At 48.0% G+C, this 57,671-nt stretch carries 47 protein-coding genes, 1 tRNA gene and 1 pseudogene (1 of these 49 running past the window's edge); 28 read left to right on the top strand and 21 right to left on the bottom strand.

The features are described 5' to 3' along the window. On the bottom strand, positions 1-225 hold the 5' portion of the coding sequence (tsaE, locus tag HUF13_RS06620; RefSeq protein ID WP_173474387.1) for a tRNA (adenosine(37)-N6)-threonylcarbamoyltransferase complex ATPase subunit type 1 TsaE. Its footprint begins 189 nt before the window's first position; the window shows 225 of its 414 coding nt (coding positions 1-225); its start codon is at positions 223-225; its stop codon lies off the left edge, out of view. Between the two features lie 216 nt (positions 226-441). Continuing rightward, on the bottom strand, positions 442-1,569 hold the full coding sequence (nspC, locus tag HUF13_RS06615; protein WP_173474386.1) for a carboxynorspermidine decarboxylase: 1,128 nt from the start codon (positions 1,567-1,569) through the stop codon (positions 442-444). Between the two features lie 287 nt (positions 1,570-1,856). Between nspC and HUF13_RS06610 the strand changes: the two genes are divergently transcribed. The 6 genes from HUF13_RS06610 to HUF13_RS06585 all read left to right on the top strand — a co-directional run bounded on the left by HUF13_RS06610 (position 1,857) and on the right by HUF13_RS06585 (position 7,869). Continuing rightward, complete coding sequence (locus HUF13_RS06610; protein WP_173474385.1) at positions 1,857-2,438, top strand: hypothetical protein; 582 nt, start codon at positions 1,857-1,859, stop codon at positions 2,436-2,438. Positions 2,439-2,740: 302 nt separating this feature from the next. Beyond that, positions 2,741-4,156, top strand: coding sequence for an ATP-binding protein (locus tag HUF13_RS06605; protein WP_173474384.1), 1,416 nt, complete (start codon positions 2,741-2,743; stop codon positions 4,154-4,156). 45 nt (positions 4,157-4,201) lie between these two features. Further along, positions 4,202-5,149, top strand: a complete 948-nt coding sequence (locus HUF13_RS06600) for an iron ABC transporter permease (protein WP_304038897.1) — start codon at positions 4,202-4,204, stop codon at positions 5,147-5,149. A gap of 9 nt (positions 5,150-5,158) precedes the next feature. Next, positions 5,159-5,902, top strand: a complete 744-nt coding sequence (locus tag HUF13_RS06595) for an ABC transporter ATP-binding protein (RefSeq protein ID WP_304038896.1) — start codon at positions 5,159-5,161, stop codon at positions 5,900-5,902. A 42-nt stretch (positions 5,903-5,944) separates the two neighbouring features. Continuing rightward, a complete protein-coding gene (locus HUF13_RS06590) occupies positions 5,945-6,892 on the top strand; it encodes a TraB/GumN family protein (protein ID WP_173474382.1) in 948 nt (315 codons plus the stop codon). 158 nt (positions 6,893-7,050) lie between these two features. Beyond that, positions 7,051-7,869 (top strand): TraB/GumN family protein, encoded by an 819-nt coding sequence (locus HUF13_RS06585; protein ID WP_173474381.1) that lies wholly within the window; start codon positions 7,051-7,053, stop codon positions 7,867-7,869. Here the strand turns inward: HUF13_RS06585 and HUF13_RS06580 are convergent. From HUF13_RS06580 to rho, 3 genes are all read right to left on the bottom strand, one after another. Continuing rightward, positions 7,850-9,214, bottom strand: coding sequence for a sigma-54-dependent Fis family transcriptional regulator (locus HUF13_RS06580; protein WP_173474380.1), 1,365 nt, complete (start codon positions 9,212-9,214; stop codon positions 7,850-7,852). The two genes, HUF13_RS06585 and HUF13_RS06580, sit on opposite strands and share 20 nt — an antisense overlap. A 98-nt stretch (positions 9,215-9,312) precedes the next feature. Beyond that, on the bottom strand, positions 9,313-10,119 hold the full coding sequence (gene proC, locus HUF13_RS06575) for a pyrroline-5-carboxylate reductase (RefSeq protein WP_173474379.1): 807 nt from the start codon (positions 10,117-10,119) through the stop codon (positions 9,313-9,315). A 269-nt stretch (positions 10,120-10,388) separates the two neighbouring features. Continuing rightward, on the bottom strand, positions 10,389-12,425 hold the full coding sequence (rho, locus tag HUF13_RS06570; protein ID WP_369697078.1) for a transcription termination factor Rho: 2,037 nt from the start codon (positions 12,423-12,425) through the stop codon (positions 10,389-10,391). 353 nt (positions 12,426-12,778) lie between these two features. Here rho and folK point away from each other — a divergent pair, with 353 nt between their 5' ends. The 3 genes from folK to panC are packed head-to-tail and all read left to right on the top strand — an operon-like array spanning position 12,779 to position 14,789. After that, a complete protein-coding gene (folK, locus tag HUF13_RS06565) occupies positions 12,779-13,288 on the top strand; it encodes a 2-amino-4-hydroxy-6-hydroxymethyldihydropteridine diphosphokinase (RefSeq protein WP_173474378.1) in 510 nt (169 codons plus the stop codon). Next, positions 13,288-13,938 carry a deoxynucleoside kinase gene (locus HUF13_RS06560; RefSeq protein WP_173474377.1) on the top strand — a complete coding sequence of 217 codons (651 nt, stop codon included), beginning with the start codon at positions 13,288-13,290 and terminating at the stop codon, positions 13,936-13,938. Before folK ends, HUF13_RS06560 begins: the two co-directional genes overlap by 1 nt. 2 nt (positions 13,939-13,940) lie before the next feature. Beyond that, positions 13,941-14,789 (top strand): pantoate--beta-alanine ligase, encoded by an 849-nt coding sequence (gene panC / locus HUF13_RS06555; RefSeq protein ID WP_173474376.1) that lies wholly within the window; start codon positions 13,941-13,943, stop codon positions 14,787-14,789. A 61-nt stretch (positions 14,790-14,850) separates the two neighbouring features. Here panC and HUF13_RS06550 read toward each other — a convergent pair whose 3' ends face one another. Next, a complete protein-coding gene (locus HUF13_RS06550; protein WP_173474375.1) occupies positions 14,851-17,964 on the bottom strand; it encodes a CHASE2 domain-containing protein in 3,114 nt (1,037 codons plus the stop codon). A gap of 101 nt (positions 17,965-18,065) precedes the next feature. On the opposite strand from HUF13_RS06550, the gene HUF13_RS06545 reads away from it, so the two are divergent. The 12 genes from HUF13_RS06545 to HUF13_RS06490 all read left to right on the top strand — a co-directional run bounded on the left by HUF13_RS06545 (position 18,066) and on the right by HUF13_RS06490 (position 30,429). Then, on the top strand, positions 18,066-21,290 hold the full coding sequence (locus HUF13_RS06545; protein WP_173474374.1) for a DNA translocase FtsK: 3,225 nt from the start codon (positions 18,066-18,068) through the stop codon (positions 21,288-21,290). Positions 21,291-21,463: 173 nt separating this feature from the next. Further along, complete coding sequence (gene ispE, locus HUF13_RS06540) at positions 21,464-22,375, top strand: 4-(cytidine 5'-diphospho)-2-C-methyl-D-erythritol kinase (protein ID WP_304038895.1); 912 nt, start codon at positions 21,464-21,466, stop codon at positions 22,373-22,375. A 340-nt stretch (positions 22,376-22,715) separates the two neighbouring features. Beyond that, a tRNA-Gln gene (locus HUF13_RS06535) sits at positions 22,716-22,787 on the top strand. Positions 22,788-22,818: 31 nt separating this feature from the next. Continuing rightward, positions 22,819-23,439 carry a 50S ribosomal protein L25 gene (locus HUF13_RS06530; RefSeq protein ID WP_173474373.1) on the top strand — a complete coding sequence of 207 codons (621 nt, stop codon included), beginning with the start codon at positions 22,819-22,821 and terminating at the stop codon, positions 23,437-23,439. A gap of 86 nt (positions 23,440-23,525) precedes the next feature. Then, positions 23,526-23,729 (top strand): hypothetical protein, encoded by a 204-nt coding sequence (locus tag HUF13_RS06525; RefSeq protein WP_173474372.1) that lies wholly within the window; start codon positions 23,526-23,528, stop codon positions 23,727-23,729. 67 nt (positions 23,730-23,796) lie between these two features. Next, positions 23,797-24,915: a hypothetical protein gene (locus tag HUF13_RS06520; RefSeq protein WP_173474371.1), complete on the top strand. Its 1,119-nt coding sequence runs from the start codon at positions 23,797-23,799 to the stop codon at positions 24,913-24,915. Further along, a complete protein-coding gene (locus tag HUF13_RS06515; protein ID WP_173474370.1) occupies positions 24,912-25,463 on the top strand; it encodes a TlpA disulfide reductase family protein in 552 nt (183 codons plus the stop codon). Before HUF13_RS06520 ends, HUF13_RS06515 begins: the two co-directional genes overlap by 4 nt. Before the next feature lie 30 nt (positions 25,464-25,493). Next, the gene (gene pth / locus HUF13_RS06510) at positions 25,494-26,048 is read left to right on the top strand and encodes an aminoacyl-tRNA hydrolase (RefSeq protein WP_173389121.1); all 555 of its coding nucleotides are present in this window, start codon (positions 25,494-25,496) and stop codon (positions 26,046-26,048) included. A gap of 189 nt (positions 26,049-26,237) precedes the next feature. Beyond that, the gene (guaB, locus tag HUF13_RS06505; protein WP_173389119.1) at positions 26,238-27,695 is read left to right on the top strand and encodes an IMP dehydrogenase; all 1,458 of its coding nucleotides are present in this window, start codon (positions 26,238-26,240) and stop codon (positions 27,693-27,695) included. 167 nt (positions 27,696-27,862) lie between these two features. Continuing rightward, positions 27,863-28,513: a hypothetical protein gene (locus HUF13_RS06500; RefSeq protein ID WP_173474369.1), complete on the top strand. Its 651-nt coding sequence runs from the start codon at positions 27,863-27,865 to the stop codon at positions 28,511-28,513. Between the two features lie 84 nt (positions 28,514-28,597). Beyond that, positions 28,598-29,611 carry a hypothetical protein gene (locus HUF13_RS06495; protein WP_173474368.1) on the top strand — a complete coding sequence of 338 codons (1,014 nt, stop codon included), beginning with the start codon at positions 28,598-28,600 and terminating at the stop codon, positions 29,609-29,611. Between the two features lie 65 nt (positions 29,612-29,676). Further along, positions 29,677-30,429, top strand: coding sequence for a hypothetical protein (locus HUF13_RS06490; protein ID WP_173474367.1), 753 nt, complete (start codon positions 29,677-29,679; stop codon positions 30,427-30,429). Between the two features lie 159 nt (positions 30,430-30,588). Here HUF13_RS06490 and gatA read toward each other — a convergent pair whose 3' ends face one another. The 5 genes from gatA to HUF13_RS06465 form a co-directional block, all read right to left on the bottom strand. Then, positions 30,589-32,007: an Asp-tRNA(Asn)/Glu-tRNA(Gln) amidotransferase subunit GatA gene (gatA, locus tag HUF13_RS06485; protein WP_173474366.1), complete on the bottom strand. Its 1,419-nt coding sequence runs from the start codon at positions 32,005-32,007 to the stop codon at positions 30,589-30,591. Continuing rightward, on the bottom strand, positions 32,007-32,333 hold the full coding sequence (locus HUF13_RS06480; RefSeq protein ID WP_173474365.1) for a DUF4321 domain-containing protein: 327 nt from the start codon (positions 32,331-32,333) through the stop codon (positions 32,007-32,009). The genes gatA and HUF13_RS06480 overlap by 1 nt, the downstream gene beginning before the upstream one ends. Positions 32,334-32,404: 71 nt before the next feature. Beyond that, the gene (locus tag HUF13_RS06475; protein ID WP_173474364.1) at positions 32,405-33,547 is read right to left on the bottom strand and encodes a cation diffusion facilitator family transporter; all 1,143 of its coding nucleotides are present in this window, start codon (positions 33,545-33,547) and stop codon (positions 32,405-32,407) included. 172 nt (positions 33,548-33,719) lie between these two features. Next, on the bottom strand, positions 33,720-34,397 hold the full coding sequence (gene ung / locus HUF13_RS06470; protein ID WP_072826979.1) for a uracil-DNA glycosylase: 678 nt from the start codon (positions 34,395-34,397) through the stop codon (positions 33,720-33,722). A gap of 166 nt (positions 34,398-34,563) precedes the next feature. Beyond that, positions 34,564-35,949 carry a hypothetical protein gene (locus HUF13_RS06465; protein WP_173474363.1) on the bottom strand — a complete coding sequence of 462 codons (1,386 nt, stop codon included), beginning with the start codon at positions 35,947-35,949 and terminating at the stop codon, positions 34,564-34,566. Positions 35,950-36,139: 190 nt separating this feature from the next. Here HUF13_RS06465 and HUF13_RS06460 point away from each other — a divergent pair, with 190 nt between their 5' ends. Continuing rightward, the gene (locus tag HUF13_RS06460; protein WP_173474362.1) at positions 36,140-37,609 is read left to right on the top strand and encodes a glycosyl hydrolase 53 family protein; all 1,470 of its coding nucleotides are present in this window, start codon (positions 36,140-36,142) and stop codon (positions 37,607-37,609) included. Between the two features lie 16 nt (positions 37,610-37,625). On the opposite strand, the gene HUF13_RS06455 is transcribed toward HUF13_RS06460, so the two are convergent. From HUF13_RS06455 to HUF13_RS06415, 9 genes are all read right to left on the bottom strand, one after another. Beyond that, positions 37,626-38,783: a GTP-binding protein gene (locus tag HUF13_RS06455; RefSeq protein WP_173474361.1), complete on the bottom strand. Its 1,158-nt coding sequence runs from the start codon at positions 38,781-38,783 to the stop codon at positions 37,626-37,628. A gap of 94 nt (positions 38,784-38,877) precedes the next feature. Then, the gene (locus HUF13_RS06450) at positions 38,878-39,303 is read right to left on the bottom strand and encodes a Fur family transcriptional regulator (protein ID WP_173474360.1); all 426 of its coding nucleotides are present in this window, start codon (positions 39,301-39,303) and stop codon (positions 38,878-38,880) included. A 74-nt stretch (positions 39,304-39,377) separates the two neighbouring features. Then, entirely contained in the window at positions 39,378-40,607 is a 1,230-nt protein-coding gene (locus HUF13_RS06445; RefSeq protein ID WP_304038894.1) for a glycoside hydrolase family 18 protein, read from the bottom strand. A gap of 3 nt (positions 40,608-40,610) precedes the next feature. Then, positions 40,611-41,639 carry a hypothetical protein gene (locus tag HUF13_RS06440; RefSeq protein ID WP_173474359.1) on the bottom strand — a complete coding sequence of 343 codons (1,029 nt, stop codon included), beginning with the start codon at positions 41,637-41,639 and terminating at the stop codon, positions 40,611-40,613. Positions 41,640-41,706: 67 nt separating this feature from the next. After that, positions 41,707-44,199 carry an ABC transporter gene (locus HUF13_RS06435; RefSeq protein WP_173474358.1) on the bottom strand — a complete coding sequence of 831 codons (2,493 nt, stop codon included), beginning with the start codon at positions 44,197-44,199 and terminating at the stop codon, positions 41,707-41,709. 38 nt (positions 44,200-44,237) lie between these two features. Further along, entirely contained in the window at positions 44,238-44,648 is a 411-nt protein-coding gene (locus HUF13_RS06430; protein WP_173474357.1) for a hypothetical protein, read from the bottom strand. Between the two features lie 9 nt (positions 44,649-44,657). Next, positions 44,658-45,095 carry a Panacea domain-containing protein gene (locus tag HUF13_RS06425; protein ID WP_173474356.1) on the bottom strand — a complete coding sequence of 146 codons (438 nt, stop codon included), beginning with the start codon at positions 45,093-45,095 and terminating at the stop codon, positions 44,658-44,660. A 380-nt stretch (positions 45,096-45,475) separates the two neighbouring features. Then, a complete protein-coding gene (locus tag HUF13_RS06420) occupies positions 45,476-46,075 on the bottom strand; it encodes a hypothetical protein (protein ID WP_173474355.1) in 600 nt (199 codons plus the stop codon). Beyond that, the gene (locus HUF13_RS06415; protein WP_173474354.1) at positions 46,075-47,040 is read right to left on the bottom strand and encodes a YihY/virulence factor BrkB family protein; all 966 of its coding nucleotides are present in this window, start codon (positions 47,038-47,040) and stop codon (positions 46,075-46,077) included. Before HUF13_RS06415 ends, HUF13_RS06420 begins: the two co-directional genes overlap by 1 nt. 278 nt (positions 47,041-47,318) lie before the next feature. Between HUF13_RS06415 and HUF13_RS06410 the strand changes: the two genes are divergently transcribed. The 5 genes from HUF13_RS06410 (at position 47,319) to HUF13_RS06390 (ending at position 56,445) form a co-directional block, all read left to right on the top strand. After that, the gene (locus tag HUF13_RS06410; RefSeq protein ID WP_173474353.1) at positions 47,319-49,946 is read left to right on the top strand and encodes a carbohydrate-binding protein; all 2,628 of its coding nucleotides are present in this window, start codon (positions 47,319-47,321) and stop codon (positions 49,944-49,946) included. Between the two features lie 11 nt (positions 49,947-49,957). Next, entirely contained in the window at positions 49,958-51,799 is a 1,842-nt protein-coding gene (locus HUF13_RS06405; protein WP_173474352.1) for a GDSL-type esterase/lipase family protein, read from the top strand. Between the two features lie 130 nt (positions 51,800-51,929). Next, a complete protein-coding gene (locus HUF13_RS06400) occupies positions 51,930-53,660 on the top strand; it encodes a GDSL-type esterase/lipase family protein (protein WP_304038892.1) in 1,731 nt (576 codons plus the stop codon). A 165-nt stretch (positions 53,661-53,825) separates the two neighbouring features. Next, positions 53,826-54,791 carry a TIGR02147 family protein gene (locus HUF13_RS06395; RefSeq protein WP_304038890.1) on the top strand — a complete coding sequence of 322 codons (966 nt, stop codon included), beginning with the start codon at positions 53,826-53,828 and terminating at the stop codon, positions 54,789-54,791. Further along, positions 54,784-56,445, top strand: a complete 1,662-nt coding sequence (locus tag HUF13_RS06390) for a right-handed parallel beta-helix repeat-containing protein (protein WP_173474350.1) — start codon at positions 54,784-54,786, stop codon at positions 56,443-56,445. Before HUF13_RS06395 ends, HUF13_RS06390 begins: the two co-directional genes overlap by 8 nt. Positions 56,446-56,499: 54 nt before the next feature. Here the strand turns inward: HUF13_RS06390 and HUF13_RS06385 are convergent, their stop codons facing one another. Continuing rightward, positions 56,500-57,153 carry a bifunctional 2-polyprenyl-6-hydroxyphenol methylase/3-demethylubiquinol 3-O-methyltransferase UbiG gene (locus HUF13_RS06385; RefSeq protein WP_109572260.1) on the bottom strand — a complete coding sequence of 218 codons (654 nt, stop codon included), beginning with the start codon at positions 57,151-57,153 and terminating at the stop codon, positions 56,500-56,502. Positions 57,154-57,222: 69 nt separating this feature from the next. Between HUF13_RS06385 and HUF13_RS06380 the strand changes: the two are divergent. Then, positions 57,223-57,671, top strand: a pseudogene (locus HUF13_RS06380) (serine hydroxymethyltransferase); the annotation flags it as partial.

Here is a 57,671-nt window from a genome sequence, read left to right as displayed (position 1 = left end):
AAGGTCGAAGTGGAAAATGGGCGGGTTGTTCGGGTATTCGTGGAGGATGGTGTAGGTTGGTGAACAGACGGTGCCGTCGAAACCGAGCCCTTTGCAGATGCCGCGACTAATGACGGTTTTGCCAGCGCCGAGATTCCCGTACAAAGCAACCTTGTCGCCGACCTTGAGTTCTTTGGCGAATTGCAACGCCCAGTTGTATGTATCGTCTTCGCTTTTGAATTTCATTTTTCGCTCATAAAGTCTTTCTTTGTCATGCCCATCTTTGATATCCTTAACCACTCAAGGATATTCCCACCTAAAGGTGGCCATGCGCACTAAGGCAACAAGTTGCCAAGTGCTGTCCGCCCGGTCGGAGCCGGGAATGACAGTGAGAAAAACTGTTTTGACATTGCGTTTCCCTGTCTACTGCCTACTGTCTACTAATCACTGCGGCGAAGCCGCTTATAGCTTCTCCTTAAACTGTTCGTACGTGAATTTGTGCAGCAGGTGGAATTTGCCGCTTTCGTCAAACTTGCCGATGCTCGGGTGGCGCACTCCGTTGAAGAACGTGGTCTTGACCATCGTGTAATGGATCATGTCTTCGAAGATGATGCGGTCGCCAACTTTGAGCGGTTCGTCGAACGAATAGTCACCGAGCTGGTCGCCGGCGAGGCAAGAATTGCCTGTAAGTTTGTACGTATGAGTTTTTTCGCGCGGGAGTGCTGCACCGATGATATTCGGGCGGTACGGCATTTCAAGGCAGTCCGGCATGTGTGCACTGACGGAAACGTTCAAGATGGCGATGTCCATTTCGTTGTGGACGATATCGCCAACGCTGGCGACGAGTTCGCCTGTTTGCCAACCGATGGCTTCGCCCGGTTCCATGATGATTTGCAAGTGCGGGTAGCGTGCCGAAAATTCCTTGAGGATGCGGACTAAATCATCGCGATGGTAGTCTTTACGCGTGATGTGGTGACCGCCGCCGAAGTTCACCCACTTCATTTGCGGAAGGAACTTGCCGAAGTGTCTTTCGAATTCGGCAAGGACAATTTCGAGCGCGTCGGAATCTTGTTCGCAAAGCGCATGGAAGTGGAGCCCTTCGATACCGTCAAGGAGTTCTGGCTTGAATTCGATTTCGGTTACGCCGAGGCGGGAGTACTTGCCGCAGGGGTTGTAAATGTCGGTCTCGACTGAGGAGTATTCCGGGTTCACGCGGATGCCGGCACTCACGCCGTGGGCAAGCGTCTTGTCCTTGAAACGCTGCCATTGCGAAAAGCTGTTGAACGTGATGTGGTCGGCGGTATCAAGAATCGCGTCGATTTCGTCGTCTTCGTAAACCGGTGCGAAAACGTGAACTTCCTTGTTCATCTCTTCGCGCGCAAGGCGAGCTTCGTTAAGGCTAGAGGCGGTGGCGCCGGCGAGGTATTCGCCAATGAGCGGGAAAGAACGCCAGAAGCTGTAACCCTTGAGGGCGCAGATGATTTTGACGCCGGTCTTTTTCTGGATATCATCGAGGATTTCCATGTTGCGGCGGAGACGTGTTTCGTCAAGTACGAAACAAGGACTTGGAACTTGAGAATAGTCGAGCATGGTAAGAAAGATAGAAATTTCAAGATGCGGGTAGGGTTCTGCTTGGAGTTACGAAGGCTGCATGGGCCCCTCTTTGCGCCCACCCCATCCTTGCCTGTTGATTTTATTGCTGGCAACATGGGTTGAAAATTAGCTGTAGTGAAAAATTTAAATTTATTAGTGGAACAAATTATTTTGTATAATTTAATATAGATTTATAGGGGAAAACCTAAAGCTGCGAATTTATATGGTTACTTTAGAGTGAAAACTTAACATGGTGGAATTATTTCTTTTTGGAAGCGTATAAAATGAATAATAAGTTATTTTTCTTGATTCTCCTAGTTGCTGGTTTGTCGTTTGCTTTTGCGGATGATATGTCTGATTTTCGCGGGGTGCCCGAAACTGAAGCTTCGTCGGAAGTAGAAAATGTTTATTATCTAGTTGAGTTGGATAGTGTTGATATTTATAAAGAATTGATTGAGTTTGAAAATAAAGACGCTTCGTATGGAGCAAACATTGAGGGTATTGTATTTGGTGGTGGACTTGTTTGTGTAGGAACATTTTTTCTTGCTATTGGAATTTACGCGATAAATGAAACAAGTGATAGTGATGATGGGTGGGGTGAGGTTTTTGATAGGGTTGCTGGTGGAGTGTCAATAGGTGTCTCCATTCCATTTTACCTTTTGGGGATACCTGTTCTTGCTTATAACATTCATAAATACAATGTTCGCAAAGAACATGCAATCAAACGAGACCAATATCAAGAGGCTTTGGATCGTTATAAAGTAAGGATGCTGCAAGAAGGATGGCAGTCTGTTCAGTTAAGGGTTGTTCCTACACTGAATTTGGCTAATGCAAGCTTTGGTGCGAATGCGATATTGTCTTTTTAGTTTTTTTTGAAAATACCAGAAATTGGTAAATTAAAGTAAAGGCTAGACAGATTTCTGTTTAGCTATTTTTAAATTGAAAAAGTCTAATTGGAGGTGCTTTTTTGCGGCGGCTGTTGATTGGGTTTATTGCGTTTGAAAAATTAAAAGTGCTGAAATTATGAATTTTTATAGTCATTTCAGCAATATTTGTTTTGAAAAGTGCTGAAATGGTTTGTTTTAATATTGATTTCAGCAATTTTCGTGTTGAAAAGTGCTGAAATGGATTTTTTTTTATTATATTATTGAGGAAAGGAGGCCTCTCTATGCAGCCTGTTTTGGTTGGCCGTGAAAAAGAAACTCAATTGCTTCAAAAATACCTTGAATCCGATAAGTCGGAGTTTATTGCTGTTTATGGGCGGCGGCGTGTAGGCAAAACTTTTTTTATACGTCAAGTTGTTGGAAAAAATGCTGTTTTTTCTTTTTCTGGAATGGAAACTGCTTCTTTGGTGACACAGCTGGAAAATTTTCAACTTGCTTTGCAGAAAAAAATTGGAGAGTGTTCCAAACCGACAACATGGCTGTCGGCTTTTGACCAATTAGAACGGTATTTGGATAGCCTTGGTTCGAAAAAAAAAATTGTCTTTATTGATGAGTTGCCTTGGCTTGATACGGCAAGGTCTCTATTTGTGGGGGCTTTGGAACATTTTTGGAATAGCTTTGCTTCTGATCGGAATGATATCAAATTGATTGTATGCGGTTCTGCTACATCTTGGATGATTGACAAATTAATTTGCAATCGGGGTGGGCTTCACAACCGCGTTACTCATCAAATAGAGATAGCTCCGTTTACACTGAACGAGGCGGAACAATATTTTAAGATTTATGGCTTTGGCTATCGTCGAAAAGAAATTGCGGAATGTTATATGGCGTTTGGAGGGGTTCCTTATTATTATTCCCTGATGAATGTTGATGAAAGTGTTGCCCAAAATATTGACAGGCTTGTGTTTTCGAGAATTGGCGAGTTGCGACTTGAATTTCAGAATTTATACAGGTCTTTGTTTAAACAAAGTGCTGGGCATGAAGCTGTTATAGAAGCTCTTGCAACCAAGAAAATGGGAATGACAAGAAAGGAAATCTTGGATACGACTGGGCTTAATAACAATAAGGCTTTCTCGACTGTTTTGACGGAATTGGAACAGTGCGGTTTTACGCGAGAATACACTCCTATTGGAAATACCAAAAGGGATGTACTTATTCAACTTATTGATCCTTTTACGTTGTTTCATTTTTACTTTGAATCCGAAAATAAAAATCAGGATGACCATTTCTGGACAAATTCGCTTCGGTCGCCATTGTTCAAAACGTGGAGCGGGCTTGCGTTTGAAATGCTTTGCCTGAATCATGTCGCTCAAATGAAAAATGCGCTTGGAATATCAGGTGTTCAAAGCCGTGTTTGCAGTTGGCGTACGCATAAAAATAAAGTTAAAGGTGCTCAAATTGATTTGCTTATTGATAGGGCTGATCAGACGATAAATCTGTGTGAAATGAAATTTTCTAAGACGGAATACGAAATTACAAAGAGTGACTGCGAAAATTTTGAAAAAAAGATAGAGGCTTTTATTTCGGAGACGAATACGAAAAAATCTGTCATGTTCACGATGGTGACTTCGTTTGGTTTAAAGCATAATAAGTACAGTGGTTTTGTTCAGAAAGAACTTACGCTGGATGACTTGTTTTAAATTTTTTCGCGGAGGCTTATTTTGCGGCGGTTGTTGATTGGGTTTGTGACCCTGATTGTTTTGATTTTTTTGTTGTGTGTGGCGACGCTTTGCTTTGGCGCGGTGAACATCCCGTTTGCAGATGTGGTGCAGGCGCTGTTTAGCCCGGGTGCGGATGTTTCGTCGAATATCTTGTGGAACTTGAGAATCCCGAAGATGATTGCGGCGGTGCTTGCAGGCGCATCGCTTGCTGTGTCGGGCTTGTCGCTACAGACGGTGTTTCGGAATCCGCTTGCGGGGCCGTTTGTGCTTGGCATTAGCAGTGGCGCAAGTCTCGGTGTGGCGCTTGCGCTTTTGGCGGGTATTGGCTTTGGAAGTGTCGGCGTGCTGGGCTCGGCAGCGCTTGGGGCTTTGCTCGTGACGCTTGTCGTGATGTTTGCGGCGAGCCGTTTTGCACAGACGGGTGTGCTTTTGATTGTCGGGCTTTTGACGGGATACTTTATCGATTCGATTGTGAGCGTATTGATTGCTGGGAACTCTTCGGAATCGCTGCGTGTTTATGTGGCGTGGGGCATGGGTAGCTTTGGCCGTGTGACGCTTGGAGACGTTTGGATTTTTGTGTCTACTGTTATTGTGGGCATGGCGCTGATTGGTTTTTCGCTCCGTTATTTGAATGCTGCTTTGCTGGGAGACGATTTTGCGCATGGACTTGGGCTCAACGTGAAGCGTTCCAAAATTTGCGTGTTGCTTGGGGCAAGTCTTTTGGCGGGGGCAACGACGGCGTTTTGCGGGCCTGTTGCTTTTATTGGAATTGCGGTTCCGCATTTGGCGTATTTGCTTTTCAAGACGACGAATCATCGCGTGCTCTTGCCGGGGGCTGCGTTTTGCGGGATTGCGCTTGCGCTTTTGGGCGGGCTTTTCCCTGCTTCGGTGCCGCTGAATGCAGTGCTCTCGCTTGTGGGCGTTCCCGTGATTATGTGGGTGCTTGTGCGCGGTTCTGGTGCGCGGATGTAGGGGGCGTTGATGAGTGAATTGAAAAAATCTTCTGTTTTGTTGGAATGCAAAAATTTGCTTGTGGGTTATGGCAATGCGCTCTCGACAATGAATGAGCCGTTTGATTTTGCGCTTACGCCTGGAACGGTTGTGGCCTTGATGGGCGAGAACGGGTGCGGCAAAAGTTCGCTGTTGAAAACATTTGCGGGCTTGCTTTCGCCGGTTGCGGGCGAGGTTTCGCTTGAAGGGAAACCGCTTGTAAATTGGGCTCCGCGTGAACGTGCGCAGATTATTTCGCTGGTGCGCATGTCGAGTGCTGTACCGCCTCGCATGAGTGTGAGTGAATTTGTTCGTTTAGGCCGATCCCCCTATTCTGGAATTTTTGACAGTCGCACGGAAGAAGACAAACGCATTGTCGAGGAATCGATGGCGCTTTTGGATGTTGCGAATTTTGCGAATCGCCCGATTGCAGAACTGAGCGATGGCGAACGAAGCCGCGTGTTTTTAGCGGAGGCTGTGGCGCAACAGGTGAAGGTCTTGTTGCTCGATGAACCGAATGCGTTCTTGGACATTCCGCGTAGCCACGCGCTATTCCGGTTGCTTAAGAAAATCGTAACGGAACGAAATATGGGCATCATTGTTTCGACTCATTCTGTGGAATATGCGGAACGCTATTGCAATAGAATTATGGTGGTGAATGGTGGTGCTGTGCGTGTGGCGCCTGCGGACGAAGCTCGTAAAAATGGATTGCTTGATTGGACAGATCTTTTTTAGTTGTGTATATTTAAATTGATTTCTTTAGGGAGGATGAAAATAATGAAAAAAATTCGTGCTTTGCTGGGGACTTGCTTGACATGCTGCATGGCATGGTTGGTGGCGTGTTCTGAATCGTCAGTATTACCGGAACCGTCAGTGGATTGGGGGGACAAACACTTTTTGTGGAAAGTGTCGGATGAAAATTCTTCGGTATGGTTGCTGGGGAGTATCCATGTGGCTGATGCTTCGTTTTACCCACTTCCAACGGTGATTGATTCTGCTTTTAATGCGGCGAGTGAACTTGCTGTTGAAATAAATATGAGTGATGCTTATACATCAAGCGAAGTACAGTGGCTGATCAATCGGCGTGGAATGCTTCTTGAGGGAACTTTATGGGATTTATTGCCAACAACATTGTGGTATTCTTTAGATAGTCTTTGCTCTGCATGGAATTTGCCTGTGAGTACGTTTGAATCGATGCGACCTTGGTTGGTAGCTTCGAGTATTAGCACTTATGCGTATATGCAGGCTGGGTTGAAATCTGAATATGGGTTTGATAATGTGTTCATGCGGAAGGCCTCAGAGGGTGGTAAACCTATCATCAGCTTGGAAACTGCAGAAGAGCAAGTTGAGGCGTTAGCGGGTTCGTCGGAATCCGATTCGGCTGGCATTTGCTTGTTGAAGTCTGCTATACGCGAACTTCCTAAAGTTAAACCTTCGATAAGAGATTTGGTTAAAGCTTGGAAAACGGGCGATGATGAACTGTTGAATAGTATGTTGTCAGAAGAAAACACGCAAGATTACACACCGAGCGAAGTGCTGTATATGGAAGAGTTTAAACAACGTCTTTTGGTAAATCGCAATGCGAAAATGGCAGATTCTGTTGCCAGTTTTTTGCGTGACGATAGAAACGTTTTTGTCGTAGTGGGTGCTGCCCATTTGGCTTTTGAAGAACACAACGTGATTGAAAATCTCAGAAATCGGGGCTATGTAGTTGAACGCTATTAAAAGCTCTTTGCTGTAAAATTTTTAAGATTTATTTTATGAAAAAAATATATACTTTGTTTGCTTTATTTTATGTACTCTTGGCGGCTTGCTTGATTGCTTGTTCGGGGACTTCAAAAAAAAATGCGTCTCAGCCAGAAAGCAAACATTTCTTTTGGAAAGTGTCCGATGAAAATTCTTCGGTATGGGTGCTGGGGAGTATTCATTTGGCCGATTCGACTCTTTATCCGCTTGCACCTGTAATTGATTCTGCTTTTGCGCATGCGGATGAACTTGCTGTAGAACTCAACATGAACGATGAAGAAGTCGTGAAAGAAGTGGGGGAGCAATCGGCAGCGCAAGGAATGCTTGCTGAGGGAACGCTTCGCGATTTGTTGCCGCAGGACATGTGGAATACAGTAGATAGCCTTTGTACGGCTTGGGATGTTCCGATTGTAATGATTGAGAAAACTCGTCCGTGGCTTGCGGCAATGACGCTCAGTTCGTATGCGTTTATGCAGGCGGGTTTGAATCCAGAATATGGAATTGATTACGTGCTGCTAGATCGTGCGGCGATGGATGGCAAGGCGATTATCGGTTTGGAAACGGCTGAAGAACAAATTGGCGCTCTTGCGGATACAACGGAATCGGATTCGGCTGGAGTTTACTATTTAAAGACGACTTTGCATGAAATTGCAGAATTTGAATCTTTGGTTTCAAATCTGATGCAAGCTTGGAAAACGGGCGATGATGACATGTTGCGCCGCTTGCTGGATGATGGCGAAAATGATGAAATGCCTTTGCATGAAAGCAAATTTAAAGATGAGTTTGAACAACGTATTTACGTGAACCGCAACGCAAAAATGGCTGATTCAATAGCTACTTTTTTGCGTGAAGACAGGAAAGTTTTTGTTGTTGTGGGTGTAGCGCATTTGGCGCTTGAAAAAGACAATGTGATTGAAACGCTTCGCAAGCGCGGCTTTAAGATTGAACGTCTTTAACGCTTAAGCCAAGGCGGGCGAGGCGGTTGTATAGCGCGGTGCGGTTCATGTGAAGGCGTTCGGCGGCAAGGCTTACAGATCCATCGCAATTGCGGATGGTTGATTTTAAAAATTCGCGTTCTTCGTCGAGTTGCATATTGCGGAAGTCGTCATAGCTATTGGCGTTATAAGCTTTGATGGTGGCGCTATCGGCGCTTGAAAATCCTGAAATTTTGCGTGAATCTTCGTCGATTTGCAGGTCTTCGGGATTTAAAACTCCGGGGTCTGTAAAGCAAAGCGCGCGCTGGATGACGTTTTCGAGTTCGCGAATGTTTCCGGGCCAGTTATGCTCCTGGAGTTTTTTCAAAGCATCGGGCGAGAGTGTGTAAGGTTCGCCTGCTGGAGCATACTGACGGATAAAGTAATTTGCTAAATCCTCAATGTCTTCTTTGCGGTCGCGGAGCGGTGAAAGCTGCATTGGAATGACGTTTAGGCGGTAGTAAAGATCTTCGCGGAAACGCTTTTCGAAAATTTCTTCTTTGAGGTCACGGTTGGTGGCCGCGATGATGCGTACGTTGATGTGGCGTGTTTTGTTGGCGCCAATGGGGCGGATTTCGTGATTCTGGATGACTCGCAAAAGCTTGACTTGAGCGTGCAGAGGCATGTCGCCGATTTCATCGAGGAATATGGCTCCGCCGTTGGCATCTTCGAATAAGCCGATGCGCTCGTTTTGCGCTCCCGTAAAGGCTCCGCGTGTGTGCCCGAAAAGTTCGCTTTCGAAAAGTGCCTCGGGAATAGCGCTACAGTTGACGGTAACGAATTTGTCGTAAACGCAGGCAATAGCGCGTGCAATCAAGTCCTTGCCGACTCCTGATTCTCCTTGAATGAGCACTGGGCCTGTATGCAAAATGGCGCGTTCTACGTTCTTGCGCAAACGTTTTATGGCATCGCTTTTGCCGACGAGGTGCGACATTCTTTCGCGAAAAACTCGTTTGGCGTTGTAGATTTCCTTGAGACGTGAAATTTTGCTCATCAAGTGAAGGCGCAACGCTTCAGTTGAAAGGATCGCATCGTAAAGTTTGCTAGAAACAGTGGCGTGGCGCTCGGGGGCTTCGGCGTAGGCGAGAATCATGGAGTCTGGATTGTGCTCGCGGAGGCTTGAAAGCAATTCTACGTTTTTTGCGGTAAAAGAATCTAAATCCCAAATGACAATAGCCGCGAGCGGAGCTCGGAGCGCTTCTGCGATTTCAGGCGAATCGTCATTGGTTGGGGTATGAACATCGACCTTATTATCCACAGAAGAAAGAACGTCCAAGATGAACGAGGACGTTGCAGTCTCTTTTGTGAAAAAATCGATGGAAGGCATTTTAGTTGGAAGTAGGAAGTTGGAAGTCGGAAGTTTATAATCGCGGCTTTGCCGCCAAACTTAATACAGTCTACTTCCTACTGTCTACCGTCTACTGTTTACTTTCCCAGTTCCTTGCTGCGGTTCGTGCCGGCGACGACAGCCTTGATGAGCGTGCTGCGGAATGCGCCTTCTTCGAGGGCGTCGATACCTGCGATGGTCGTGCCTGCCGGAGAGCAAACCATGGCGCAGAGGTCGCTTGGGCTCTTGCCGGACTGTTTCACGAGTTCAACGCTGCCTTCGATGGTGCCGAGGGCGAGCTTGAGGGCGACATCGCGGGTGAGGCCTGCTTTAACGCCGCCGCGGGTAAGGCCTTCGATGAATTCAAAGACGTAAGCGGGGGCGCTGCCGGAAAGTCCGGTGACGGCGTCGATAAGAGATTCTGCAACGCGGCAGGTCACGCCGATGTTACCGAAAATTTCTTCTGCAATTTTGAGCGTTTCTTCGGAGACTCCGTCTGTAGCAAGGCCAACAGAGCCCTTGCCAACGGTAAGCGGCAAGTTCGGCATCACGCGGAGCACTTGGTTCTTTTCGCCGAGAACTTCGATGAGGTTCTTGCGGACAACGCCAGCCATGATGCTGATGAATGTCTTTTCGCTCTTGAGCGTTGCTGCTGCAGCCTTCCATTCGGCGGCGACGAGCTTGAAAATCTGCGGCTTTACGCAAAGAAATGTGACGTTAGCCTTTTCGATACCTTCGGCAAAGCTCTTGACGCGGACGCAACCGAGGGCGCTCACGGCTTCGGCAGCCTTGTCGCTTGGGTCAAAGAAGAAAATGTTTTTGGCGTCGGTGCCTGCGTTCAAAAGACCGCGGAGAATGGCCCCGCCCATGTTGCCAGTACCGGCAAAGAAAATCGTTGAGTTCATTTTAGTGTCCTTTTTAAGCTTTATGGATTGCTTCGGCCCCTTACAGGGGTCTCGCAATGACGTAAGTTGTGAGCGTTTTTCGCAATGAGGATAGTTGCGATTGCGCTATTATAAAATTTCAATAGTAAACGTAAAAATTTTTTGCTTGTAAAAAGGGAGATGCCCGCTCGGAGGCGGGCATGACAGGCTTAAAAAGAACAGCCCGTGCGGAGGCTGGGGAACATTGTAAAAAAAAGCGGAACGCCTTGTGAGCGTTCCGCCAAATTTCGTTAGACTTTCGGCTTGGACAGGACGGCGAGGAGTTCGGCATTCGTCTTGAGCTTGCTCATGAGCTTAAGCAGGTTCTCCATGATGCCCGTTTCCGTCTCGTTCTGACTACCGCGACGGAAGTTCCAGGCGGCATTCTGTTCGAGGAGCGTAAGCAAGCGTTCTTCTTTGCGGGTGCCGGACTTGAATACGTCAATGGCGGGCCAGATGCGCTTTTCTGCGATGCGGCGGTCAAGCACGAGTTCCATGTTACCGGTTCCCTTGAATTCTTCGAAAATCACTTCGTCCATGCGGCTACCGGTTTCAATCAAAGCGGTACCGATGATGGTGAGGGAGCCGTTCTTCTGGACTTCTTCGCTGATGGAACCGTCTTCGTTTTTGACGGTGCGAATCTTGTCCTGAATTTTACGGGCGGCACCGAAGAATTTTTTCGGGAACTGCATGGCGTTGGCATCCACACCACCGGAGAGAATCTTGCCGGAGTGCGGAATTACAACGTTGTTTGCACGAGCGAAACGCGTGATGGAGTCGAGCAAAATCACGACGTCTTTCTGGCTTTCCACAAGGCGCTTTGCCTTTTCCAAAACCATATTTGCCACGCGGGTATGGTGCTCAGGCGGTTCATCGAATGTGGAGGCAACGACTTCTGCTTTGATTTCGATTCCCTTGTCGGCTGCCTTTTCCTTGATTTCCGTGATGATGTCACGCATTTCGGTGACTTCTTCCGGGCGTTCGTCGATGAGGAGCGTGATGAGGATGATTTCAGGATGGTTCTTTGCGATGGCGCGGGTTACGTTCTGCAAGAGAACGGTCTTACCGGTACGCGGAGGTGCAAGAATGATACTACGCTGTCCCTTACCGATAGGCGAGAACAAGTCCATGATACGGGTGCTGTATTCCGTTTCGTTCCATTCGAGGTGGATCTTTTCTTCCGGGTGAATCGGCGTTAAATATTCGAATGCCACGCGACGGCGCATCTTGTCCGGTTCTTCAAAATTCACGCGGTCAATGCGGCGCATCGAGAAGTACTTATCTTGTTCGCGAGGCGTGCGCACAAGGCCTTCAATCGTATCGCCAATCTTGAGGTTGAATTTACGGATAAGGTTTTGGCTAACATACACATCGTCGGTGCTGGTCTGGTAGTTCTGATCCGGCATGCGGAGGAACCCGTGGCCTTGCGGAGTCACTTCGAGGACGCCTTCTGTATAAATGATGTTGCCTTCGTTTTCGAGACTCTGCAAAATGTAGTTGAGGGACTGCTTACGCATTCTGCGGAAGTCCACTTCCTTTTGCACGGCGAGTTCCTGCAATTCGCTCATGGAGAGCTTGCGGAATTTGAGCCAGTTTTCCTTTGCCTTTAAAATGGCTTCGGAACCCGGTGCCGGGAGCGTTGCAGAGTCATCGACAAATTCTTCTTGTTGGAAATTGCGGTTGTTGCGATTGTTCTTGTTGAACTTATTGTTCTTATTGAACTTGTTGAATTTGCCGTTCTGGTTGTTGAAACGGCGGTCGTCCTGACCTTCGCCGTTTTGAGCCTGAGCATCGCCTTGCTGAGGTGCGTTCGGGTCAGCTTGGCCTTCACCTTGCTGTGCAACTTCTGCGTTTTGCGGAGCGGCTTCGCCGGCGTTTTCGTTTGTGTAGATAGCTTGTTCGCCCGGTTGGTCGTTCGAAGTTTCGTAAGATGGAGCGCTAGCGAAAATCGGTTCAGAAATAGCGTCTATGTTTGAAACTCCGTACTGTTCGGCAAGGCGCTTTTCGGCGGCTGCAATGCCATCGACCGGTTCTTTCTTTTCTTGGAAATCCTGTTCTACATCGGCCTGGTAATTTGTTTCGACTTCCTTGTGGACTTTGGTCTTGGAGCCCGGCTTCCTGCCACGACGTTTCGGCTGAGGTGCCTCTTCTACATTCTCAGGAAGTTTGTCTGGAGTTCCCAAGTAGTCGGGTACGGGGATTCCCGTGCTTTCGGGATAAACGAGGTCCGTCAAAGATGATGATTGGGTGTTTTGTTCTAAATTTTGATTCTTAGGTGTTCTGGGCACGATTGCGTCCTATAATTAGATATTTCAAGAAAATGAAATAGACTTATATAGTGAATGGATAATAAGGGCTTTGTTGCCCCAAAAATTTTAATGATGATTAAATATTATGTTCCGAAATGGCGGAACGGGTTAAAAGATACATAATAATTTGTGAAATGTCATAAAAAAAATTTTTTTTATGAAAAATATTATGTGTTTTGATTTCTAAGTCCTAAGTTACAAGAAAATTTTATTTTTAGAAACACTAGTAACTAATAACTAGTAACTATTAACTAAGTACTTCTTATTGCCTGCCGTTTACTTCCTACTGTCTACTTCCTACATCCTACTCTAAAAATGACTATATTTGGGGCGTGGAATCTTTAAATAGAGTATATGTAGCACTCGGAAGCAATCTTCCAGACCGCTCGGCCCACTTGAAAGCCGGGAGGGACATGCTCCGCCGCGTGAGTGCGGGGGGATGGGTAGAAAGCCCGATTTACGAGACTCCACCTGTTGGACCGGCTGGCCAGGGACCTTATTTTAATCAGGTTGTGAGCTTTTGGTACGATGGTGACCCGACAAAATTGCTGTACTATTTAAAGGGATCCGAGCTTATTCTTGGACGCAAGGACCGCGGACATTGGAATTCTAGGGAAGTGGACCTGGATTTGTTGTTCTTTGGCTGTGAAATTTGCACTGGTCGCCCGACTATCCCGCATCCGCAGGTTTATAACCGCCAGTTTGTGCTTGTGCCGCTTAACGACATTGCTCCGGACTGGGTGGATCCAAAGACGAATAAGGCTGTAAAGGACTTGCTTTCGGAATTGCTTCAACGTGAAGACAAAATTCCGTTCCGCGTCATAGAAGGGGAGGAACCCTGATGCTTGCAGACAAAAATATTCATTTTATGGCTATTGAAGGCGTGATTGGCGTTGGAAAAACTTCACTTGCACGCACCATTTCTGAACGCTGGAACGCGATGTTTATCGAAGAGAATTTTGCGGATAATCCTTTCTTGCCCAAGTTCTACGAGAACCGCGCGGCATATGCCTTCCAGACACAGTTGTTCTTTTTGCTTGACCGTTTTAAACAGCTCCAGAATTCTGCATTGCAAAGCGACTTGTTCCACGATTTGCTCGTGAGCGATTACACGTTTGACAAGGACCGCATCTTTGCTTCGCAGAACCTCACCGAAAACGAACTTACAATGTATGACCAGGTGTCGAACGCCTTGAACCACGATATCCGCAAGCCGGATTACGTTGTTTATTTGCAAGCAAGCGTTCCGACGCTTTTAAAACGCATCAGGGGTCGTGGCCGCTCGATGGAAAAGACGATTGACGGTAACTACCTGAGCGATTTGCAGGACCGTTACGACCATCATTTTTGGCATTACACCGACGCTCCTGTATTGATTATCAATACTGATAACATTGATTTTGTCCATAACGAAAGCCATTTGCAAATGGTATTGAACGCAATTGCGTCCTGCCCAAGTCAAACGACTTATTTTGTTCCAGAAGGTAACTAATCATGCAGATAATTAAGTCTATCGATTCCCTACGTCAAGCGCTTGCTCCTCTCGCGAAAGAAGGGAAAAGAATCGGTCTCGTTCCAACGATGGGTGCACTCCATGAAGGTCATGGCGCTCTTATCAAGGCTTCCGTGAGCGAGTGCGATGTGACTGTTGTAAGTGTGTTTTTAAACCCTATCCAGTTCGGTAAGAACGAGGATTTGGACAAGTATCCGAAGCGCTTGGAAGCTGATGCTAAACTTGCGGAATCGATTGGCGCGGACTTCGTGTTTGCTCCGTCTGTTCAGGAAATGTATCCGGATGGCGACCCGATGACGCTTGTTCGCGATGAACAGCTCGAAAGCATGTATTGCGGCGCTTACCGCCCGGGACATTTCCGCGGTGTGTTGACGGTCGTTTCCAAGTTGTTCCTGATTTCGGGCGCAAACGATGCCTTCTTTGGCGAAAAGGATTACCAGCAGGTGTTCTTGATCGAAAAGATGGTGAAGGACTTGAACTTTAACATCAAGATTCATCGCGTGAAGATTGTTCGTGAAGAAAGTGGCCTTGCTCGCTCTAGCCGTAACGAATATTTGACGGAAGAAGAACGTGCTCAGGCACTTGGCATTTACAATGGCTTGAAGGCGGCTAAGGCTGCTTACGAAGCGGGCGAACGCAGTGTTTCGAAAATTCGCGATACCGTCGTGAAGTCGATTGTGGCTGCTCGTGGCGTTGTGCAGTATGTTGAAGTCGCAAGCCAAAAGACTTTGCAGAAGTGCAATGGCGCTTTGGGCGAAGAAAAGGCTGTTATCTTGGCCGCTGCTTTCTTCGGCAAGACGCGCCTCATTGACAACATGGAGCTTAATTAGAACTTTGGTTCGACAGGCTCACCAACCTTACAAGGTTCCTGAGCTTGCCGAAGGGCTCCAACTACTTCTCCGTAGCGGTAAAGATGCCATCCCACTTTTCGCCTGCTTTTGCGGGCGGATTTTCTTTATAGGCGATGCAGCGCTTGATGAAAACTTGACTCGGACATGTCTTACTTCCTGGATCGCGTTCGGGAAGATGCGGCTCAAAGTCTAGACATTGTGTAAAGAGTTCTATGGCTTTGTCCCATTCCATCGCGAGGTATGCTTCACGAGCCGGTTTCCAAATGGATACCAGCTTTTCCAAAACCATGGCGTTGTCATCGCTAGCGTATGCCAAAAGTTCAAATGTTTCAACAGGTTCATCTTTACCGACAACGCGGATAATGTCGAGGGAACGGAAAATGTACAGCCCGTCAATTTTTTGTTCTATCAGTTGATCGACTGTATTCTTGCACACGTGAATGTAGGCTCCGTATTGCTTGGCTATGCTTTCAAGACGTGCAGCGAGGTTCACTTCGTCGCCCATCATGGTATAGTCTTTTCGTGTGGTTGTGCCCATGAATCCAGTCACTATGTTACCTGTATTAATGCCGATTCGCATGTGCATTTCGTGCACCACTTTGGGCCATTTGTTGCCTTCGCTAATCCATTTTTTGCGGAGTTCCAAAAGGTTGCTTTGCATATCGAGGGCGGTATCGCAGGCACGTTTGGCGTGGTCTTCGTATGGTCTTGGCGCACCGAAAAATGCGATAATGGCATCGCCTTCGTATTTGTCTAGAGTTCCTTTGTTCTTAATCTTAAGAACATCGGTCATGACGGTCAAATATTCGTTTAGCAGTTTAACGAGCTGATCTGCGCTGCCAATTTGCTCAGAGAATGTTGAAAATCCCTGGATGTCCGTGAAATATGCCGTGATGACGGATTCCTGTCCACCGAGCTGTGGCATTTCACCACTTTGAATGATTTCTTCAATCACTTCTTCGGATAAGAATTGCTGGAATGTATTTCGGATAAATTGCTTTTCTTTGTTTTCGAAGACGGCCTGTACGACCATTGCAAACATGTTTGTGGTAATGATTGTTAATATTTGTTTTGATACGCCGATGTAGAGGTTGTACCTGAAACAAACGTAAGCGAACAGAATGTAAAAAATAGTGATGCTGATGGCGCTAATTAACGATACGAAACTTCTGCAGTAAAGCCCGATGAACGTGCAAAGAATGGCAAGCAAGATGACTATATAATTCTGGTATTGTTCTTTTAGAATGGTCATGTAGTCATCTTCGAGAATGTTTTTGATGATATTGGCATGGACGAGAATGGCCGGAAGATTTTCTTCGTGGGGCCCGTTCACAATATCGAGAAGTGCCGAAACAGAAGATCCGAGAATGAATATTTTACCGGCGTATTGATCAATGTTTGTAGAATCTTTGTAAATGTCGTAATAGGAAATATGCTTGAACGCTCTAGTTTCTGGCAGAACTCGGTTAAATCGACCTGTGAATTTGATGAGGTATTTGCCATGATTGTCAATAGGAATACGTTTGTAAGTGCCAAATCGAAGTTCTTCGCCCATCTTTAGATTGCTGATTTTTTCATCGTTGACTTTAGAAATTTCTTGAAGAATTTTGTTTGTGAAAAAGCTGATGGATGTAGACCATTCGTTCCTAGCTTTGTTGTAACTGATATTCATGTGGTGAGATAAATGCTTGTGCTCACCGATTTTGAGTTTGTGATAGCTAGACTCGTAAAAATGAATAGTCTTGACGACGTTGGGGGTAATGTAGGTTTCGTTTTCTGCTTTGTCTTTGATGATGTAAACGCCTTCTTCATCTTCGCTTTTTGCCATTGTGAATCCGTGACCGAGATCGATAGATTCACTTTCTTTCAATTTGTCAAAAATGCTGATAGGCATTCTTCGTAAAAGTCTTGACAGGGTGTCGTTTAAATTTTGGTCGTCTTCAACAAAAATATCGAAGACGATATTCCCTTCGTTGTTTCGTCTGGCTGTGATTTTTGAAGATGTTTCGATGAGGCTTGCTTTTTTTGCACCGCTAGCCATAATTTCTTTCATCTTGTCGCGCAAACCGATGAACATGGGGTACGTAAAGTTTGGATATGTCGTATGGTATTCGCCCACAGAGTCTCGATAAATTCCGAAAGGTTTGCCGATATCGATATATTGCCCCATTTTGATTTTGACGTCTTTCGGGGATTTGTGAAATAAATGCAATATGGTCATCAGCGAAAGCGTGGAATAAATTCGCTGGGGGGCAAGTTTGTCGTCTTGTACGAACGGGAATTTGTACAACATATTGACACGGCGAACGATGCCATCGTTGTCGGGGTAGGCGTTTACGGCTCCTAGTCTGACCCCAGCATTCGCTAGCTCTGGAAAAATATTATCGAGTAGCTGGCGTGATTCGATGTCTTGCGGTTTATCAGCTTGGTTTAATTGGAACGTTGAAGAGAATCCGATTTTTTTTGCTCGGTCCCATGTGCTTAGCGGGTACCAGTCGCTTTTGTACTTGTAGTACGAAGTGTTGGTCATTAAGTAACTGACAATACAAATGCCGGAATTGCGCGTGGCTTCGACGAGCATGGAGTCGAAATTGTAATAGGAATGGATTTGAGAAAAAAGGGCAAAATGACTTGTATCAGGATCTAGGGATGTGAGAATTTGGTTGCATTGATCTCCTCTTCTTTTTCCGAAGTCGGCATCTTTGAAGAGAATATCGAATGCGACAGCGGCGGCTCCACCTTCGCTTAAATTCTTGATGACTTGGGCATGAACGGACCTGTCCCAGGTGTAGTAGCTGCCAAGCTGCTGCAACGATTTTTCATCGATATCAACGACAATAATGTTTGAATCGTTGTTATCAATGTGTCCTTTTACCATGACGGTATCATTTTTTTGCTCTTGTTCTTTTCTGTAATTTTCAAGATCTTTTATTGCTAAGACTGTGTCGCCCTTGCTTTTTGTCGTTACAATGATGGAATCCTGAACTGCAGTTGTCCATTTAAAAAATTGGTCATAGAAAATATTTTCTGCTGATTCTGCGGTATAGTTGTTTTGTGGATTTCCGAAGACAAGAATGAGGATTACGGCGATTGCCGAAAGTGTTACCCCTGTAAACAGTTTTGTGATTATGTCTTTTGAATTTTTTTGTGCCATGGCCTAAAAAAAATAATAATTGAGTTAAGTGTGTCATTTTTTGCGCAAAAATTAAGGTCGATAATAGACTATATTTGGAAGGTAAATAGAGGAGCGTGTTTTTGGCTGTTCAAAAGAAAAAAACTGTTAAGAAAACAAAAAAGCCCAAGGTTGAACCGAAAAAGGAAATTCAGGAGCCGGATTCGTACTTTATTACGATGATGGTGGGCTATATGGTTTTGCTTGCGGGCGTAATCCTGTTGCTTGGATGCGTCACGATTTCGATTGTTGGCGAAACTGAAAACTGGCTAGGCCATTATTTTGGCGTTATATATCCAAGTTTTATGACGTTCCTGTTTGGACGTGTGGCGGTTGTCGTTTTTACGGCATCGCTAATCCTTTGGGGACTTTTCATTGCGGTTGCTTCGTTGCGACCGAAGTTGCTGCGCTTTGCGGTGGGCGTAAGTTTGCTTGTTGTGAATGTATCGTTTCTTATGTCGCTCAAGAATTTTGGCGTAAAGAATGTTTCGAACGATGCGCTTTCGATGAGCGGTGGCGTTTTGGGCGAGTTCTTTTTGCAGAATTTGGCGATTCCCGTGTTTGGGCGTGTTTCGTTTGTCGCTCCGCTAATCTTGCTTGTGGTGGCGTTTGCTTTGATTCTTGTGCTTTCGTTCGGTGTGCGTCCGAGGCATTTTAAGTTTGTGGCGCAGACGATGCGATATGTGAGTGGCGTTTTTGGACAGCGCCGCTCGATGGCGCCGATTGAGGTCGAAACAGTTGAAGTCCCAGCGGTGAAGAACGATAAGAAAGAGTCCGAGAAAAAGACGCTTCGCCGCGGTGTCGTGATGGAAGACGAGACGATGATTTTTGTTCCCGATTCCGTGAAAATGCGCAGGCGCGGGAAGGTCGAGCCGTTTAACGGCCGCCATAACTGGCTCACGGATGAATTGGATGTAAGCCGCTCGGATATGCAAACGCAAGTGGGGAACGATGCTTTTGGACTTAAGCAGTATGCCGGGAACGCTTTGCCGGGGAATGTTGCTGGGGCTGCCGCTATGGGCGGTAATGAAAATGCCGCTGCTGTTGCGAACGGAATGATGCCTGGAGATCCGCATAGTGCACAACCTGTTGCGGGTGAGGAGACTTTGGGCGATGGAGTTTACGAAGATCCTGAAATTCGCCGTTTGGAAGAAGAATTGCGCTTGAATGAACGCCACATGAATGCGCTCCAGATTTTGGAAATCAAGGAACGCATCAGTGCGCTTCGCCGTGCCCGCGACATGATTGATTGGGAAAAGGGGCATGGCGGACGGATGAAGGTGAAAGGTGACGTGCGCCGTAACGGCGATGCGGAAACTTTGGAGGCGGTGACAGCTGCAAATGCAGGTGCTCAGGCTGGGGGGGACGCCGCTGCGAAAGCAAAGATGGCTGCTGCGAACGAGGCTACTCGTCGCACGGCAGAACGGACTGTTGTTGGTCATGTTGATGTGCCGCCATCTGCGAAATCGCAAACGAGTGTGAATACGGTGGTGCGCGATGCGACGCTTTCGGATTCTGTTGAAACTCGTGCTGCAATCCATGCCGAAGACCTTTTGGGTGGCGATGGTGCCCGTATCGAAGATTTCCCGGGGAGCCCAGCTGTTGAAGATGATGAAACTTTTGCGCCTGTAGTTGTGACTGCGGATGAAGTGGGCGAGGAACCGGAATTCGAAGAACCGATTCCAAGTGCGCAGGGTGGACGAGGTGGCCGCGGAAGTGCTGGCGGGAATGTTGGTGGAAATGTTGGCGGAAATGCGCGCCCGGCAGCGAAGGCTGTTCAATCTGCTCAAATTCCTGCTGCTCCGGCGGCTTCTTATGACAAATATCAAGTTCCCGAAATTGCAAAGATTCTCGACACGCACGAAGTGCAGACGGCGGATTACACCGAAGAAGAGCTGAATGCCATCGGAAAGATGCTCGAAGAAAAGCTGGAAAACTTCAAGGTGAAAGGCCGCGTGATCGGTTGCGAAACGGGTCCGATGATTACTCGTTTTGAAGTAGAACCGGGTCCGGGCGTGAAGGTGAGCCGCTTCTCGGCGTTGCAAGAAGACTTGGCGCTCCCGCTCAAGGTTTCATCAATCCGCATTTTGGCGCCGATTCCTGGCAAGGCTGCGGTTGGCGTGGAAATCCCGAATCGCAAGTTCCAGACCGTGTTCTGCCGCGATGTGTTCCTGAGTGAAAAGTTCAAGCCCGCTCCGGACAAGATTCTCGTGGCGCTTGGCAAGGATATTACGGGCGAATCGTTCACGATGGATTTGGCAAAGGCTCCGCACTTGCTTATTGCTGGTCAGACGGGTTCTGGTAAGTCCGTTTGCATTAACGCCCTCATGGCATCCATGCTCTTCAGCAAGACTCCGGATGAACTCCGCATGATTCTTGTGGACCCGAAGGCCGTGGAACTCAAGATGTACGAAAACATCCCGCACCTCTTGGCGCCTGTCATTACAAAGCCTGAAATTGCAATCCAGGCGCTCCAGTGGCTTTGTTACGAGATGGACCGCCGTACCGAAGTTTTGGCATCAGCAAAGGTGCGTAATATCGGCGGCTTTAATGCAAAGTTCGAAGCGGGTGAATTGCCGGATGAAGTTCCTGAAGAAGATCGCGGCCATCGCATGGCGTTTATCGTCGTGATTATCGACGAAATGGCGGACCTTATGATGGTTGCTGGCAAGGAAATCGAAAAGTCTGTGGCCCGCTTGGCGGCTAAGGCTCGTGCCGTGGGTATTCACTTGGTGCTGGCGACACAGCGTCCGTCCGTGAAGGTCATTACGGGTATCATCAAGGCGAACTTGCCGACTCGAATCAGCTTCAAGGTGGCATCGCAGATTGACGCCCGCACTGTCATGGACCATGCCGGTGCAGAAAAACTTCTCGGGCGTGGCGATATGCTTTACAAGGCTGTGAACGACCCTGATCCGGTACGCGTGCATGGGGCGTTCTTGAGCGACGAAGAAGCCGAACGCTTGGCCGATGCCTGCTCCGACCAGAACGTGTTCTACCCGCAGGTGGAATCGTTCGATGTCTCGGGCGGCGAAGATGGCGACGACGAAGGCGGCGGTTCGCTGAAAAACGAAAAGTTGGACAAGCTTTTGTTCGAGGTCGCGCAGTGGGCGATTAGCGTGAACGGTCTATCGACTTCGGCGGTACAGCGCCACTTTAGTGTGGGCTACAGCCGAGCAGGGAAGATTGTGGACCAGCTTTATGGCCTTGGCGTGTGCGGCCCCAGCAAGGGCAATTCGAAACCGCGAGCCATGCTTATCGGAATGGACGAACTTATGCAACTCGAACGCTCCGGGAGATTTGGATAAAGAAGAACTTAGAGCTTAGAACTTAGAACTTAGAAAAACGTTATTGCGCAGAGCGCATGACTGGTTCGCCTCAACAATGAACAAGTAAACTTGTCGCTGTATTCGGCTCCCACGTCATTGCGAGCGAAGCGCGGCAATCTATCTAAGCTCTACCAACTATTGACTATTGACCAATGACTATGAAAGAATACGCTCCAGCAAAGATCAATTTATTTCTCGATGTCATCCGCAAACGTGAAGATGGTTACCACGATTTGGGGACTGTTTTCCAGACGGTTGATGCGGGTGATACTGTCGAAGCGACGCTTCGCGAAGATGGCGAAATACACCTGACCTATAACGAACCGCAGAACTATCCGTTAGAATCGGATCTCGTGTTCAAGGCGGCGAAAGCGCTCAAGGAGTATGCCAATTGCGCTCTTGGTGCCGACATCCACCTCACGAAGGTTATGCCGCTGGGGGCGGGCCTTGGTGGTGGCAGTGCAGATGCCGCGGCAACGCTTCGCTTGCTCAACAACTTGTGGAACTTGAACCTCCCGTTTGAAACTTTGGAATCCATCGGTGCCCGTCTTGGAGCCGATGTGCCGTTCCTCGTTCGCGGTGGTACTGCTTTTGCCGAAGGTATCGGTGAGCGCCTGACGTTTGTGGAACCGCTGGAATTGCCTGAAGGTGCCGCACTCCTGATTGCGACTCCGCTGGATTCCGTCCCGACGAAAGATGCCTATGCCGGAGTCCCGAAATCTGGCCCGGACCGCTGGGAACAGTACAAGACGGCATGGAACACTTCAAAAGCCGCGCAGTCTTCTGGTGCGTCGACTTCAGCTCCGTCCGAGTCCGCAGCACCGCTCTTCTTGCAATCGGATTCTTGTTTCAACGCTTTTGAAATTTCCGTTTTCCCGACGCACCCGCTTGTCGCCGAGATGAAGCAAAAGTTCATTGAACTTGGAGCCGATGTCGCCTTGATGTCCGGTTCGGGGGCGTCTGTTTTCGGAATTTTCAAGACCAAGGAACTTGCTGAAAAGGCAGACGCAGCACTAAAGCCGATTTCTCGCTACCAGACCGTGACGAAATTCTGGCACCGGTAGGCAACGGTGCCGCAGTTAAGAGTTGGCTCTAGTCATTCTCCGCTAGGAGAATCCATACATCCTGTAAGTGCAATTGGAATTGTATGGATCCTCGCTTCGCGAGGATGACCTTATGTAGGTGGCGGAGCCACAGTTAAAAAATCTAAGTTGCAAGTTACTAGAACTTTACAGCAAGATTCTTTCTAGTAACTATTAACTAGTATCTAGTAACTAAAGAGCCTCTAGTAACTACTAACTATTAGCTAGTAACTAAATTTCTGTAAAATGCTCTTTTTTTTTGAAAATTTTTAGGCATTTATCTTTGACAAAAGAGATTTTTTTACTATCTTTGTCGCACCATTGGGGTATCGTCAAGTGGTAAGACAACGGATTTTGATTCCGTTATTCGTTGGTTCGAGTCCAGCTACCCCAATGAATTTTTTTTATCTAATGGAGATAATACAATGGAACTCACAACGCTCAAGGCTACCTCGAGAGTGCTAGGTGCAAACCGCGAAAACGCTCGTTTGCGTAAGGCTGGTCAGATTCCGGCCGTCTATTATGGTAAGGGTATCGAAGCTAAGAACATTGCAGTAAGCGAAATCGACCTCCGCAAGGTTCTTGCTCCGGGCAAGCGTTACACGCTTCTTGACCTCGAAATCGACGGCAAGGCTGGCAATCCGGCTATCGTCTACAGTGTCCAGAAGGACGCTATCACCCAGAAGATCACTCACGTTGACTTCATCAAGATCGCTGATGACGAATTCGTGAAGGTTCGTATCCCGGTCAAGCTCTCCGGTCTCCCGGTTGGTGTTAAGACTCAGGGTGGTATCTTCTCTCAGGAAGCTCGTTACCTCATGCTCGCTGCTAAGCCGGCTTGCATCCCGTCTGTTCTCGAATTGGATATCTCCAACTTCGAAACGAACGTGACCTTCTACGCTAAGGACTTCAAGCTTCCGGAAGGCGTTCAGCTCGCTTCTGTTCCGCGTACCGTTATCTTCTCAATTTCTTCTAAGTCTAAGAAGAAGGACGCTGCTGCTGCTCCGGCTGCTGAAGCTGCCGCTGCTGCTCCGGCTGCCAACTAATTTTGGCACCAAGCTAAAAAGCGAATTTGAGGCCTGTCCTGATTGGGGCAGGTCTTTTTTATAAACGCGTGAACGTGAAGTAAAGAATGGGTGGTCTATTCGCCATCAAAAATGCTATATTCCTATACATGAAAACTTTGAAAATTCTTTTCTGTATAGGACTCCTTGCGTTTATCGGTTGTGCTAGTTCCGAACCGCCTGCTCAACAGCGTAGCGTAAACACGGATGAAATTCGTGCGAATGCTGCTAAGGCGTACAGTGAACTTGATACAGTACAGGTGAACCACTAAGCGTCTGTAAAAATTTATATTTATCGGCATGAAATCCTTAAAGTTACTGTTTTGTGGCAGTCTTGTTATGCTTTTGGGTTGTGCGGGGAGTGAATCTGCTGCCAAACGTAGCGTGAATGCCGATGATATTCGTGCGAGAGCATCGCATGCCTATGACGAGATGGAGCCGGCTCAGTCCACGGCTTCTTTGCAAAAAGGTGAAGCGCAGGAAAGCGCCTCAAAGGCAGAAACGGTGATTTCTGCTGAATCTCAAGTGCCGCTTTCTGATTTGCTTCAGACTTATGCTTGCCCGAATGCGGATGATTTGCGTGGCATGGGAATTGCAACTGATGCGAATGCCGCATTAGTGATTGCGCAAAAGGAAATTTCGGCTAAAATCCAGTCTGTCGTTATTGCGCAGACGGAACAAACTCGACAGGCGAATGTGGATGCTTCGGGCAATGAAACGTTGACGTCTTCGTTCGAGGCGAAAACGCAAGTGATTACGCGCTTGCAAAATGCTCAGGATGCAAAGCCTATCGCGACGTTGACGCAGTCTGGAAAGTATGGCGTGATTGCTTGTATGCAACGCTCTGATGCGGCAAGGCCGTTTGTCAAGGAAGCTGCGCTCATGCAGGATTCCGTAATGCTTGCCCTCAAGACTTTTGAAGAGCAGAATCATCCGATTGTTAAGAACAAGGCGTTTATAACGGCCCGCGAAATTTATGTGCGTACGCTGGCTGTCGAAGATGTTCTTCATGGACTTGGAGTGGATGTTGGTCGCGATGTAAAGGCTGCCTTTGATTCTGCACAGCTGAAGTACAACGATTTCCGTTCGCAGTATGCTTTTTATTATCAAGATGAAAACGGCTCCGATGCAACGGCTTCGCAACGTCGCCTGGTATTCGAACGCATCTCGGCAAAGTATCCGGTGCGAAATGCGACTTGCTCGAACGGCCTTTTGTTGAAGTTGAGCGTTTCGCCTGCAGAATGTGTTGAAAAGAGCCTTGGTGTTTCGTGCTCTTCGAACTTGAGCCTGAGTGGTTCGAGTTGTAATGGAGAATCGTACTTTACCATCAATGCAAAAGTCAAGGGAAACGGTCGTTATGATGCCAAGGAAGCACAGGAACGTTTGAATGAAAATGTGGCTAAAGGCTATTGGTTCGAAGAGTGGATTTTAGAATTGGACAAGTGGAGACTTAAATGATCCGCGTTTTGCTTTTTGTCGCGTTTTTGGCGGTGTCGTTTTCTTTTGCCGCTCCGGCTTCATTGCCTGAAAAATCGCAGAAGATGAAATTGCCGACTGCCATTTCGGATTCGTTGCCGTGGTTTGCCGTTCGTGAATTTTCAGAAAGCTTGGTGCCGTTTACGCGTACACATCTAGAAAAGATTGCGAAAAAGAGCGATCGTACAGCGCTGGTCTATTTTGCAACGTGGTGCCTCCCTTGCAGGGCGGGAATCAAGCGCTTGGTCGAAAATGTAGATGAGCTCAATAAGAACAAAGTTTCTGTTGTGCTTGTGAACATTGGCGAACGAAATGAAGAATCCATAAAAAAATGGATCCAAAAGCTGAATGCTTCTGTATTTACTGTTGTAATCGACCCGTTTAAGCGCCTTACGGAAGGGTTTGGGCTCGTCAAGGAAAATGAAGAAATCAGCTTGCCGCGTACGATTGTGCTCGATTCGAAAATGAAGCCGTTGTTTATGCTTGGCGAAGAAGGCAACGACTGGCCGAAGGTTCTTTGGGCTAAGTAACGTATAAGTTAAAAACGTATAGGTCTTGTCATGTATCTTATTGTTGGTCTCGGGAATCCTGGAACGCAGTATTCTAACACGCATCATAACGCTGGCTTTATGGCGGTCGAAAAGCTCGCTGATTCTAGCAAGGACTGGAAAAGCGAACACAAGGCGCTCACCATGAAGGTGAACATTGCGGGAGAGGAATGTCTCCTCGTAAAACCGCAAACTTACATGAATTTGTCTGGTGAAGCGGTGCAGGCTCTGATGACATGGTACAAGGTCAAAGTCGATCACTTGCTCGTGTTTAGCGACGATATTAATTTGGATGTAGGCCGCATTCGTTGCCGTGCAAATGGTAGTCATGGTGGCCAGAATGGGCTGCGCAACATCATCGAGCATGTGGGCGACAAGTTCCCGCGTATCCGCTTTGGCGTGGGCAAGTGCCCGCCGAAATTTGATTTGAGCAATTGGGTGCTGGCGAAGTTCCCGCCCGAAGATCGTCCGAAGTTTGACGAAGCGATTGCAAAGGTCCCAGCGCTTGTGGAATGCTATTTTAAGCTAGGCATCGAAAAGTGTATGGAACGCTATAACGGAAAGTAGCCGGGGCGTTACGGGGCGGCGACTGAGCGCCCGTTCGAAGGGGTGGAGAGCGACGTAGTGCGAACCAGGGGGAGGCTTCCCCCTTTTTAAAATGCTAACGAATAACCACTTTTTTACACATTTCTAGCGGTTTGGAGCTAGGATTTAAAGCCGAAAATTACTATATTCAATGCGCAAAAGAGGTACTTTATGAAACTTTTGCCAGAAGCTTTGACGTTTGATGACGTCCTACTCGTTCCCGCTGAATCTTCTGTTTTGCCGTCTCAGACGGACGTGAGCACTCAGCTTGCTCCAAACATTAAGTTGAATATTCCTATAATCAGTGCTGCAATGGACACCGTTACGACGGCTCCGCTTGCTATTTCTTTGGCTTTGCAGGGTGGTCTCGGCATTATCCATAAGAACATGTCTATCGAAGACCAGGCTGAAGAAGTCCGCAAGGTCAAGCGTTGGCAGTCCGGTATCGTGACGAATCCGGTGACGCTTGATGCAGACCAGCCGGTTTCTGCTGCTTTTGAACTCCGCGCTCGTAACAAAGTAAGTGGTTTCCCGATTCTTTCGAAGGGTAAGCTTGTGGGTATGCTCACGAGCCGCGACCTCCGCACGGTGAGCGACATGAACGTGAAGATTAGTTCTGTCATGACGAAGGATCCGGTGACGGCTGCTCCGAAGGTGAGCCTTGCTAAGGCTAAGGAAATCCTCGCCGAAAAGCGTATCGAAAAGCTCCCGCTCGTGGATGCTTCTGGCGCATTGAAGGGCCTCATCACGATGACGGACATCTTGAAGCGCGAAAACAACCCGAACGCTAGCCTCGACAAGAATGGCCAGTTGCTCGTCGGCGCTGCTGTGAGCACTTCTGCAAATACGATGGATCGCGTGGCTGCCCTCGTGGATGCTGGTGTAGACCTGTTGATTATCGATACGGCTCATGGCCACCACATCGGTGTTCGCAACATGGTGAAGACGGTTCGCAAGAAATACCCGAAGCTCACGATTTGCGCTGGTAACGTTTGCACGCCGGAAGCTGTTGAAGAACTCGCCAAGTGCGGTGCTAACATTGTTAAGGTGGGTATCGGTCCGGGTTCCATTTGCACGACTCGTATCGTGGCTGGTGTGGGTTATCCGCAGTTCTCCGCTGTCGTGGAATGTGGCAAGATGGCTCGCAAGGTTGGCGTAACGATTATCGCTGACGGTGGCCTCAAGTTCTCTGGCGATATCGTTAAGGCTTTGGCTGCTGGCGGTAACGCTGTGATGGTGGGTTCTTTGTTTGCCGGTACGGAAGAAGCTCCGGGCGAAGTTATCCTCGCTGATGGTCGTAGCTACAAGAGCTACCGCGGCATGGGTTCTCTTGGTGCTATGCAGGCTGGTTCTGCGGACCGTTACTTCCAGGGTGGCGTTCAGGAACCGCGCAAGTTCGTTCCGGAAGGCATCGAAGGTCGTGTTCCGTACAAGGGACCGCTCCGTGACACCGTTTACCAGCTCATTGGCGGTATCCACTCTGCTATGGGTTATGCCGGTGCTGCAAACCTCGAAGAACTCTACAAGAAGGCTACGTTTGTCCGTATCACGGGCGCTGGCCTCCGTGAATCTCACCCGCATGATGTGACGATTACGAAGGAAGCTCCGAACTACCGCACAGGCGACTAAGTCGGAAGTAGACGGTAGGATGTTTCATCCTGCATCTTTCACTTAGGACTGTTTGCTCGGTTCGAAGGGCTGGATTCCCTTTTCAAAAATTTCAATCCGGTGTGCAAAAAGCATGCCGGATTTTTTTTATATTTCCCTCAACAAAAAATTTTAAGAAGGAGTTGAAAATGAGAATTACAAAAACTTTTTTGATTCTAGCCTTGATTGGTTTCGCTTTTGTGGGCTGCTATAATTCAAGACAACATAAAGACCCATCGTGGACGGCGAAGCCTTCGATGTTGCAGGTCGTTTATACGGTTCCTGTTATTCCTGATTCCATTGAATTGCCCGAAAGCATGAAAACGTTATCCCCCTGGATTTGGAGTAATGTGGACAATACGCTTAAGTTCAATGCGGCCTCTCATTACAAGTTGAATGAAGTTTCGAAGGATCTTGTTTCTTATTCCAAACAGGAAGCCGATGGCGATAGTATTCTGGTTCCCAAGTTGAATTCGATGTCGGATAGTGCCGAAGTTTATTTGATTTATGATAATTTCAAATTTGAACCGTACACGAACTTTGTTCCTGGTGCTGCTGGACCGAGCTTTGGAATGGGTGGCGGTATGATGGTTGGTGTAACGACTGGTAGTTCTCATGGCTGTGTGAAAATTTCTGCTTCGTATGCGTATTATGACGCAAAGAATGGAAAACTGTTGGATTATGGTTTCCTAGAAGAAAGCGGCTGTGCCGAGGATAAAGCTTTCGAGCACGATTGGCAAAATGCTTTACGTGATTTAGTGATGCATTCGATTGAAAAAACGCCGGTAGCGCAGTACTAATAATGATGACGCAGCTTTTCTAGGCTGCGTTTTTTGATGTATATTAAATGTGTGCTGAGGGCACTTCGGCGAGGTTGGAATTTTATGAATTTGCGTAAGTTTGTTTTTGGCTTTGTTCCGGCGGCTGTTTTGGCTAGCTCGCTTGTGTTCTGGGCTTGTGGCGATTCGGATGGTTCGCTGGCGGCGGGCGAGGATCCGTCTAGTAGTTCATCGGTCGTGCAGTCGAGTTCTGCGAAAGTTAGCTCAAGTTCTGAAGTTGTTGTGAGCAGTTCCGCAAAAAAGCCTGCGGAATCCTCTTCGAGTAGTTCTGAAAATGCTGCGCCATCATCGTCCTCAGTGCAAATTTCTGCGGAGTCGTCGGACAGTGGTGTTTGCACGAACTGCGATAGCTATACGGCTGCAGATCCGATACTTGTAGAAAATGGCGGCAAAGGCTCTGTAACGACTTACGGGAGCATTACGGCAAAAGAGACGAGTCTCGGTGGCGCCTGCAATTACGGACAGACGAATATCCAGTATTATGCGGCAATCCATGTGAATGTCTCTCCGGGCGATGATAAGGGCCCGTGGGATGGTGGCGCTGCTTGTGGCGGCTGTGTTCATGTGAAAGCCAAAACGCCGGATGGTTGGAAAGAGGTGACCGTGCGTATTACCGACCGTTGCCCGGATGCAAACTGCGGTGTGGATTTGGGCGGAGCCCCTGCTAGTGATATCATGGGAATTCAAGTCGGGCGCTATTACGGCGAATGGGAATTCGTGAGCTGTGAAGGCGTCGAAGGCGTGTGGGGGGACTCTACGTCGATTTGGGTCAAAGAAGGCGCGAGCGAATATTGGAGCATTATCCAAGTGCGAAATCCCAAGGATATGGTCAAGAAAATTAAGATTCACGGGGTGGAAACCGATGATATTTACATGCTTGAAATGGTTGTCGGGACGGAAAACTTCTGGACGGTCCCTGTGGATGTTCTTAAGACGGATCTCCGCTATCGCGTTGTAGTGACGTACCGAACTGGTACTGATGACGAGTGGATTATCAAAGGCTCGGAACTTACTGTCCCCGAAGCGAACCTTTATCTCTACGAACATCGGAAACAATAAGTTTGTATTTAATGTTACGCCTAAACAAAATTGAGTGATTGGGCTTTATTCAAAAAGGAGTTGGCATGAATAGAATGAAATTTATTCTTGGGGTTTTGTTTTTGTTGTTTTTGACAGGATGTACCCCGAGGGTTGTTATTTCCGAAAATTGGAATTGGCGCCCGGCGACAATCGCTGTGATTTATACAAATCCGGTTGTTGCTAATTCGGACGATGTTGAGGATGACTTGCCGGAGTATGTCAATTCGTTCCCTGTGTGGATGTCTGCAGGATTAAAGAGAAACATTGAGGCTAAGGCTGAAAACCTTAACGATCATTCTCGGATGCATGTTTCTGTTGTGGCTTATCCGTTGGGGATTTCGGGTGCAAATAATTTTTATATGGGTGAATCTGGAGTGATGATAAACAACAGGGATGTATTTGCTATCGATGATGAACGCCTTGCTTTGCCTGATGCTGATGTCTATTTATTTGTCGATTCCATTCAGATTAATTCTATGCTTACAGGTGGAGGATTGGGCTTGCTTGGCTTCTTGCTGCACGAAGGCATCTTGACGATGGTGGGAAACTATGGTTTTTATGATGGCAAAACTCACGAACGTCTAGGCTATGGTACATTGAGCGCTCTTGAAGAATATGCTTTTGGAGTTTCAAGATCCAACTGGGAAAACCTTATGGAAATTGTCGTTAAAAAATTGTTCGAGGATACTCCCGTTCTTGAATGTGCCTATTGTTCTGTACGTGCAGAAGCAAATTGGAAAGAGCATAGAGCGACAACGCCTCGTAAGAACGCTCCAAAGAAGAGCGTCTGGGATTAGTTCGCTCGATTTAAGAATTGTGCAAAAAATAAAAACGGCGCCCTGAAGGGCGTCATGCGCGACTTCTGAAACGCGACTTTTACTTGTTCAAGCGTTGACGCCTTCGGCGTCCGCTGCTGCGTTCGGTCATACAGCCAAGTAAACTTGACTGCGCGACACTCACTTGGCAAGCTTTTCCGTTGCTTCGGCGACGGCGAGCAAGTCTGCTTCCTGGAACGGCTTGCCAATCCACTGGAGGCCAACCGGGAGGCCGCCTGCCATACCGCACGGAACGCTCACGCCCGGGAGACCGGCGAGGTTCAAGCTCACGGTGTAGATGTCGGAGAGGTAAACGGCCATCGGATCAGATTCGTTCATGCCGCACTTGAGCGGGAGACCCGGCATCGTCGGGCTTGCAATCACGTCGCAGGTCTTGAAGGCTTCGGTGAAGTCGTCTGTAATGAGGCGGCGAACCTTCTGGGCCTGCACGTAGTAAGCGTCATAGAAACCGGCGGAGAGAACGTAGCTTCCGAGGAGGATGCGGCGTTGCACTTCTTTGCCGAAACCTTCGCTGCGGGACTTGGCGTAAAGGTCGAAAAGTTTGCGGGCTTCAGCGCTGCGGTAGCCGTAACGCACGCCGTCGTAGCGGCTGAGGTTGGAGCTTGCTTCTGCTGTTGCAATGATGTAGTAGCTGGACACGGCGTAGCTGATGTGCGGGAGGCTCACTTCCTTGATCGTGGCGCCTTCGGCTTCCATCTTCTTCAGCATGTTTTCGATGGCAGCTTTGCATTCTGCATCGAGGCCTTCGCCAAAGTATTCCTTCGGAACGCCGATGACCTTGCCTTTAACGCCAGTGCCGAGCTTTGCGGTAAAGTCTTCGGTCGGGCGAGTGCTCGTGGTGTTGTCGTGCGGGTCAATGCCGCAGATGGCACCGAGGAGTGTTGCGCAGTCACGAACGGTTGCACCGAACGGACCAATCTGGTCGAGAGAGCTTGCGTAGGCGAGGAGGCCGTAACGGGAAACGCGGCCGTAGGTCGGCTTCAAACCGACGACGCCCGTGCAGGCTGCCGGCTGGCGAATAGATCCACCCGTGTCAGAACCGAGAGCGCAGGGAACCGTGCCAGAGGCAACGGCGACTGCGGAACCACCCGAGGAACCACCCGGAACGCGGGATTCGTCGAGCGGATTCTTGACCGGGCCGTAGTAAGAGGTTTCGTTGCTGGAACCCATGGCGAATTCGTCCATGTTCGTCTTGCCGACGATGATGGCGCCTGCAGCTTCAAGCTTTTCAAGTGCCGTTGCGGTGTATGGAGCAACGAAGTTGTCGAGAATCTTGGATGCGGCCGTGGTGCGAGTGCCGGTCAAGCACATGTTGTCCTTCACGGCAACCGGGATGCCATCGAGGGCGCCCAGAGACTTGCCTTCGGCGCGGCGCTTGTCGCTTTCCTTAGCGCGTTCGAGAGCGCGGTCGTTCAGCACCGAAATATAGGCGTTTAAATTCTTTGTAGATTCAATTTTTTCGAGGGAAGCCTGTGCGAGCTTTTCGGCAGTGGTGCTGCCGTTAGCAAGCTGAGCCTGAAGTTCCTGAATAGTCTGCATTATCTTTCTCCGGACCATTTCATGATGTAAAGAGCGATGAACATGCCAATTGCACTCAAAAAGTTCACTTTGATGCCGAATCCAAGCGCAAATTTGACAAGGTACAAATCAATGACGACGGGCTGCGGTGTATCGCCAGAAAAACCGATACTGAAATCGGCAGCCTCTGTAAAAACGTGATGAACACTGTTATCGTAGCCGCCAGCGTTTAATAGCACTCCGAGTTCGCCAAACAAAGCTCCGAGAGCTTCGCTCATGATGCCGCCCAAAATCAGGCCGACAAAAATAAAAAGGACAACTCGTGCCAATGAGTTTTTGTGAGTCATGCCGCAAATATAACAATTTGCAATGTCATCCTGAACCCTTTATGGGTGAAGGATTCAGTAAAACTTGAATATTATCCCAAATCGATATCGGGTGAAACCTGTATCTTGTAGTCGGGGTAGAGCAGCGCCGCTTCGCTCTTTATTGTATCGAGAGCTTCCTGGGCGTCCACGCCGAATTTAATGACCACGTCAAAGCGCATTTCTTTGGCTTCGATATCCACGTAAAAACCGTGCATCTGGAGTGCCCAATCGTGAGACTTGATTTTGTTTGAAATTGTGTCGCGGATTTTGGCGGCTTCGTCGTCCTTGGTATTATAAGAGTAAACGCCGATGGCGGTGAGGATGACGCCTGTTTCGCGATAGACCTTTTTTTCAATTTTGCGCGTGAGAGAATCCAGGTCGGCAACGGTCATGGTATCGGGGAGTTCCACGTGCACGGAGGCGAGCTTCTTTTCGGGGCCGTAATCATTGATGACGAGATCGTATGCACCGTGGATGCCTTCTTCGCTGCGGATGAGGCTCTTGATTTGCTTGGTAAGTTCGTTATCATTTTTCTTGCCGAGCAAGTCGCTGACGGTATCCTTCAACATTTCAAAGCCTGCTTTGACGATGAAGATGGAAATCAGAACGCCGACGTAGGCTTCAAGCGAGAGTCCCGTGAAAATGAAGATGAGTGCCGAGGCGAGAACGGAAAGGGAGAGGATGGCGTCAAAGAGAGCATCGGAGCCGGAGGCGATGAGCGAACCGGAATTCACGCGTTCGCCTTGCGATTTCACGTAACGCCCGAGGACGACTTTCACGACCACGGCTATGGCGATGATGACAAGCGAAACGGTGGAGTAGTCGGCTGCTTCGGGGTGGATGATTTTCTTGACGGATTCCACGCAAGAGGTGATGCCCGCGTAAATCACGATGGAGGCGATGACCATGGCGGTCAGGTATTCAATGCGGCCGTATCCGAGCGGGTGCTTTTCGTTGGGCAATTTCCGCGAGAGCTTGTTGCCGACAATTGTAATGATGGATGAAAGCGCGTCCGAGAGGTTGTTCACGGCGTCGAGAACGACGGCAATGGAGTTTGCCATAAGGCCGATAACCGCCTTGACGCTCGCGAGAATGACGTTAGTGACAATCCCGACAACGCTAGTCTTGACGATGACTTTATTTCTGTTGACTTCTTTGTCGATGTTATCGTTGTGCGTTTGCGTTTTGGACATATATATTCTCCCTTCTATATTTTTTATTTACTCGTCTAAATTCACTGGATCCTTCGACTCCGTTACACTTCGCTCAGGATGACACAAGGTCGGCGAGACTACCGAACCAAACCACCAACCACTGTTTACTAACCACTAATCACTTCCTACAGCCTACTGTCTACTTCCTACTTTATTTAATGCTCCAGTCGATTGGTTCGAGTCCTTTGCTGACAAGGTAAGCGTTTGCTTTGCTAAAGTGCTTGCAACCGAAGAATCCGCGGTATGCCGAGAGGGGGCTCGGGTGCGGAGCGGTGAGAATCAGGTGCCCGCGATTGGGTGCGATGAGCACTTGCTTTTTGATGGCGAAACTGCCCCAGAGCAAAAAGACGAGGTTTTCGCGGACTTGCGAAAGACGCTGGATAATCGTGTCCGTGAACTGTTGCCAGCCAATGCCTGCGTGGCTGGCAGCCATGTGGGCGCGTACCGTGAGCGAGGCGTTTAAAAGTAAAATTCCTTGATGGGCCCAACCTTCCAAGTTCCCGTGTGGCGGCGGCGTGATACCGAGATCGTCGTGGAGTTCTTGGAAAATGTTGATTAGGGAGGGCGGCGGCTCAATGCCGAACGGCACCGAGAAGCAGAGACCGTGGGCTTGGCCTGGATTGTGGTATGGGTCTTGCCCGATGATGACTGCCTTGACTTTATCGACGGGGCAATAGTCGAGGGCAGCAAAAATCTGTGGTCCAGGAGGATACACCACGTGATGTTCTGCATGTTCTTGCAAAAGTTTTGCTTTAATTTGTTTGAAATACGGCTGTTCGAACTGGTCAGCGAGCAGGTTCAGCCAAGATTGTTCAAGTTTGACGGACATGATATAGTAGACAGTAGGAAGTAGACGGTTAGAAGTTGATTTGTTTCTTGTCATCCTGAGCGAAGTCGAAGACAACTCAGAAGGCGAGTGTTGCGACCATGCTTGCATGGGCATAACCGAGCCAAAGAGTTGGAGCTTTGCTCCATCCAGTTAAGTTCTTGAGGTGCTATTCGATTCTCCTCGTAAGTATCGCGATTTTCTCGCCGTTGAGGCGTGTGTAGAATAGCGTTGCTGTGTTCTTGCCTTTCGGCTTGAGGCGTTTGATTTCTTGGTCGGGATCAACTTTGACGCCTCGGAGCTTGAGCGTGAGTTTCCCGATGTCGTGGGCCTTGAGCATCGCGCGGACGGCTCCGGTCGAAATTTCAGCGGAATCGAGAACTTCGAAGTTCGAGAAACCAGGCGCGGGGAGAGGCTTTTCGCTCGTCACGTAAGCGATGCCCGGTGAAATTAGGTGCGTTGATTCATCGTGGGCGAGTGCGACAACGCCAAAGAGGTGGCTGCGGAGCAGTACGGGGGAAGGTTCCGAAATGAACTTTGAAACGCTTCCGAGCGGCAAGTCGGATTCGCTGCTTGCTGTGGTGTAGACGCGGTCGCGGCCTTCAAGTTCGTAGTTGTGGTCGTATTGTGATTGCTCGCTCTCGTTGCGGGCTTCGCGTTTTTCGTCGCGCATCTCGTTCCATTCAGCGATGGTGTTGCCTGTTTTATCGACCATCACGGCGCGTACATGGTCGGGATTCTTGGCGAGTTCGCCGAACAGCACTAAACATTCGCGGCAGTCCGTGCGCGAACCGATGTATAAGATTTCTGTGCCTTGCGGGATTTCGCAAATGGGGTAACCAGGCGGAATTTTCGCCATGCCGCCTTTGTAATGCTTTGAAATTTCGATGACTTCTTCGAACGTGGGCGTGAGGTTGCGCAAGTCGCGCTGGTTTTCTCCTTCGATGGCTCGGCGGGCGGGGTCAATCGTGAAGTAGTCCGCTTTGGGCTGGGCGAGCGTCGCGTGCTCGGAATCGTTTTGCTTGGCGATTTCGCGGACATCGGCGAGAATGGTGTGGTCGTTCGAATCTCGCATGACCTTGCTGTTGTAGCGGTACATTTCAAGGCGGTTTTCGTCGAGGTCTACACCGATGGTCAAAAAGTCTTTAGATAAGTAGAAGGAATCGCCTCCCATGCCGCAGCACAGATCGTGAACGACGGGGGCAGTTTCGCTGCTTTTATTTTCGCTATTACTTTTGTTCGCTTGGCGGGCGCGTTCCCAAAGTGTCGATTTCCAACGGCCGATATCTTGGGCGGTACTCTGTTCCAAAGCGAGCTTATCGCAAAGTAAGAATGCTGCTGGTGCGTTTTTCGCGGATTTTATGGAATTTTCGGCAAAGAACTTGTCTCTAAATTTGGGGACGAGTGCCATGTAGTCCATAATCGCGGCGCGGTCTTCGTTGCTGAATTCCTTGGCCAAATGCGTCGAAACTTGCAACGCGTCCATTTTTTTCTTGGTCGCGAGTTCGATGAAATCTTGGACTTTTGCCGATGTAAGAAGTTCCGCGTTGAGCATATGTGAAATTTAATTTTTATGCAGGAATTTTACAATTTAAAATTTTGAGGAATGGCGATTAAGATGTATTTTTAGAATGGATGGACTTTGCATTTTGTCATCCTGAACGGAGTGAAAGATCTAGGAAGTTTTGTAACTGGATTCTTCGCCATAAAAAGGCTCAGAATGACGTATTGACATTGGGTTTGGCATGAGTATTCTAAAATATTCTTTTATCGGTTTAGCGTGCGTTTCGCTTGCGATTCTTTCGCAGGGTTGTGGTGATGATCCTGCTTCATCGCCAGTTTATGCTTTAAATTCTTCGTCTGCGCAGGAATCGCTTGGATCCTCTTCGGATGCGACCCCATATTCGTCTTCATCCTTTGCAGGGGCTTGGTCTTCGTCTCTTGCGTTATCGTCTGCAAAGATTTCATCTTCAAGTTCATCCACTGAGGCTCTTTCGTCATGTCATTCCGAACTTGATTCAGAATCATCTTCATCTGTAGCAACATCGTCTGCGGTAGAACCGACTTCATCTGAACCATCGCAGAATTCATCCTCGTCCGAAGCTCTGTCTTCGTCTTCTAATGCGTCGCAACTATCCTCTTCGAGAGAATCTTCATCTTCCGCACAACCTATCAAAATTGATTTCTTTAATGGCGCTGATATTTCTGAAGTCCAAGAATACGAACGAAATAACACAAAATTTTACGATGTCGATGGCAAAGAAAGCGATATCTTCACGATTTTGAAAAATCACGGATTCAACTCGATTCGTTTGCGCACGTTTGTATCGCCCAAGGCTAAGTATGGCTATGCGGCAAGTGGCTGCGGCCATGATGCCGAAGCTTATGGCGACAAGGAACATGTTGTGGCTTATGCGAAAAAAGTCAAGGCTGCAGGCATGGGGCTCCTCGTGGATATCCATTACAGCGATGTCTGGGCGGATCCGGGCAAGCAAATTATTCCTGAACGCTGGCGCGGCGTGAATAACGCTAATGCGATGGCGGATTCCGTTTACGCTTACACGAAGGACTTGATGATTGCTCTTAAGAATGCCGGTGCAACGCCGGACATGGTGCAGGTTGGCAACGAAACGACTCCGGGCATATTGATCCACAAGCCGAACAGCAAAACGGACTGCTGGGGAAATGGTGTCGATAAGGCGGCCACTTCAGTCAATGGCGACATGGGAACCGCGGCGGGCAAGGCGAATGCGGCCAAGTATTTCAACGCCGGTATCAAGGCCGTCAAAGAAGTTTCTCCGACAACGAAAACTGTGCTCCACATCGAACGTATCCGCCAAGCAAATACGGTTACCTGGTGGATGGGCGTCATCTTTGACGATTATAAGGTTCCGGCTGATGTGATGGGCTTTTCCGCTTACACTGCATACGGCGATGGCACTCCCGATAATTGGAAAAATTTGTTCAATATAGTTACGACAAAGTATTCAAAAATGGAATTTATCGTAGCTGAATACAACGGCGGTGATTCCGATAACCATTACAAATTCGATGGCTCCCGTAAAAAGACGCGCGAAATGATCAGCGGCATGAATCGCTGGATTGGTACGTTCTTCTGGGAACCGACAATTGGCGGTGCGTGGGGCGCCGGGCTCTTTGACTGGAAAGGAAAAGACCTTTACGCCAACGCAAAGGCCTTTGAAGAATTTTTCTAAAGTGAAATTTGCCGAGTTAAGCAAACGCTCTCTCGTCAAGGCATTTTTCAAGTTCGAGCATGATGTCTTCCTTGTTGTAGCCTTTGCCGATGAATACGACCTGATTTTCGCGGTCGCCAAATCGTGAGTCCCAATTTTCTTTGATTTCTGGATTTTCGGCGATGTACGATTGCTTAACGTCTTCGCGCAGAGCATCAATCCAGTACGAAACGGGCAAAATCGAGGAATTACGACCTGCCTGTTCGAAAAGCTGCACGTCCTTGCTGGAGTCTGAAAACCAGATGTAACCCTTGGAACGGATGAGCTGTGACGGGTATCTGTTGTTGACAAATTCCATAAAGCGGGTTCTGTTGAACGGGCGTCTAGCTTCGAAAACAAACGATGTAATTCCGTATTCGTCAACGCAACCATTGTTCTTGCGACCTGGCTGGGTTAATGTTGCGGTAGCCTTCTGGATGGCCGAAGAGGAATCAATTTGATCATAGTTGAACGGCTTTGTCGTCATGATTTTTTCAATGTCGATATCGCCGTTGACTGAATGGATAATCGGGGCTCGCGGCTGGAAATCGCGCACGATGGATTCCACTTCCTTGAGTTGGTCTGCGCTGAGCAAATCGCATTTGTTCAAAATGATGAAGTTGCAGAACTCGATTTGGTCCACGATGAGCGTCGATATTTCTTCTTGCGAGAGATCGTATTTTTCGGCAAGACTGTCTTTGGCTTCTTTTCTCTGCTTCAAGTCGCTAAGAAATTCGCGGAAGATTCTGTCTGCATCAACAACCGTGACGATAGAGGTCAAGTAAACATTTGTATTCGGATTGTCTTCTTCGTAAGCGAGGAAGCTGGCGCTGACGGCGCCGGGATCGCTAATGCCGGAGGCTTCGACGAACACGACTTCTACAGAATTGAGATTGGAAATTTTTTCAATCTGCTGAATGAATTCGTCGCGAAGCGTACAGCAAATGCAGCCGTTTTGCAATTCGAACATCGGGCATTCGGTAACATTCGAGCCGTTCTTTTTCAAGATTTCGGCATCGACGTTGATGCTTCCCATGTCGTTAACGATGAGGGCGACTTTTCGTTTCTCTTGCTTGAGAAGGTTGTTCAAAAGGGTCGTTTTACCCGAGCCCAAATACCCAGTGATGAGAATCACCGGTTTCTTATTCTTTTTCATAAGAATCCTTTGTTTGTGTAAAAGTTTTATTGATCCTCGTATTCACGAGGATGACGATTTATTTCGGCAAATGTTTTAAATGAAATCGACTGCGTTATAAACTATTGGCGGCGTGGCTGCAATTTTTGCAAAGTCCATAAAAAACTGTGCGGAAGGGGTCTAGCGTAAAACCATGATCCGCCATCAGGTGCGAACTCAGCTTTTCAAGATCATGACATTCGAGATGGATGAGCGTGCCGCATTTTTCGCACTTCAAGTGAAAATGGGAAACTTCTTTGTGGCATTCTTCGCCCATGTATTCAAAGCATGCGGCGTTCTGCTCGCCAAGAAAATATTTTTGGACGACGCCTTGCGCCACAAACTTCTCAATTTGTCGATAGATTGTTGCAATGCCGATAGAAATGTTTTTTTTCTGGAAATAAGCCGACACATCTTCTGCAGTAAAATGGCGGCCCTGCATCGCTTTGAAGCAAGAAAGAAGTAGTTCCTGCTGTTTGGTTTTGTATTTAATAATGCCCATGCTTATCTCGAAATTTGATAACCGTTATCAAATTATACTAAAGTAAGAGATATTTGGCAAGGGGAAAGGAATATTTACGGTTTTACTTTGAAAATAAATTTGTTCTTTAGGCGATTTTCGCGGCCTTTGTTTTGTACGCTTTTTCCGAGTGCATCCACGCGTTTGATTTGCAAATTTTGCAATTGTGATGCGTCTAGCCGAGAGCCTGCCGTGTGCTTCTTGTGGAAGTCGCGGATTCCCGTAGTTTCTTCGCGCAATACAATGGCAATGCTGTCGAGAATCGGATTTCCGACGTCTTCGATGTAGTCGTGCGAAACTTCCCAGACCATGATGCCGGCGTAACCGTTCTCCTTGACCCAACGCGATTTGATGGCGGAAGAATGCGGGTCTTCGAAGGTGACGTATCCAGTCGAAGAGACTCCGTAGGGTTCCACGGATACGCTATCGAAATGGAATTTCCACGCGGTATTCGCGACGATATCCTTGTACGGTACCTGCTTGGCGGTACCTTTGGTAAAGTCGGTGCCCGGTCCTGTTGCTCCTTGGAATTCAAAGCCGAACGAAGGAATTCCAAAGACCATCTTTTCTGTCGGGACGCCACGCTTTTTCCAATAGTTGCGCGTTTCTTCCCACGACCATGTGGTGTATCCGTCATGCGGGTAGAGCGGAGAATCGAACATGGCTTTTTCGTCCCAATCGCCGGTCATGTCGTAGGTCATGAATCCGAACCAGTCCAAGTTTTTCACGAGGACTTCGGCTGTGAACCATTTCCCGTAATAGGGCGAGCAGGGGAGTGCTGCCGAAAGGCTTTTGTCTTTGGGGAGGGCTTCGCGTAGCTCTGTTAGCAATTTGCTGTAGGCGATTGTGTCTGCTTCGGGGACGGGATTGTATTCCCATTCCCAGTCCATGTCGAGTCCGTCGAGATTGTGGTCTGCGACGTATTTGACGAGATTGGCAATGAATTTTTGGCGGAGCGCATCGTTTGAGGCCACGGGTACAAAATTTTCGCTTTGTCCGCCACCGCCGAGCGAGACGATGACTTTTGTGCCGGCTGCATGGGCGAGTGTTACCATTTCATCGAGTGCGCTTGGGTCTTCTGCGGCGTCTCCGCGCAATGAACCATCCGTGTTTGGCGTGATGAAACTCCACAGCACATGCGTTAATTTGTTGTACGGAACTTTATCTACAGTGTAGGCGGGCTTATGCCATTTGCCCCAATCAGGGTAATAGCCGATAAATAGCGGTGCTGCGTATGCAGAGCAAAATGCTGCGAATGCTAGAATCGAAAGTGCGGTCTTTTTCATGTGCTATTCCTCTTTCATACATTCGTCAATTTGCTTTTGTATATATTCTGTGTTGGAATCGAGCTTTGCCTGATAACGCGGATTCACTATTGTGTCACCGTCGCAAATTTGTTTGGTGGCGATAGAACTGCGTAGTTCCAATGGCCAGATTTTGTTTAGACAGTTCTTTTTCGCTTTAAGCTCTTCTTCACTTAAGGTGCTTATGGTGCTATCTGTAAGGTCTGTTCTTGTTTTATTGAAAGTCTTTTGTATATCAAAAATGTTGGCAAAATTGTTTTTTGTGCAGAGGGGTGAAGGAACGGTTGAACTACTGGACGATTCACTGCTAGAACTGAGAAATTTTTCTTTGTATTCTTTCCATGAATATATGGTGTTGTCTTCTTGCATGTATTCGTCTGCAGGGAGAGTATTGTGTTCCACAATTGTAGGATTGTCATCGGGTATGTGTACGGAGTATTGGTTTCCATCTGAGCAATGGTAGGGGATCAACCATGTGTATCTGACGCAATAAGAAACGCCGTAAACGGGAGCATCTTCAAATTCATGTATTGCTTCTAATGAATCTTCAAGGGCGTTGAGTTCTTCTAGGGTTCTTGTCTTGTTGTTTTCCAAGAGGTCTTTAAGATCGGATACGATGGTCGATTTTTTTTTATAAGAGTTGTTCCCAGGTAAAAAACAATCGGGTTTGTGGTATCCCATTTGTTCTCCATAACACTTTACCGTTGTGTCGCTTGCGAGTTTGTGTGTAGGTGTTACGTTGAAACTGCTGGAAGATTGCGCGATAGAACTACTGGAAAGAGTTTGGGAACTGCTCAATGGTGTTTCGCTTGAGCTGCTTTCCTGAATTTCTGCACTGCTTGCAAGGTTGTTTACAGAACTGCTTGTTGTATTCTCGGCGGAGCTGCTGGATGGAGTTTCGTTTCCGTTGTTGTATGGAATGAATGGTGAATTTTCGCTGTCTCCGCCGCAACTAGCCCAAAATAGAGCTGTGGCCGAAAACAAAATCCTTTTCCAGTATTTGCGAATGTTCATAAATCCTCCTTGCAACGTCCTGTGCGGTACATCTAAAATATATTTTTTGAATTACAGAAAGATATTTTTATTTCCGTTTCAATTCCACAACGTAATCCGCTGCGTCAACAAAGTCTTGCGCGTGTTCGATGGCGATGATTGTGTGGCCTGCATTGCAGAGTCCGCGAATGAGGCCGAGCAATTGCTGGATGTCTTTTTGATGCAGCCCGCGGGCGGGTTCGTCAAAGAGGAACAATGTGTTTGGCGCTTTGGCGCGTGCGAGCGTAATGGAAAGGCGGAGTCGTGCGCGTTCGCCACCGGAGAGGTGCGCTGTCGTTTGTCCGAGTTTGAGGTAGTCGAGGCCTGTATCGACAAGCGGTTTGAGCTTTTCGGCGAATGGCTTCATGTTTGTGAATAGCTTGTATGCACTGCCGATTTCCATGTCCAAAATGTCGGCGATGGAAAGCGACTTGAAACGGATTTCCAAGACTTCATCGCGGAAGCGTTTACCGAGACAAACGGGGCATTCGGATTCTTCGTAGCCGAGCGGATCGTAGATGACTCCTTCGCCTTTGCAGTTCTCGCAGCGACCGCCGGGGGCGTGCGTCGTGAATTTAGATGCCGTGTAGCCGCGCACTTTGCTTTCGGGGAGATTCGCAAATAAGTCGCGCAATAGCGTGGTGAGACCGATGGCGCTCATGACGGTGCTGCGTTTGCTTCCGTGAAAATCTCCGGTCGTGAGAATGGAAAGGGCGTCGATACCTAGTTTTTTGAATTCTTCGGCTTTGGCGCGTTTGGCAATGTTTTCGAAAAGGAGTGTCGATTTTCCGCTGCCGCTTTGGCCCGTAATCACGCTGAATTTGTTGATGGGGAAGGCCGCGTTCACCGGCGCCATGTCGAACTTCGCAAAATTCTCAACGAGAATTGCTGCGTTTTCCTTGCCTTTGTGGATTGCCGTGTCGCTTTGCTCCTCGCAATGACATTTTGCATTTCTTCCGACTTCCGACTTCCGACTTCCTACTACTTTAATCCATTTCCCCGTGGGTGATTCTGGATTTTCAAGCACTTCGTCGCGAGAGCCTTGGAACAGAATCTCGCCGCCCTTTTCGCCTGCGCCAGGACCCATTTCAATGATGTAATCGGCTCGCTTGATGATTTGCGGATTGTGCTCAATGAGTACGAGCGTATTGCCGCGCTTGCGGATTTTCTCGAGCACTTTCCAGAGTGCGGCGACATCGCTGGCGTGGAGACCGCTGGCAGGTTCGTCAAGCGCAATCAAAAGCCCGTTCAAGTGCCCGGTGCTGAGGCTTGCGAGCTTGAGCCTTTGCAATTCGCCGCCCGAAAGCGTTTGCCCCGCGCGCCCTGGCGTGAGGTAGCCAATGCCCAAATCGTTAATTGCCTCGATGCGGTCGAGGAGCGAATTGAATGTCGCTTTTAAATTCTGCCCGATTTTGTTGTCGAAAATTTGGTGCAAAAGTTTCGGCAATTCCGTAAATTCAGTTGTGAGAATTTGCTTGTAACTCACGTCGTCAATGGTGGCGTTTAGATATGTTTTCTTGAGGCGGAATCCGTGGCAATGCGGGCATTCAGCGTTTTCGTCATCGTCGCTTTTTACATCGTTGTCGGCGCGGTTCTTTTGACGGTTCGCGTTCTCTTTTGTTGTCGCTTCCTGAACGATTCCGGTGCCTTCGCAGTATTCGCAAATACTGGTGCGGTTGTAAGGCGAAAATGCGCGGGCATCTAGGTTGGCGACGGTTTCGCTGGATATTTGCGATTGGTGCTGTTCATCGCCTGCGTTTGGGCAGCACGGCTTTGTGCTGTAGAACTTGCGTTCGCCAGCAATGTCAAGCGTGATTGCGGAATGCGTAAGTTTTAGCGTGCCGTCAACAGCTTCTGCGATTCGTGTGCGCGTGTTTTCGCGGACGATGATTCTATCAACGATGATGAAAAATTCTTTGGGAGTCAAGACTTTTTCGCCGGGGAGCAAGTCTGCAAGCGAATACATGGTGCCATCGGCTATCGCACGCGTAAAACCTTGTGCCAAAAACACTGCGGACAACTTATCCAAAGTCGTGCGACTTTTGCCCTGCGCATTCTCCTTGTCATTCCCCGTCTCGATTCTCGCCAAGAACTGTAGCTTTGTCCCAACGGACATTCCCGCAATTTCGCGAATAATCTCTTCGCGGCTCTGGCTTACCATCGGAGCTCCGCAAATCGGGCAGGCGGGCTTTGCGAACGCTGCAAACAATGTACGCAAGGCGTTGTCGCATTCGGCTATCGAAAGTGCAGTTGCTTTCGCAGGTGCCTCTCCTCGCGTGGCGGCAATCGCTAAACTTGCCGGGAGTCCTTCGGCGCTGTCAAGCGGAATGTTTCGCTTGCCTCCGAGCAAATCTGCCGCAAAGGGCGAGAGCGTTTCGAGGTAACGCCGCTTGCTTTCACCGTGGAGCGTGTCCATCACGAGCGTCGATTTTCCGCAACCTGACGGTCCGCACACAACCGTAATTTTCCCCAGTGGAAACTGAGCGTTGACATTCTTTAAATTATGGAGTCTGCAACCGCGAATCGAAATGTAATCAAGCATTGCTTAAAAGATAATTATTAAGAAAGGAGATGCTTTTATCAATGATTGCTAATATCGCCGAAGTTTGCTTCTATAAAGAAAATGTGGAATACTTGTTGTTCTTGTAATCCTACTAAAACGCGATTGTCCCCGCTTGAACGGAGAATATGCAAATCTTTTACGTCAGGTGTTAAACATTCAACTTTTGCGGTGTGTTTAATCTGCTCAACAGGCATTTTTTCCATGCCCCATTGATGTCGCCCAGAAGCACAGATTTCTTGCCAGCCTAATGTTGAATATTTTTTGAATCGTCCTAATAAATCTGTAAAAAATTTTGAGTTACAGCATCTGTTGTATGATTCTTCAACCAAATATTTGAAAGAAAAAAGAACGTTGTTGCTAGATACAGCTGTTCTAGAAACGCTTGCGACTCCTTGTATTGGCGGGATGATTTTGAATTTATGTGTCATTGATGTTGTTTAGGCGAGTCTTGTTAAAAAGAATCTTTTCATTGATTCTTGGCTGATAATATTTCCTTTGCCAGGAGAAACTGAATTCCATGGCGGCTCGCTGTGAGTCATTTCCACTAATTTTACAGCAGAATACTGGTTGTAAACATCAAAGACATTGTTGAACAATGTTGTTTCTTCTTCGCTTAGCTTGATGTCAATTTGGGCAGGGGGTTCTATTCCTTTTGCATCGTATTTTGCATATTTTTCATAGACTTCGGGAACTACGGGGCCAAACATCCATGCTTCGATATTTTCGTCAAATAAAGGGGTGTCAAATGCCGCCAAATGGAAGCCCTGTTCGTAATAAAGCATTTTCTGCAGCTTGAGATTGGACATCAATTCCTGATTTCCTTCTGCAGCTTTTGATAAAAGCAATTGAGCTATTTGTTCTGCCTTGTATGCCATTCATGAGCCTTTGCCTCTAAAAATAAGTTTTAAAAAATCCGATGTCAATGATTCGTGTTTTTCATGACATTTTGTTTTTTTGTGTACTAAATCTACAAACGGAAATCTCGAAAAACGGAAATACTCAAAATTTTGCAAACAGCTGTTGGCAAAATAAACGATTTTGCAATCAACCATTTGCTAAGCATCCTTTGCCTACAGTCATCCTGGGCGTAGCGACGGGATCCATAATTTTCAAAAAAAAAACAGCCCGTGCAGTTCACTTCTGCCGGGCGTTTCTAATTATATTAGATCCTTCGATTTCGTGCTTCGCACTTCACTGAGGATGACTGAGACTATCTTCCTACCGTCTACTGTCTACTTCCTACTGCGCCTCGCGCTTATTCCTTAAACGTGAATCTCAGTTCGCCGAACGGCGTGCGGAAATCCTTGTTCTTGAGGTTGTTTTCTTCGATGCCTGCAAACAGCCTGTAGCCGCCGCCAACAGAAACTTCAAGGAGTTTTGTGACGCGGAAGTTGAACTGTGCCGAAAAGTCCGAGATAAAGAATGCGTCATCAGACTTGAAACCGTCTTCGTCGCCCTTGTTCAAAAAGTTCACGCTGCCGCCACCGATGCTCACCGGGAGCGAAATAGAGAAAAGTCCGCTGCGGAAAACGACCGGTTCAGCGAAAATGCCGTAAGAATGGTAGTCGAGCATTTGCGGGTGGCGGACCTTCGGGTTTTTCACGTCGCTGAGGATGGTGGAAAAGTATGCGCCCAGGCTAATGTGCGGGTTCAACACGACACCGACGCGGAGGTTCATGAAAATGGTGCCGTCGCGAGCAATCAGGGAATTGCCGCCGCTGACGCCAAGGAGCGCGCTCCAATCAGAGGTTGCCACTTTACTTGGTTCGTAATCCTTGGAACCTTGGAGTTCTGCATGGGAACTTACGGCAAGAGTGAGTGCCATAAGGAGAGATGTCAAAAGTTTTGCTTTCATTATAGATCCTCCGGTTGACCTTCCCATCTCCAGCTCTTTGTGCTGACTGCTGGCCAGTGGCAAATCGTCCACACGAGACTGTTGCCGCACAAAATGATGGACCAAACGCCAAAAAGCAAGAAGAGGAATAGTGGAATAAAAGCTAGCGATCCGTAGAAAATGGACATACGCGTGACCATTGCCGTTTGGATGAGCATCAAAATCTTCACGTAAATGTTGATGGCGAGCCAAGAAATCATGGTCGAGAGCATCGATGCCAAGAACAGTTTTTTGCGGGTGTAAGGCTTGTGGCCTGCGGGGCGTGCCGGCAACAAGTAAAGCATAATGAAAATTACAAGCAGAACGGCGATATGGAATGCCGAATACCAGAATGCGGTAATAAGCGCTTTGATGACTTCTGGCGAAAAATGGAACCCGTCGACAATAATAACCGAGAGCACGTTTTGCACGTGGTTTACGAACCCGGCGAACATGCCGACGACAATCGCGCCGATGAGCAAAAACGGTGTGTAGACTTTAATTTGGCGCACCAAAGTTCTCGAAGTCTTGTTTTCCCAGACCACGTTAAAATTGGTTTCGAGGCTTCCAAAGGCAAGAATGAACGTTACAAAAAGACCGCCGGCACCGATGAAGCCAAGTTTACGAATCGGAATGTGTTCCGCGTTTTCAACGATATCCATAATCTGCTCGGTTGGCCAGTCCAAATTGAGCATGTCAATCACGATGGGGAGGTAGTCCGAAATGAAATTACCGAACCCGACCGCAAGTGTAATGGAGGTGAGCATGATGAGGAGCGGGACGACTGCTACAAGCGTTGTATAGGTCAAGGACGCGGCACGGGTCATGCCGTGGTAATACAGGAACGACTTTCCTGTGACAACCATAATCTTTACAAAAGTCGGTGAACGGGCTGCGATGTTATCGAACAACCATTCCCACGAAAAATTTTTCCACCAATGCGGCATACTCGTCGTCAAATATAGTTAAAGGAATGACTTACGCGATTGTAATTGCCCAAAAAACGTCTTTTGTATGTTTGTTTCTGTCTAATAATCGTCATTTTTGGTCATAAAGTCGCGTGAAAAACGGCTTTTAAACTGTAGACAATTTTTTTATGAAGACTGTGGACATGGCTGTTTAGAACAGTTAATACTGAAACATTAATATAACAAACAATGTGGACTTTTTTATAGATATTAGATTATATTAAGAGTAATATGAACCTATAATTAGGAAAGTTGCTATGGGATGTAATCGAAATTTTAGGACGTTTTTTGCCAGTTCTTTGCTTGCTGCAGGGCTGGCTGTTCCTGTATTTGCTGCGCCGCGTCAGATGGAAAACTTGACTCGTGGACTTGTCGCGTCAAATGTGGGCAATGGCATGCTTGTGAGCTGGCGCTTGCTCGGTACGGATGGCCCGGCTACGGAATTTAATCTTTATCGCGATGGTACGAAAATTGCCTCTATTGGAAAGACGGGTGGCACGAACTTCCTCGATAAAGATGGAAAATCAACTTCCAAGTACACGATTGCTGCTGTTGTTGATGGCAAGGAACAGGCTAAGGTCGCTCAGTCGCTCGTCTTGGACAAGACGGTTTCGAACAGCGGAAAATCGTTCCCGTATAAGACGATTAAACTAGAAGTTCCGGCTGCGCAGACAATGCCGGATGGCGAAAAGTGCACTTACACTCCGAACGATATGAGCACAGCCGACCTCGATGGTGACGGCGAATATGAATTGATTTTGAAGTGGGATCCGAGCAATGCTCACGATAACTCGCAAACGGGTTACACGGGCACTGTGTTCATTGATGCTTATAAGCTCGATGGCAAGCGCTTGTGGCGCATTGACCTCGGCAAGAATATTCGCGCCGGTGCGCACTACACGCAGTTCCAGGTATTTGACTACGATGGCGACGGCAAGGCCGAAATGATTGTGAAAACCGCCGACGGAACGATTGACGGAACAGGCAAGGTGATTGGTGACAAGTCTGCGGATTATCGCGATGGTAACGGAATTATCCTCAAGGGGCCTGAATATCTAACGGTGTTCCGTGGCACTGATGGTGCTGCTATTACGACAATCGAATATACACCCAGCCGAAATATCTTGAGCCATTCTTCTCCGCAGGCTAAAGGCAAGTGGGGGGACAACTACGGCAACCGCTGCGAACGCTACTTGGCGGCGACGGGTTATCTGGATGGCGTACATCCGAGTGCTATTTTCGTCCGTGGCTACTACAGCTCGGCTTACGTGGCTGCGTACGATTTTGACGGCAAGGATTTGAAGTTGCGCTGGCTTCACAAGTCCGAAGATCCAGGCAAGGGTCTTTACGAACAGGGTAACCACAGTCTTCAGGCGGCTGACCTCGATGGAGACGGTTATGATGAAGTGTTTTTCGGTGCTGCAGCCTTGAATCACGATGGCACCCTGCGTTACCGCACTGGCCTTGGTCATGGCGATGCCCACCATATTGCCGATATGGATCCGGACCGTCCGGGTCTTGAATCCTGGGACGTGCACGAACACAAGGATGCCAAATATACCGATGAACTCCGTGCAAACGACGGTACGATTATCTGGGGGACGCCACAGCCGAACCCTGGCGTAGATAACGGACGCGGCATGGCTGCTGACGTAGATTCTACCCATCGCGGTTACGAAATGTGGTCTGCGAAGGGCGGTGGAATGTTTACCGTAAAGCACGAAAGAATCGGTTCTCCGGCTGTTTCGCAGAACTTCCGCATTTATTTTGACGGTGACCTGCAGGATGAACTCTTGGATGGAGCCTACGTGACCAAGTTCAATTCTAAGGATATCAAGGCTGAAGTTTACTTTGATGGCCCTGCCGCGCTTGGCGTGACGGGCTGCAACGGCTCCAAGAATACCCCGAGCCTCGTGGCCGATCTCTTCGGCGACTGGCGCGAAGAACTGGTGGTGCGTAGCGAAAAGGATCCGACCACGATATACATTGTCTCTACTCCGGTGACATCTCCGTATCGCCTTTATACGCTGATGCACGATGCCACCTACCGCACGGCAGTCGCTTCCGAAAATACAGCTTACAACCAGCCACCGCATCCGGGATACTTCTTGCCCGATATGGCGAAATCTCTCAAGCAGCCGGATATTTATGTGGTGGGCGAAGACCCTGCACCTGCCGACACAACTCCGGTGGTGAACAATGGTTTGTCCTTGCTCGATGCATCTACGCCGAAGGATGGTGTTGGCTGGACGCAAACCGAGAACGAGGGATTCCTCAAGAACGGTTACTTCAATTTTGATAACAATCTTTCTAGCTATGGCGTTTGGGAAATCTTCTCGAAGACCGAAGCGAAGACAACGCTTACAATCCGTTATGCTAATGGCGGAAATGCTGATCGTGGCATGGCTGTTAGCGTGAATGGCAAGTCGGCAGGTACGGTGAGTTTCCCGGCTACAGGTTGGACAACGTATAAAGAAGCGAAAATTGATGTGAAGTTGAAGGCTGGCGTGAATACGCTCAAGCTTACATCGATGACGAGCGATGGTGGCCCGAATGTCGATATGTTCACATTTGGCATCGATGGCGTAGAACTTTACGACGGAACTCAGGTTATCGATAAGCCTGTATCGATTGCCCCGCAGACATTTATGCCGAATGTCTATAATCCGGTGACGGGAATTCTCAAGACTCGTGAAGCCGGGCTTGCAGAAATTTACGCTTACGATATGACGGGTAAGCTTGTTAGCGGAATTTCCCGCAACGTAACTGCCGGAACGTCTAAGGTCATGTTTGATCGTGAAATGCTCCCGCGTGGTGCCTACATGATGGTCGTGAAGCTGAATGGCCGTGTAATCTTGAAGTCCATACATAACGCTTTGAAGTAAGGGGCTTGAAAATGGGAATGTTTAGCAAAGTTTGGCAAGGAGTTGTTACGGCTTCTATGTTGGCCGCACCGATTGCAATGGCTAAGGTCACTATTTATATGTGTGGTGACTCCACCATGCAAGATTGGGCCGAAGGTTATTACCCCAAGCAGGGACAGGGCCAGGATTTTCATTACTGGTTCGATGTGAACAAGGCTGTGGTGGTGAATCGTGGCCAGGGAGGCATGTCGCTTGGTGGCGGAGGCAAGGACAAGAAAGGTGGCACTGCTGTCGGCTACTACGACATGTTCTTCAAGAAGGGCTGTTCCAACGGCAACTGCATTGCGGATAAACTTCAAGCTGGCGATTATGTTGTTATCCAGTTCGGCATTAATGACGTGAACTACAGTACAGAAGATTTTTTCGCATCCAACATGAAAAAGATGGTGAGCGATGTGAGGGCGAAAGGCGCTTACCCGATTATCATGAGCCCGATTCGTCGTAAGTATTATGATTCTCCGACGCAGATTCATAACAGCTATCGTGGCTACCCGGCGCTGAACCAAAAGCTCTCCGAAGAACTCAACGTGCCGTTTATCGACATGAGCGAAATGGTGGCGAACTATATGATTTCTGTTGGAGAACGCTATGCGGAACAGTATGTCTTCAATTATGCAAGCAAGTCTGAATACAGCAACTTGGGAAGCGACCAGACAGACGCCGTGCATTTGCAGATGAACGGTGCGAATGCTTTTGGCCGTATTATCACGGAACAGATGCGTGCTCACAAGGACCCGATTGTGAAAAAGCTTGGCGACTACATGGCGCCCATGTACCAGGTGAGTGTCAAGGTGAGCCCGGAAGGCGCTGCCGAAGCGACTTCTATCAGCGCTTATTACCCGAAGGGGATGACCGTGATGCTCAAGACTATCCCGAAGAGCGGCAAGAAGTTCCTCGGCTGGTATGATGGCAAGGGCAACAAGGTTGGTGCTCCGAGCCGTTCCAATGTGAAGTCTCCGTACATCCATACATTTGTCATGGGTGATGCCGCAACGCAGTACACTGCTGTTTATGAGGGCGGTACTGCCCAGAAGTACGAAGGCGATGGCAAGGCGCTGACCGCATTCCCGACCACGACCCCGAAGAGCCTCGACGACGTGACGTTCGAACCGTTTACGCCGATTGATGGCCCGAAGGATACGACACTCAAGATCGATAAGGATATCAAGAAATATTTTGATGCCGCCAAGCCGGATGACGCTGGAATCGGTTGGACGCAAGAAGAATGGCCCGGTTTTACTGGCGAGGGCTACTACAATCTGGATAACACAAACTCTTCATTTGCTACTTACAATATGAAGTTCCCTGGTGCAGGTTACGTGACTCTTGCGGTTCGCTACGCAAATGGTGGCTCCACAGATCGCATGTTCAACGCTTATCTCGACCATGACTATTATTTGAATGCTCCACCGACAGGTGGCTGGGACAAGTGGGATACGGCTTATGTTGTTTTGGATGTCCCGCAGGGCGAAGCAAAACTCAAGTTCATGTCGCTCACGTCTGATGGTGCTCCGAACCTTGATGCATTTGGCTTTAGCTTGGAGGGCGTTTGCCGCGTGGGTGTAGATTGCCATACAACGAAATTGCAGGGTGTCAAAGCTGATGCCGGCGTAAAACTTCGCGGTGATTTGCTTTCGCTGACGGAGCGTGCCGAAGTAAGTGTATTCGATATGAGCGGTCGCATAGTGGTGCGTAAAACGGTGCAGGCCGGCGATGTTGATTTATCCTCTATCGTGCGTGCAAACGGGCTTTATCGAGTGATGGTCCGCCAAGGTAAAACGAATTACGCCACGACATGGGCGAAGGTGAAATAGAATTTAGAACTTAGAGCTTTGGTTCGGCAGGCTCACCAACCTTGTTGGGTCCCTGAGCTTGTCGAAGGGCCAACTAAGTTCTGCCAACTGCGGCGTAGCCGCCCAAATCTTAACTACTATGAAATCTGTATTGAAATTTCTTATTGCTGCTGCGGTGTTCACGGGTGTTGCCGTGAGTGATTCCACCAGTTTTTCGATTTATGTCGTTGGCGATTCGACTGTCCAAACCTACAAGGATAACGTTTATCCGCAAACGGGCTGGGGCCAGGTGCTTGGATATTTCTTCGATGCCTCCCGTGTGAAGGTCTTGAATTATGCAATTGGTGGCCGTAGTTCCAGAACGTTTATCGAAGAAGGCCGTTTAGATGAGGTCAAAGGCAAGCTCCAGAAGGGCGATTATTTATTCGTGCAGTTTGGCCATAACGACCGCGACTATTCAAAGGCCGCCCGCTATGTGGAACCGTCAAAGTTTTCTGGATTCATCCAGCAGTATGTAGATGCCGGCAAGGCGAAAGGCGCAAATGTCGTTCTCGTTTCGCCAATGAACTTGAACGGAAGCCGCAACGTGTTCTCGACGGGTAGCAACAACTACGATGCTCGCGGCATGATGCAGACTGTAGCGAAGAATAACAAGATTCCGTTTGTCGATTTGAACATGAAGTCGTACAACACGTATAACAATACGTACAAAGGTATGGGCGATTATGTAACCCGTTACCTTTATAAGAAGTTGGAAAAGGGCGAATATCCGAATTTCCCCGATGGCGTAAACGATGGTACGACGCATTTCCAGGAAATGGGATCGATGGGCCATGCACAGATGATTTGCGAAGAACTCGAAGAAAATCTCAAGTCCAACACGAACCTTTCTGCAGAAGCTAAGACGGCTCTCACGACGCTTGTTGCAAGCATCAAGAAACGCTATACCATCAAGGTCAAGACGAACCTCTCGAATTACAACGGCCTCATCACGCAGACGCAGTATTTCCCGGCGGGTTCGCCGATGACGCTTCGCGTAACGCCGAATGGCCAGACGTTTGAAAAGTGGGTCGATGACGATTGCAAAGAAATTTCCAACAAGATGATTTATTACGGGTTCAAGACGAAAGCTCGTGATATTACCTATACGGCCATGTTCAAGGGCGGTGCTGCTTGCACGCCGATTACGCATGGTTCTGAAGATGCTTACGAAGAAGGTCCCGGTAGCTCTAGCAGTTCTGGCAGTGAAGTGACCATCAAAGATCTCGAAGAAGACCTTTGCTCGCTTGACGCGGGGACGGATGCTTGGCCTTCTGTGATTGAAACGTACGAACCCGAAATTGCTGATGGTTTCTCGGAAGCAAATCATGAAGGCTATACTGGAAAGGGATTTTTCAATCTCGACAATTCTGCGTACAGCAAGGCGACCTACATGGTGACGTCTGACCAGTCTGCAGAACACGCTCGTGTGATGATTCGCTATGCATTTGCCGGCACCGCGAATCGTGATATGAAAATCACGATTGACAACGGCGTTTACGATGTCGCATTCCCGCCGACTGGGAGTTGGGATAAATGGGATACGGTCTATATTGATGAAGTGTGGGTTGATGCGCTTGACTTCAAGGTGATTTTGCAATCGGCAACATCTGATGGTGGCCCGAATGTGGACATGATTGCCTTTGACATGAAGGATGTGTATCGTACTGGTTGCAAAGCGGTTCGTCAAAAAACAGGCCCTGTTTCAATAGCTTCGAAAAAGCATGCGACAGCGCCGCGCAAGAATGGCTTTACGGTCAATGCTCTTGGCCGAAAAGTGCTAAATGCGAACGACCGCGAAGACCTGAAAAAGTTGCCCAAGGGTTATTATTTCCGCTATTAAAAACTGAAAAAACAAATTTTTCATTAAACATGTTTCGATGGAGGGGCGAAACTCATGTTTTTTACAACATAACGTGGACATTCAATTTGTGGAACTGTGGACAATAATGTATATTTACATTATCTAGAAACTGATTACTGTTTACCATTAACGGCCTGCTAAACAATGATTAATATTTTTGAATATCTGAATTATCGCGAATTTTTGAAAGACGCTTACGAGGAGCGCCATGCAAGCGATTGGCGTTTTAGCCATCGTTATATTGCTGAAAAAGCGGGATTTGATTCTTCGATGTTCAATAAAATATTGCAGGGCAAGCGCAATTTGACCGATAGAATGGTCGAAGTTTTTGCGAACATCTTTTGCGGTGACGAATGCGAAAAAATATATTTTGCCAATATGGTTTCTTTCAATCAGGCAAAAACGCATTCGGAAAGCCGCCAATTCTTGGAAAAGCTTGTGGCGTCCAAGGAATGCAAAGTTGAAAATTTAGCGCGTGACCAATTTGAATATTTTGATCATTGGTACCATGCCGTGGTCCGTGAATTGGTGACTTTTTACCCGTATGTGGGCGATGATGCCGCACTTGGACTCATGGTGCGTCCGCCGATTTCAGCAAGCCAGGTAAAGTCTTCGATTGCGCTTTTGAAACGCCTTTCGATGATTAAGAAAAACGAAATGACCGGTTTTTATGAGCAAACGCAGGGGCTTATTTCGAGTGGCTTTGAATCGTACAATACTGCGGTAAATGCTTATATCCAGCAGAATTTGGATGTGGCACAGACTGCAATGGATCGCTTTGATCGCAGTGAACGTAATCTTTCGACGCTGGCGTTTGGTTGCAATGAGGATACGTATAAAGAACTTGTTGAAATGGTTCGCCGTTTCCGTCGAGAAGTTTTAGCGAAAGTGGGGGCATGCCAAAAACCAAATCGCGTGTTCCAGTTGGGAATGCAATTGTTCCCGCTTTCGGACCCTTATCCACCACCGCAGAGACGTGGGCGTAAGCGCCGCATTCTCGGTGCCGAAATGCAGAATGTTTCACCGTGCGATTGCGATTGTGATGGCAGGGAAGTTCTTCAAGAAATGTCGAATACCGTTGTCGAAGAAAAGGAGTGTGAACATGATTAATAATTGGTTCTCTGTTGCACATTCCCGAATTTTACTTATTACGAGTATGTGCTCGTTGCTTTTTGTGGCTTGCGGCAATGAAAAAGTTGCTGGTGGCACCGAAGCGGAATCTACAATTGCTTTGTTTGTCCAGACGGCAGATGGATCGCCTGCGTCGGCAGCGCGTGTTCGAATTTTGCCGAATGATTATCTTTCTAGCGGCCCTGCGGAAAATGCTTGGAATGAAACCAATGAGGATGGGCGTGTTTCGTTCGAAGTGCGCAATGGTCGCTACACCATTGAAGTGCGTAATGTGAATAATTCTAAGGCTTCGGGCGCAGTACATTCCGTTGCTTTTGATGAAATTTCTGATTCTAAAGTGGATACCATAAAACTTGGTGAACTTTCGTCCATTGAGGGTTTTATGGTGTTTGGTGAATCAGCGCCTGTTGTTCGCGTTGCTGGTCTTGATCGTTATGTAGTTCCTGATAGTGCTGGACATTTTGTAATCGATTCTTTGCCGCAGGGAAGTTTCGATGTTCAAATAGGTGAACCGCAAGAAGTTTATTCGGTTATGGTCCAAACCGATACGGGTGATACTTTGTTTGTAGATGCTTCTGATACTTCTTCGACTATCAAGTTTTCCAAGTCTAAACAGTCGACCGCAAATAATAATCCCGAAAGCGAATGGAGTGCTCATGATGCATTGCTCAAGCAGCTTGAAGGGTATGCCGAGGGAACTTTAGGTGCTGCCGGTGCTACGGATAGCTCTGGAAAAATTAGGGAAGCCAAAGGCGAAATATGTGTGGTGACAACGACGGAAGATTATGTCATGTTCAAAGATTCGGTGAAGGCTGCGCCGGGATCGCTCCGTGAATGTGCTGAAAAGGAAGGCTCCGTTTGGATTTTGTTCGAGAATGATGGTACGTATAAATTACGGACTCCGTTGCGTGTAAAATCGAACAAGACGATTGATGGTCGTGATCGCGATGTTCGCATTGCGGGCATGGGCATTTTGACGGATGAATCATCGAACCTTATCTTTGAAAACTTGACCTTTACGGCGCCTACCATTACGGCTCAAGATACGACGAGCCGCCGTGCGCTCTCGATTCATTACATGTCGCATCATATTTGGATTGACCATTGCTTGTTCGAGGAATATCCGCTAGTTGAATTGGATATCAAGCGCAGCTCGCTTGCGGTTACGGTCTCGTGGAGCCGCTTTGAAAACGCTCAGTCCGGTATTTTGTTTGGGCTTGAACCGGAGATCTATGTGGATTCGCTACAGACGTTTACGCTCCATCATAATTACTTTACGAATCTGGATTCGCGAGGCGTTGTAGCTCGTTATGGAAAAATGCATGCATACGATAATTTCTTCGATGATGTGAAATATGCGGGTTTTGAATGCTCGGATTCCGCGTTGTGCTATATAGAGAGTAACGTTTTCAATAACGAAACTCCGGTTTTGGTTTATCGAGTTTTCAACGACGATGTAATGCCTGATGTGACGACGCAGGGCTATGTCTATATGCAAGACAACATGTTTGGTCGCGCTGGTGAAAATCTTTCGGGTGATGCTCTTGGCTTTAAACCGGATTACAAGGCTGTGGTCGAAAAGGCAGATGCTGATCTTGCCGCCCGAGTGAAAAAAGAAGCCGGTCCTCGATAAAAAAGGGACGCTCGCTATGGCGTCCCTACATCCAACTTCTTACTGTCTACTAACCTACATTCCCCAGTGGCGTTCGTTGGGCTTGAAGTCCTTGACCTTGATTAAAAAGCCGTATTGCAGCGGCAAGAAGTTGCTGTGGGCGAGGAGCCTCGGCATGAACTTGAGCTGCTTCCTAATGCCAATAGTTTGCTCGATTTCGAGACCGTTTTCTTTCGCGAAACGGCGGAAGCTCTTTTTGGTCCAGAACGTCTTGTGGTTGATGTCCAAAACGCCGTAGCAGCGTTCGCCCTGGTCCACGCGCACATAGCGGAAGTCGCGAAACACGAGAATCTGGAAAATCGTCTCGATGCTCAAAAAGTTCGGGAGTGAAATCAGGATGTGGCCTTCCGGATTCAGATGCTTCTTACAGAAGTTGATCATGTCTACCGGGTCGTTTACATGTTCCAGAACATCGCAAATGACGATGAGGTCGAACTTGCGGTCTTCGGTGTACTGCTCGTAAAAGACGTGGTGGTATTCGTTGAACCCGCCCGGAACCTTGTCCGCGGTCTGCATATCTTCGCGGTTTTCGGGCTCGATGGCGACCTTGTAGGCGTCTTTCGGGTAAAGAACGCAGTTTCTGCCGGATCCGGCTCCGATTTCTAGAACACTTTTAACATCGGGCGGAACGAGAATGGCAATATCACGGCGAACTTTATTTGGGTACATGGTCTATCCTTTTTGGGGTAATATACAAAATTTTACTATATTTGTGGCGCGAACTTTAAAGGAGCTATAATGCTTAAATCTACATTGCAACAGACCGATCCGGAAATCTATAACATTATTCAGAAGGAAGCCGAACGCCAGGAATACGGCATCGAACTTATCGCTTCTGAAAACTACACTTCCAAGGCAGTGATGGAAGCCATGGGTTCCGTCCTCACCAACAAGTACAGCGAAGGTTACGTTGGCAAGCGTTACTACGGTGGTAACGAAGTTATCGACGAAATGGAAGCTCTCGCTATCGATCGTTGCAAGAAGCTCTTTGGTTGCGACCACGTGAACATCCAGCCGCTTTCCGGTTCTCCGGCTAACGCTGCTGTTTACTTCGCCGTTCTCAAACCGGGTGACAAGGTCCTCGGCCTCAAGCTCGACCACGGTGGACACCTTTCTCACGGCCATCCGGTGAACTTCTCCGGTATGCTCTACAACTTCGTGCAGTACGAAGTCGATAAGGAAACTGG

Origin of the sequence: Fibrobacter succinogenes, assembly GCF_902779965.1 — a bacterium.
In the GTDB taxonomy this organism is placed as follows: Bacteria; Fibrobacterota; Fibrobacteria; order Fibrobacterales; family Fibrobacteraceae; genus Fibrobacter; species Fibrobacter succinogenes_F.
This window is presented reverse-complemented; position numbering and strand designations above follow the sequence as displayed.

Bases quoted from the DNA above. Each gene is read 5' to 3' on its own strand.
- nspC (WP_173474386.1), bottom strand. From the start codon at position 1,569: ATGCTCGACTATTCTCAAGTTCCAAGTCCTTGTTTCGTACTTGACGAA.
- HUF13_RS06610 (WP_173474385.1), top strand. From the start codon at position 1,857: ATGAATAATAAGTTATTTTTCTTGATTCTCCTAGTTGCTGGTTTGTCG.
- HUF13_RS06605 (WP_173474384.1), top strand. From the start codon at position 2,741: ATGCAGCCTGTTTTGGTTGGCCGTGAAAAAGAAACTCAATTGCTTCAA.
- HUF13_RS06595 (WP_304038896.1), top strand. From the start codon at position 5,159: ATGAGTGAATTGAAAAAATCTTCTGTTTTGTTGGAATGCAAAAATTTG.
- HUF13_RS06590 (WP_173474382.1), top strand. From the start codon at position 5,945: ATGAAAAAAATTCGTGCTTTGCTGGGGACTTGCTTGACATGCTGCATG.
- HUF13_RS06580 (WP_173474380.1), bottom strand. From the start codon at position 9,214: ATGCCTTCCATCGATTTTTTCACAAAAGAGACTGCAACGTCCTCGTTC.
- proC (WP_173474379.1), bottom strand. From the start codon at position 10,119: ATGAACTCAACGATTTTCTTTGCCGGTACTGGCAACATGGGCGGGGCC.
- HUF13_RS06560 (WP_173474377.1), top strand. From the start codon at position 13,288: ATGCTTGCAGACAAAAATATTCATTTTATGGCTATTGAAGGCGTGATT.
- panC (WP_173474376.1), top strand. From the start codon at position 13,941: ATGCAGATAATTAAGTCTATCGATTCCCTACGTCAAGCGCTTGCTCCT.
- HUF13_RS06550 (WP_173474375.1), bottom strand. From the start codon at position 17,964: ATGGCACAAAAAAATTCAAAAGACATAATCACAAAACTGTTTACAGGG.
- ispE (WP_304038895.1), top strand. From the start codon at position 21,464: ATGACTATGAAAGAATACGCTCCAGCAAAGATCAATTTATTTCTCGAT.
- HUF13_RS06530 (WP_173474373.1), top strand. From the start codon at position 22,819: ATGGAACTCACAACGCTCAAGGCTACCTCGAGAGTGCTAGGTGCAAAC.
- HUF13_RS06525 (WP_173474372.1), top strand. From the start codon at position 23,526: ATGGGTGGTCTATTCGCCATCAAAAATGCTATATTCCTATACATGAAA.
- HUF13_RS06520 (WP_173474371.1), top strand. From the start codon at position 23,797: ATGCTTTTGGGTTGTGCGGGGAGTGAATCTGCTGCCAAACGTAGCGTG.
- HUF13_RS06515 (WP_173474370.1), top strand. From the start codon at position 24,912: ATGATCCGCGTTTTGCTTTTTGTCGCGTTTTTGGCGGTGTCGTTTTCT.
- pth (WP_173389121.1), top strand. From the start codon at position 25,494: ATGTATCTTATTGTTGGTCTCGGGAATCCTGGAACGCAGTATTCTAAC.
- guaB (WP_173389119.1), top strand. From the start codon at position 26,238: ATGAAACTTTTGCCAGAAGCTTTGACGTTTGATGACGTCCTACTCGTT.
- HUF13_RS06500 (WP_173474369.1), top strand. From the start codon at position 27,863: ATGAGAATTACAAAAACTTTTTTGATTCTAGCCTTGATTGGTTTCGCT.
- HUF13_RS06495 (WP_173474368.1), top strand. From the start codon at position 28,598: ATGAATTTGCGTAAGTTTGTTTTTGGCTTTGTTCCGGCGGCTGTTTTG.
- HUF13_RS06490 (WP_173474367.1), top strand. From the start codon at position 29,677: ATGAATAGAATGAAATTTATTCTTGGGGTTTTGTTTTTGTTGTTTTTG.
- gatA (WP_173474366.1), bottom strand. From the start codon at position 32,007: ATGCAGACTATTCAGGAACTTCAGGCTCAGCTTGCTAACGGCAGCACC.
- HUF13_RS06480 (WP_173474365.1), bottom strand. From the start codon at position 32,333: ATGACTCACAAAAACTCATTGGCACGAGTTGTCCTTTTTATTTTTGTC.
- HUF13_RS06475 (WP_173474364.1), bottom strand. From the start codon at position 33,547: ATGTCCAAAACGCAAACGCACAACGATAACATCGACAAAGAAGTCAAC.
- ung (WP_072826979.1), bottom strand. From the start codon at position 34,397: ATGTCCGTCAAACTTGAACAATCTTGGCTGAACCTGCTCGCTGACCAG.
- HUF13_RS06465 (WP_173474363.1), bottom strand. From the start codon at position 35,949: ATGCTCAACGCGGAACTTCTTACATCGGCAAAAGTCCAAGATTTCATC.
- HUF13_RS06460 (WP_173474362.1), top strand. From the start codon at position 36,140: ATGAGTATTCTAAAATATTCTTTTATCGGTTTAGCGTGCGTTTCGCTT.
- HUF13_RS06455 (WP_173474361.1), bottom strand. From the start codon at position 38,783: ATGAAAAAGAATAAGAAACCGGTGATTCTCATCACTGGGTATTTGGGC.
- HUF13_RS06450 (WP_173474360.1), bottom strand. From the start codon at position 39,303: ATGGGCATTATTAAATACAAAACCAAACAGCAGGAACTACTTCTTTCT.
- HUF13_RS06445 (WP_304038894.1), bottom strand. From the start codon at position 40,607: ATGAAAAAGACCGCACTTTCGATTCTAGCATTCGCAGCATTTTGCTCT.
- HUF13_RS06440 (WP_173474359.1), bottom strand. From the start codon at position 41,639: ATGAACATTCGCAAATACTGGAAAAGGATTTTGTTTTCGGCCACAGCT.
- HUF13_RS06435 (WP_173474358.1), bottom strand. From the start codon at position 44,199: ATGCTTGATTACATTTCGATTCGCGGTTGCAGACTCCATAATTTAAAG.
- HUF13_RS06430 (WP_173474357.1), bottom strand. From the start codon at position 44,648: ATGACACATAAATTCAAAATCATCCCGCCAATACAAGGAGTCGCAAGC.
- HUF13_RS06425 (WP_173474356.1), bottom strand. From the start codon at position 45,095: ATGGCATACAAGGCAGAACAAATAGCTCAATTGCTTTTATCAAAAGCT.
- HUF13_RS06420 (WP_173474355.1), bottom strand. From the start codon at position 46,075: ATGAAAGCAAAACTTTTGACATCTCTCCTTATGGCACTCACTCTTGCC.
- HUF13_RS06415 (WP_173474354.1), bottom strand. From the start codon at position 47,040: ATGCCGCATTGGTGGAAAAATTTTTCGTGGGAATGGTTGTTCGATAAC.
- HUF13_RS06410 (WP_173474353.1), top strand. From the start codon at position 47,319: ATGGGATGTAATCGAAATTTTAGGACGTTTTTTGCCAGTTCTTTGCTT.
- HUF13_RS06405 (WP_173474352.1), top strand. From the start codon at position 49,958: ATGGGAATGTTTAGCAAAGTTTGGCAAGGAGTTGTTACGGCTTCTATG.
- HUF13_RS06395 (WP_304038890.1), top strand. From the start codon at position 53,826: ATGATTAATATTTTTGAATATCTGAATTATCGCGAATTTTTGAAAGAC.
- HUF13_RS06390 (WP_173474350.1), top strand. From the start codon at position 54,784: ATGATTAATAATTGGTTCTCTGTTGCACATTCCCGAATTTTACTTATT.
- HUF13_RS06385 (WP_109572260.1), bottom strand. From the start codon at position 57,153: ATGTACCCAAATAAAGTTCGCCGTGATATTGCCATTCTCGTTCCGCCC.